A 55,790-nucleotide genomic window follows, 5' to 3' on the forward strand; every position below is an offset into this window, starting at 1 on the left:
GGTGTTCAACCCGGCCTTCGGCCTCGCCCTGGTGCTGCCCGGCCTGGTGCCGCACTTCTTCACCGGCGGCGCGGCCGGGGTCTACGGCAACGCGACCGGTGGCCGGCGCGGCGCGGTGGTCGGGGCGCTCCTCAACGGGCTGCTCATCACCTTCCTCCCCGCCCTGCTGCTCAAGGTGCTCGGCGCTTTCGGCGACCAGAACACCACCTTCGGCGACGCCGACTTCGGCTGGTTCGGCGCGCTCATCGGCAACGCGGGCAAGGCCGGTGGCGCCGCCGGACTCGTCGTCATCCTGCTGCTCGGCCTCGCGGTCCTCGGAGCCGCGATCCTGGTGCAGAAGCGGGTGGTCGACACCGGCTGGGACCCGGGCGCGGCACGCGACGCCCTGATGCCGCGCGAAAGCGTGGTGGCGCCCGCCGAGACCGGCGCCACCACGGCCGCGTACGCCAAGATCCCGCCGCCCGCGGGCGCTCCCGCGCCCCCGCCCGCCCCCTGACGCACAGTGGCGGACCGGTGGTCCCGTCCCGAGCCATGAGGGCGGGGCGGGATCACCGGGGCGGGGGCTCACGCCTGCTTGACGTAGCCGCGCAGGTGGACGGCGGTGAGGCTGCCGCCGGTGTCCACGAGGTCGGCCGGGGTGCCGGTGAACACCACCTGACCGCCGTCATGCCCCGCCCCCGGACCCATGTCGATGATCCAGTCCGCATGGGCCATCACGGCCTGGTGGTGCTCGATGACGACGACCGTGTTGCCCGCGTCGACAAGGCGGTCGAGCAGGGCGAGCAGCTGGTCCACATCGGCGAGGTGCAGTCCGGTGGTCGGTTCGTCCAGGACGTAGGTCGTACCGCTCCGCGCCATATGGATGGCCAGCTTCAGCCGCTGGCGCTCACCCCCGGAGAGTGTGGTGAGCGGCTGGCCGAGACCCAGATAGCCCAGCCCCACCGCGGTCAGCCGGTCCAGGATCACCCGGGCCTGACCGGTGGTGAAGAACTCCCGCGCCTCGGCCACCGACATGCCCAGGACTTCGCTGATGTTCTGTCCGCGCAGCCGGTACGTCAGCACCTCGGGCCGGAACCGCTTGCCCTCACAGCCCTCGCACACCGAGGCCACCTCGGCCATCATGGCGAGATCGGTGTAGATCAGCCCGATGCCCTTGCACAGGGGGCAGGCACCCTCGGAATTGGCGCTGAACAGACCCGGTTTGACGCGGTTGGCCTTGGCGAACGCGGTCCGGATCGGATCGAGAAGCCCCGTATAGGTGGCCGGGTTGCTGCGGCGGGAGCCACGGATCGCCGACTGGTCGGCGACGATCACCTCCTCCCGCCCGGACAGCGACCCATGGATCAGGGAGCTCTTGCCCGATCCGGCGACACCGGTGACGACGGTGAGCACTCCGAGGGGGATGTCGACGCTCACATCCCGCAGATTGTGCAGTCGCGCGCCCCGGACCGGCAGTTGCCCGGTGGGCCGCCGCGCCTTCTCGCGCAGCCGCACCCGGTGGTCCAGATGGCGTCCGGTGAGGGTGTCGGAGGCGCGCAGTCCGGCCAGGTCGCCCTCGTAGCAGATCCGCCCGCCCGCCGCCCCCGCGCCGGGCCCCAGGTCCACCACATGGTCGGCGATCCGGATGGTCTCCGGTTTGTGCTCCACGACCAGCACCGTGTTGCCCTTGTCGCGCAGCTGGAGCAGCAGACGGTTCATCCGCTCGATGTCATGCGGATGCAGGCCCACCGTGGGCTCGTCGAAGACATAGGTCACATCGGTCAGGCTGGAGCCGAGGTGCCGGACCATCCGCACCCGCTGGGCCTCGCCACCGGACAGGGTGGAGGACTCCCGGTCCAGGCTCAGATACCCCAGCCCGATCTCGGTCAATGAGTCCAGGAGAGCGCACAGGTTCTCCAGAACCGGCCCGACGGAATCGTGCCGGATACCGCGTACGAACTCCGCGAGATCGCTGATCTGAAGGGCCGAGCACTCCGTGATGGAGCGGCCGTCGATCCGGCAGGACCGGACGGCCTCGCACAGCCGGGCGCCCTCACACTCGGGGCACTCGGTCAGGGTCATGGCCCGGTCGGCGAACGCACGCGTCCGCGGCTGCATCGTCTCCCGGTCCTTCCCGAGGTACAGCCGGCGGACCTTGGTCACCAGCCCCTCGTAGGTGAGGTTGTTCTTCCCCACCTTGATCGTGGTGGCCGGTTTGTGGAGGAAGTCCTCCCACTGCCCGGGGGCGTACTCCCGGACCCTGATATCGGGGTCGAAAAGGCCGGAGGCCGCCATAACCTGCCAGTGCCAGCTGTCCACCTCGAATCCGGGGACGGTGATCGCCCCCTCCTTCAATGACTTCTCCGTGTCGACGAGTTGGCCGATGTCGATGTCGGTGACCTTGCCGAGCCCCTCGCACCGCGGACACATGCCCTCCGCGGTGTTGAAGCTGAAGGCGAGGGGAGGGCCGACATAAGGGCTGCCGATCCGGCTGAACAGGATCCGCAGCAGGGTGTGGGCGTCGGTGGCGGTGCCCACGGTGGAACGGGAGTTGGCACCCATCGGCTCCTGGTCCACGATGATCGCCGCACTCAGATTCCGCAGCGAGTCGACTTCCGGACGGCCGAACGTCGGCATGAAGTTCTGGACGAACGCCGAATAGGTCTCGTTGATCAGCCGCCTCGACTCCGCGGCGATGGTGTCGAAGACGAGCGAGGACTTACCGGAGCCGGAGACACCGGTGAAGACCGTGAGGCGTTGCTTGGGAATGTTCACACTCACGCCCTGGAGATTGTTCTCCCTGGCACCACGGACCTTGATTTCGCTGACATCCATGCCTTCAAGTGTTTCATTGAAGTGCACGTTGAGACTTTTCGCGGATTTCCTTCCCATGGCCGCTGGATGTGCCGTGGGGGAGCGGGCGCTAACCTTCAACTCGCCCGTGAACCCCTGCCTCGAAGGTGACGAACCGTGAGCCGTACGGACGCCGCGCTGCGCCCCGTCGATCTGGCCCGGATGGCGGGTGTCTCCACCCAGCAGATCCGCAACTACGTCGACGCGGGCATCCTGCCCCCGGCCGCCCGCACCCCCGCCGGATACCGCAGACTCGGCGACCGGCACCGCAGAGCCCTGGTGACCTTCCGGGCCCTGCTGCCGGGATATGGCCCGGAGACCGCCCGCGAGGTCATGCGGGCCGTGCACGCCGAGGACATCGCCCTGGCGCTCACCCTGGTCGACGCCGGCCATGCCGCGCTCCATGACCAGCGGCTCTCCCTCCAGGAGGCGGGGAAGGCGCTCGAAGCGGTCGCCGAGCAGAACACGGACACCTCGGCGCCGTCCCGCTCAGGGCCGCTGCGCATCGGCGAGGTGGCCGCCCGTCTGGGCTTGCGCACCTCGGCCCTGCGGGTGTGGGAGTCCGCCGGACTGCTGCGCCCGCGGCGCGACCCGGGCACCGGCTACCGCGTCTACGGCCCGTCCGATGTCCGCGACGCCCGGATGATCGACCTGCTGCGCCAGGTCCGCTATCCGCTGCCCCAGATCCGGCCCGTCCTGGACGGCCTGCGCCGCACCGGCGGCAGCGAGGCCCTGCGCACGGTCATCGCGCAGCGCCAGGAAGGGCTCGCCCAGCGGGCCACGGCCATGCTCGAGGGCTCCTGCCGGCTGCACCACTACCTCACCGGAAATCCGCCGGCCGAGGACCGATGAGTTCCCGGCGCGGGAGCGGTCTGAAGGGTTAAACGCTCCCCAGCGCAGGAGGTACCGATGGCCGGCGACGGATTCACCACGTGTCTGTGGTTCGACGGCAAGGCCGAAGAGGCGGCGCAGCACTACGTTTCGATCTTCAAGAACTCCAGGCTCGGACGGATCACGCACTACACCGGGGTCGAGCCCGGCGGCCCGGCGGGGACCGTGCTGACCGTCGAGTTCGAGGCCAACGGACAGAAGTTCGTGGGGCTCAACGGCGGGCCCGAGTTCACCTTCAGCGAGGCCATCTCCTTCCAGGTCCACTGCGAGGACCAGGACGAGGTGGACTACTACTGGAGCAGGCTCTCCGAGGGCGGCGAGGAGGGCCCCTGCGGCTGGGTGAAGGACAAGTTCGGGGTGTCCTGGCAGATCGTCCCCACCGCGCTCCTCGAGATGATCAGCAGCCAGGACCCGCAGAAGGCCAAGCGGGCCACCGAGGCGATGATGAAGATGGGCAAGCTGGACATCGCCGCGCTCCGGGCAGCCTACGACGGCGCGTAGCCGGCCACGGGGAACGGGCCCGTACGGCATCCGGTCGGACTGCCGTACGGGCCCGTCCACTGTCGTGAGACCCGAGCTGCCCCGGCCCGGCCCGCGGCCATACCGCTAACGGGCCCGGGTGAGGTCCGCCGGGTCGGTGTTGGCGCCGCAGAGGAGCACCGCGACCTTCTCCCCGGGCCGTGGCCGGTACACACCGGAGGTCAGGGCCGAAAGCGCCGTGGCCGCCGCGTGCTCGACCGCGATCCTGCGCTCGTCCCACAGGGCCTGTCGCGCGGAGACGATCGCCTCGTCGGACACCAGGACGGACCGCACCCCGTCCTTACGGGCCCACGCCAGCGCGTCCGAGGACACATGGCGCGCCCCCAGCGAGTCCGCCGCCACCGAGTCCACCGGCACATCGACCACCGCACCGGCCTCCAGCGCGGCGTTCAGGGCCCGGCTCCCGTACGGCTCCACGGCGACGACCCCCACCCCGTGCTCCAGGGCGGACACCGCGACACCGGTGAACAGCCCGCCGCCCCCGACCGCCACCACCACGGTGTCCAGGTCGGGCCGGGCCCGGAGGATCTCCTCCATCACGGTGCCCGCCCCGGCGGCGATCAGCGGGTGGTCATACGCGTGCGAGAGCAGCGCGCCGGTCTCGGCGGCGTGCTTCTGCGCGGCATCCCGCGCATCGGCGTACTCGGTGCCGATCTGATGGACCTCGGCACCGAGCCGGCGCAGCCGGTCGACCTTCACCGGGGGAGCGGTCTCGGGCACGAACACGGTGGCGGGCACGGAGTGCCGTGCGGCCGCCCAGGCACACGCCAGCCCGGCGTTTCCGCCCGACGCGATGACGACACCCGTGCCGGGCAGGGTGCCCGCCTCCCGGTGGGCCCTGGTGAAGTTGAACGCGCCGCGCGCCTTGAAGGTGCCGGTGTACTGGAGGAACTCCAGGGCCAGCCATCCCTCGGCCGCACCCCACGTCCCCTGCTCCACCGGCGCGAGCGCCACGGGCCGGATATGTCCCGCGGCCCGCTGGGCCGCGGCTCGTACGTCTTCGATGGAAAGAGTCACTGAAACACTGTAACAACCACTGGTACGCTCGGGTCGTGCGAAGCAACCGGGACCGAGCCGATCAGCCCACCCTGGAGGCCATCGCCGAGGCGGCCCTGTCCGTCGTCGACGACGAGGGGCCCGAGGCGCTGAGCTTCCGCAGGGTGGCGCAGCTGCTGGGGGTCTCCCACGCCACGGTCTTCCGCCGCTGCGGCGACTTCGACGGTCTGGTGAACGCGTGCGCGGACCGGCTGGCCGCGCGGATGCCGCTGGTGGGGCAGGACCTGGACTGGGCCACCGCCACCGAGACCCGCTTCTCCGCGTTCTACGAGGTGCTGATCGAGCATCCCGGTCTTGTGGCGCTGCGCTCGGGCCGCGCCTGGTGGGGCCCGCATCTGCTGAGCCGCCTGGTGGAGCCGCAGCTGGCACACAGCGTCGCCGCCGGAATGACACCCGACGCGGCGATCCGGGTCTACCGGCGGCTGTATCTGCTCACTCTCGGCGCCGTCGCCTTCGTCGACCACCGCGACGTGAAGAAGGTGCGCTCCGCCGCGCGTACGGCGCTCGCCGCGCTGGACCCCGAGGACTTCCCGGCCCTCACCGGCAACCTCGCCGTCGTCCTGCCCGCGCTGACCGACCACGAGGTCTACCACGGCGCGCTGCGGCAGTTGATCGACGCCTCCGCGTCGGCCTGCCTCGGCGGACGGTGACCGACACGAAGCGGGGCGGGCCCGAGTGGGCCCGCCCCGCGTCACGCCGAGGCGTGGCTAGAGCGTCTGCTGCACCCGCTCCGCCACCAGCTTGATGAAGCGCGACGGATCGCTCAGCTCACCGCCCTCGGCGAGCAGCGCCATGCTGTGGAGCAGCTCGGCCGTCTCCGCGAGCCCGCTGTCGTCCTTGCGCTCGGCGTGGGCCTTGCGCAACCCGCTGACCAGCGGATGGGTGGGGTTGATCTCCAGAATGCGCTTGATCTGGGGCATGCTCTGGCCCATGGAGCGATAGATGTTCTCCAGGGCCGGGGTGACATCGAAGGTGTCACCCACGATGCAGGCCGGGGAGGTGGTCAGCCGTGAGGACAGCCGAACCTCCTTGACCTGCTCGCTCAGCGTCGTCGTCATCCAGGAGAGCAACTCGGCGAAGTCCTTCTGCCGCTGCTCCCGCTCGGCCTCCGCCTCCTCGTCCTTCTCGTCCTGGGAGTCGAGATCGACCTGGCCCTTGGCGATGGAACGGAGCTGCTTGCCGTCGAACTCCGGCACGGCGTCGACCCACAGCTCGTCGATGGGGTCGGTGAGGAGGAGCACCTCGAAGCCCTTGTCCCGGAACGCCTCCATATGGGGCGAACTCTCCACGATCGACCGGGACTCGCCGGTCATGTAGTAGATGTGCTCCTGCCCGTCCTTCATGCGCTCGACGTAACCGCGCAGCGTGGTCGGTTGCTCGGCGTCATGGGTCGAGGCGAAGGAACACACTTCGAGGATCGCCTCGCGGTTCTCCAGGTCGCCGAGGAGACCTTCCTTGAGGACGCGGCCGAATTCCTTCCAGAAGGTCGCGTAGCGCTCCGCGTCGGAGGACATGATGTCCTTCACCGTGGAGAGCACCTTCTTCACCAGACGCCGCCGCATCAGCTGAATCTGGCGGTCCTGCTGAAGGGTTTCCCGCGAGACGTTCAGCGAGAGGTCCGCCGCGTCCACCACGCCCTTGATGAAGCGGAGGTATTCCGGCATCAGCGCTTCGCAGTCGTCCATGATGAAGACGCGCTTGACATAGAGCTGAACCCCCCGCTTGCGGTCCTGCATATACAGGTCCTGCGGTGCGCGGGCCGGAATGAAGAGCAGCGACTGGTATTCGAAGGTGCCCTCCGCCTGCATGCGGATGGTCTCGAGCGGATCGGCCCAGTCATGGCTGATGTGCTTGTAGAACTCGTGGTATTCCTCGTCGGTGACCTCGCCCTTGGGACGGGCCCACAGCGCCTTCATCGAGTTCACGGTCTCGAGCTCGGGCGCCTTCTCCTCGCCTTCCTCCGCCTCGTCCTCCGCCGTGGCCGGGGGCTGGGCGGGGGCCATCCTGATGGGCCAGGTGATGAAATCCGAGTGCTGTTTGACGATTTCCCGGATCTTCCACGGCGAGGCGTAGTCGTAGAGGTGGTCCTCGGTGTCCTCCGGCTTGAGCCGCATCGTGACGGAGGTGCCCTGGGGCGCGTCGTCGACCGGCTCGATCGTGTAGGTGCCCGCGCCGCTGGAGACCCAGCGGGTGCCCTGGCTCTCCCCCGCGTGACGGGTCACCAGGGTCACCTCGTCGGCCACCATGAAGCTGGAGTAGAAGCCCACCCCGAACTGCCCGATGAGGTCCGCGGAGGCGGCCGCGTCCTTCGACTCCCGCAGCTCCTTGAGGAATTTGGCGGTGCCGGAGTTCGCGATCGTGCCGATGAGCTCCACGACTCCGTCATGCGACATGCCGATGCCGTTGTCGCGGACGGTCAGTGTGCGCGACTCCTGGTCGATCTCGATGGCGATATGGAGATCAGAGGTGTCCGCCTGAAGGCTTTCGTCACGCAGCGATTCGAGGCGCAGTCTGTCCAGCGCGTCGGAAGCGTTGGAGATGAGCTCCCGCAAGAAGACGTCCTTGTTCGAGTAGATCGAATGGATCATCAACTGGAGAAGCTGCCGCGCCTCGACCTGAAACTCGAAAGTCTCGACCCCTGTAGTCAACTGTTTCCCCTCGTGAGATAAGCGTCGACGCCGTCAAGCACAGTGCGTCATCAGCAGCTTATCGAAGGTGAGGGGTGTCGAGCGGCCTTCCTGGCAGTATCGCGGACGGCCGCTCACGGGACACGGATCCGGTGGGCCGGGCGACGGGGCCGGTGCGCGTCAGCCGCCGCCGCGCACCGTACTCCAGTCCAGGGCCTCGGCGGCCTCCCGCTGGATTTCCTCCGCCGCCTCCCGGGCCTCGGCGGGGACATCGCCGTGCTCCGCCACGAGGCTGTCGTAGATCGGCACGAAGTCGGACTTGTCTGCGTTCATGTGGCGCACTTCCTCGGTACGGATTCCGGGTCAGCCCCCGGCTACCCGATCTGTTGGACAGACATGCTTTGACGTGGATCACACAGGGCCTCCGGGCGATCCACGGGTGCCCGGCGCGGTGGGACGCGCCGGGCGCCGGGGGTCAGTGCCCGGTGGGCGACTGATCCAGGACGAATACCGGGATCTGGCGGTCGGTCTTCGTCTGGTACTCGGCGTAGTCCGGGTACGCCTCGACCGCGCGCCCCCACCACACGGCCTTCTCCTCGCCGGTGACCTCGCGCGCGGTCATGTCCTGCCGGATCGGGCCGTCCTGGAGCTCGACGCGGGGGTCGGCCAGGACGTTGTAGTACCAGACCGGGTGTTTGGGGGAGCCGCCCAGCGAGGCGACGACGGCATAGGTGCCGTTGTGCTCCACCCGCATCAGCGGGGTTTTGCGGATCTTTCCGCTCTTCGCGCCCCGCGTCGTCAGAACGACCACGGGCAGGCCCCGCAAGGTCGTTCCCTCGAGGCCGCCGGAGCTCTCGATCAGGTCGACCTGATCGCGTACCCACTTCTCCGGGCTCGGCTCGTACTCACCCTGCAACGGCATGATGTCCGTCCCCTCATCCCTTGTGCGAAGACTCGCCTGACGTCTCCCCGTGCCCATCCTCAACACGGGGAGTACGCGAGATCATCCCGACGGGCTCAGGCGCGTCGCGGCAGCGACACGGGGCGCGTCCGGGGGATGGCCGGGGGATATCTGAGGGAAGGCGAACGTCCGGGGGATGCCCCGGGGACCTTCGGGGGATGTCGGTTACGCCGCCATGGGGCGCTGGTCGGGGGACGAGGCGGGGGCGGAGGAGGGGGTTTCCTTCTCGCCGTCCCGCTCCGCCGTGCGCTTCGACTCATCGGAGTGCCGTCCCTGAGGAGGGAAGGTCAGATCCGGTACGTCAACGACCGGCGGCAGATCGGGTGTGAGCAGTGGCTGCTCATTTCTGTCCATGGCGAGCGGGTACCCAGGTGCCGCGCCCTCACCCTGCGATACCGGTCACAGTCGGACATGGCGGTCAGATCGGCGGTTCATGCCCGTGTTGGGGCAGGCCGTGGACGCTTCGGCGGTCTGCGAAGTGATCCACGGCCTGCCCCCGGCGCCGGCACACCGCCGCTGTACGGCCGGTGCGCACCCCCGCGGCACACCGACCGCCGCATGGCGTCCGGTGTGCCGCCGGTTCAGCCCACGCGTTCGATGCGCGCGTTGCGGATCAGGAATTTGCCCTGCTCGCGGACCTGCTCGAAGGCGGCGTTGTTCAGCAGGGCACAGCTGCCCGAGGTCGAGGTGACGGAGACGGTTGTCGACTTGTCGTTGTCCAGATTGGTCACCTTCAGCTTCGTGCCGACCGGGAACTGATTGCTGGAGGCGGCCGGGGCCCCGCCCTCACCGGACAAGGTGACGGTCGACCCCGCGCAGACGACCTCGCCGGAGGCACCGGTGTCACCGGCGCCGGGATCCGGGGCCGCCTCCGAGGCGGGAGCCGAGGCCGAGGCGCCGCCATCGGCCGGGGCCTCCGCCCCGGCCTGGCCCGTGCCCTCGCCGACGGCGCACCCCGATGCCTGCTGCTTTCGCTTGATCTCCTCGATCACGGCCTGGCGATTGGCTATCCGCGCCTCCGACTGCGCATCCGGATTGGCCCGCTGGTCCGCGATGAACTTCTCGTTGTTGGCCAGGGCCTGTTCCAGCCCGGTGCAGGCCGTGGAGGACTGTGCCGTGCCCTCGGTGCTGGCGTTGCTGGTGGCGGCCAGGACCCCGGCGCCGGTGCCCGCCAGTGCGAGCGAACCGACCAGCAGGCCGAGCTTCTTCTTGCCGCTGAGTGTCCTTCTGCGTGTCATGTCGACTCCTTATTTCAAGCTGTCCGCCATCCCATACGGGCGGATGCCGGAGTCGTCTCATGACCGGCGGAAAGTTTTTTGGATGAATGTGATTGAGAATTGAACCGTGCCGGGCCTGCCGGGTCGGACCTTAAAAGGGCCTTAAGGCTTCATGAAGCCTTAAGGCCCTTTCCGGGGACGAGCCGATTTCGTCAGCCCAGCCGCTCGTGCAGGAAGTCGAGCGTGCTCTGCCAGGCCGACACCGCGGATTCCGCGTGATAGGACGGCCGCTCGTCGTTGAAGAAGGCGTGACCCGCCGGATAGAGCCGGAAATCAGGCTGCACCCCGGACCCCTCCCGGATGGCCCGGCGCAGCTCCTCCAGACCGTCCAGCGGAATGGTGGTGTCCTTCTCCCCGAAATGGCCCAGGATGTCGGCCCGCAGACCGGAGAAGTCCGGCAGCTCGCCCTGGATGACGCCGTAGAAGGGCACCGCCGCGCCGACCCGGGAGTCGGTGGCGGCCAGATACAGCACAAAACCGCCGCCCATGCAGAATCCGACCGCCCCCACGGTGTCGGAGGTGACCTCGGGCCGGCCGAGGAGATGGCCGACCGCCCCGGAGAGCAGCTCGACCCCACGTGCCACCGGCAGTTCCGCCATCATCCGGTACGCCTCTTCGGCGCTATGGGCGACGCTGCCCCCGTACAGATCGGGCGCCAGCGCGACAAAGCCCTCGCGGGCCAGCCGGTCGGTGACATCGGCGATGTGGTGGTCCAGGCCCCACCACTCCTGAATGACGATCAACCCCGGCCCCCGCCCGGAGGGCGGCAGCGCCAGATACCCGTGGGCGGTGGTTCCGGCGCTGGGGAAGGTGACGTGTCGACGGGCGGGGGAGCCGGTCGGCTTCGGGACCTCGGGCATGGGGGCATCGCTCCTGTCGTACCGATCGTCGCTGGTCCCACCCATCGTAGGGACGGCGCCGTGCCACCAGGGCGGCCGGTCAGGCCCTGGGTCAGGACACGGCCGAGGCGCGGATGTCGTGTCCGTCCGAGGTCAGACAGCGGCCGGTGGACAGGTCGTAGCGCCAGCCGTGCAGGGTGCAGGTGAGCACCTCGCCCTCGATCTGCCCGAACCGTTCGAGGTCGGCGCGCAGATGGGGGCAGCGCCGCTGCACCCGCCAGCCGTCCAGCTCGATGTCCTGGCCGTCGTCCTGGCAGGAGTCGTAGTAGTTCTCCACGTACTCGATGCGCTCCATGGACAGGCACTTGAAGAACACATACAGGAACTCGTTGTAGGGCCCGATCCGGCTGGCGGTGAACCGCATCGACAACAGCAGGCTGTTGGACCAGTCCACCTCGCGCCGGGCGATATTGGTGGCCACCAGATCGGCCGAGGTGGACAGCGTGTAGCGGCAGCGCTCACCGTCCCAGAGGCGGACCTCCCGCGCCGGGAAGTCGATCACGATGGGCACGTCGCCCACATCGAGCCGCGCCGGGCCGCCGACACCCGCGCAGATCCGGTCGGCCCTGGTCAGCAGCGGCTCCCACCACTGCTTCAGCTCGCTCAGCAGCCGCTCGCGCGGCAGCGCGGGGGCCCGCGAGGCGCGCTCGGCGGCGAGCGCGGGCTGCTGCCGGGCCGCGAAGTCCCGCAGATACGCGCGCTTCTCGCCGAAGACGCGCTCGATCTCCATCTCGGTGTAGCGGTGGCTGAGCTTGCACGCCGTGCTCTCCGGCTCCGCCACCGTCCCGGGCAGCAGCAGATGCGCCGCCACCTCCGGGCGCGCCCGGCCCAGCTGACGCAGGAACTCCAGCTGGTCCACGAAGATGCTCTCCCCGTCCCGGCCGGTGCCGTTGTGCTCGAAGAGCTCGTCGTCGAGGAAGCACGGCGGGCCCGCGTTGGGGAACACATGCTTGGCTTCCACCGCGTCGATGTACCGCAGCGCCCGGTCGAACTGCCCCTGCCGCTTGCGCGCGGCGAACTCCTTCTTGGCCGAGTGCGGCAGCTGGTACACCATCGGGTACCAGATGGCCCCGGAGAACTGGACGAAGTACGCGTCCACCTCGCCGAAGTCCCGGATCGCCGCGATGTCCAGCGGATGGGCGTCGTTCTGGTTGAGCAGCACGCTCCGGCCGTCGTCCAGCGAGAGCGCCGAGTCGCCGATGGGGCCGTCCCCGGGGCCGGTCAACGCGGTGATCATGATGCGCAGACCGTCGCGCTCGACCGGTGTACCGGAGCGGGTGTGCAGGAAGTTGGTGAAGCCGAGCGCCCTCAGCTCGCGTTCCAGCTCATCGGTGGCGAAGGCCGGAAGCAGCACCGTGACGTCCTTGCGCACGTTCCGGCGCAGATTCTCCGCGTCGAAGTGGTCGCGGTGCAGATGGGAGACATACAGATAGTCCGCCGCGCGCCCATAGTGCGCCCAGTCCAGATCGGTGTTGTCCGGGAACGGAAACCACGAGCCGAAGAAGGCGGGATTGACCCATGGATCGCAGAGCACCGATCCCGCCGCGGTCTCGATGAACAGCCCAGCATGCCCAAGTCCGGTCACGCGCATACCCCAGCACCCCAACCCGGTCGGTGATGTCCGATATCTCCACCGTGTCGGGGTTCGCGGCCATGTGCATCCGCGGCTGCGCTTGCCGGGTGGCGGGATCCGCCACCCGGGTCACGCCGATGTGATCAGGGCCGTTCGGCGGTGGCCGGACCGGTGGCGCCCGTGGCCGCCACCCGGTCCGCCGCCGTAGGGCGCGGCGACAGCAGCCGCTCGGCCAGATGTCCGAAGAGCAGGCCGAACGACACCCACAGAGCGCACTGGACCGCGAGGGCGGTCAGCCGGAACTGCCAGAGCAGTGTCGCGGGGAACCCCTCGGGCACCTCGTTGAACGACGGCAGGAAGGCGTATGCCAGGCCCACCACCACGATGAAGGCCACCGCCGCGGCCACCGTGGCATTCCAGTTGCCGAGCCGGGGCGCGAGCCGTCTGCCGAGGATGACCGCGCCCACGGCCAGCAGCACACTGAGCACGACCATCAGGAAGTACAGCGTGGTGCGCTGGTCGAGGGTGTCCGGATCGCCCACGGCCGGCGGATTGGCCGGGTACTTGAAGAACGGCACCAGATAGCCGGCCACCAGCGCGCCCAGCGATACCAGCGCGGCGGTGGCACGCGGCCCGAACCGGCCGATGCGGCCGAGGGCCACACACACCGCGAGGGCCGCGATACCGCCGAAGGCGACACCGTAGACGAGAACACCGGTGCTCAGACCGGCGGTGGACTGCATGGTGCGGCTGACGAGCTCCGCGCCGTGCTCATGGCTGTGCGCGTCCTCGTACGCGATGGCCGAGTCCACGCGCGGCTCGCCGAGCAGATAGGCCACACCGAGTGCCGGAAGCCCGGCGGCGAGGCCCGCGAGCATGCCCCGGACGAGCAACGCCCGGACGGATATGGAGTTCATGAAGGATTCGATTCCCCTGGGGACGGGACCTGCGGCGGAAAGCGGAGGCCGGGGTCAGTGGCAGGGGAAGCCGAGCAGATGGCGGCCGTCGTGGACCCACTCGTGCACACCTTCGCCGGAGAGCACGGCGGTGGCGCCCTGCTCGGCGCCGATGAAGTACAGGAGGATCAGCATGAGGAGGCCGAAGAAGAGCGCCCACGGGGCGATGGCCTTCAGCGAGATGGGGGTGATCTCCGGCACCGGCTGGGCGCTGGATGCGGAAACGGCGGACTGAGCCATGGTGGAACCTCCTGGGGAACACGCGTCCCGGTCGTTGGTGCTCATACGACGGCGCTGGGTCTGACTCGCCCGGCGGGCGGCCCGCGTAACGGGTGCTCCGCCGGACATACAGTGGCGCGACCGTGCCGGAATCTCACCGGGCTTCCGTCACGCCGTCGTCTCCATGAGACGGTAGCGTGCGAGCGTCGTCCGCCGCTACGGGGCGGATGCCCGAATGTGTGCCTCTACATGGGCGAATGGTGCGGATGGGGGGCTGGGTGGTGCGTATCACGCTGGTCGCGCCCGCCGTCAACGCGGCACTGCGGCAGGTGCGGTTCGACGACGCCCCGCCGGACGCGGCCGGGGTGCGCCGGGCGCGGGCGGCGGCCGCGGCGCTGCCCCGCCACGACATGGCGTTCACCGCACCCTCCGAGCGCTGCCGCGGTACCGCCGCGGCCCTGGGGCTCGACGCCGTCGTGGCGCCGGAGCTGGGCGATCTCGATGTGGGCCGCTGGCGGGGCCGTTCACTGGACGAGGTGGGGCAGCGGGCCCCGGAGGAGGTCGCCGCGTGGCTGTCCGATCCGGCCGCGGCGCCACACGGTGGCGAGTCGCTGCTGGCGTTGGTGGAACGGATCGGGGTCTGGCTGGAGGCCCGGAAAGAGGGTTCAGCGAGTCCGTCCGGACCGGCCCGTGAGGGTCGGCTGCTCGCCGTGGTGGAACCGGCCGTGGTCCGGGCCGCGCTCGTCCACGCCCTCGGCCTGCCCGCCCCCGCCTTCTGGCGGCTGGACGTCGCCCCGCTGACCGCGACGGAGCTCAGCGGCCGCGCGGGCCGCTGGAATCTGCGCTGCGGACACCCGTTGGCGGAGGGCGTGTCGTAAGGAGTGGACGCGCGCTGACGGAGGGCGTGTCGTAAGGAGCGGGTGCGCGCTGGCGGAGCGCGTGCCGTGACGAGCGGACACCGGCGGGCGGGAGGCCATGCCATGACGGCCGGACACCGGCCGGTGGGCGGCCTGCCGTAACGAAATGATCTCTCCGATGGCGTGTCCGCACCGGAATGCGCTGTCGTAGCTTGATGGCATCCCCCACCACCAGGCTCCGCCCCGTCACCGCCACTCTTTGCGCCACCGCGCTGGCGCTGCTCACCGCGTGCGGCGGTGGCGGTGGAGATGACGGGAAGAAGGGTGGCGACGGGGCCGGGAAGAGCACGGCCTCACCTGTCGTCACCCCCACCGCGACCGCTCCCGTCCCCCGGGGCGGGGGCAGCGCGCTGCCGGACGACCTGAACGGCGACGGCCGCCCCGAGCTCAGAATCCCGCTCGCCTCCGACGAGGAGCTCGGCGGCCTGCGCCATATCGCCTTCGTGTACGGCTCGGCGAAGGGGCTCGACCCCGCCGTCCGCACCGTGCTCGGCCGTACGGACCTCGGCCTGCCCACCGGCGCCGGATGGGACGACCGCATCGCGGGCGAGATGCGGTCCGCGACCACCGCCGACCTCGACGGCGACGGCTGCGCCGATGTGATCGCCACCGCCACCAAGGAGCGCGACCCGGCCAGTGCCGGGCGCGTTCACATCACCACCCAGACGCTTCCGTACATCACCTGGGGCGGCCCCGAGGGACCGCGCCGGGGAGCCCCCGCCACTCCGGTGGGGCTGGCCGACGCCGACGACGGCCTGGAGAGCCCGTGGCCCCTGACGACGGGTGACTTCAACGGGGACGGACACCACGATCTGGCCGCCGTGCGCCAGGGAGGCAAGGACTTCCACGTGCTGTACGGGCCGTTCGGCCGTGACGGCAAGGCCGCCCGCACCGAGACATACGCCAACCCCCTCGGCCCCAGCGGCCAGATCGCGGAGCTGCACGCCGACGCCATCGACGGCGACCGGCCCACCGATCTGGTGGTGCACGCGCAGGGCGACGACGACCAGACGGAGTCCGCGCTCCTCACGGCGGGCCCGGACGGCCTCGCCACCACCGGCCGCACCCTCCGTAAGGGCAACGCCATCGCCTTCGGCGACTTCGACGGCGACGGGAAGCGGGATGTCGCGGTCGCCGACACCGGCAGCCGCAACGACGAACCGGGCTATGAGACCGAGCCCGCGGACGTCAGCCAGTCGGTCAGCGTGTACACCGAGCGCTCGGCCGGATCGGACCCCCGGCCGATCAGGATCCCCGCCCTGGGCGGCGATGTGCTCGCCGCGGCCGACACCGACGGGGACGGCACCGACGAACTGGCCGTCTCGCTGCGCACCGGCGGCACCGAACTGCTGACGATCCGCCCGGACGCCCCCGGGGAGATCGCCCACCGCCGCACCCTCGACCGCACCGTCCCGGCCCGTGTGGACGGCCACGAGGTGCCGAAGAAGCGGCGCGCCGTCAGGCTCCACGGCGCCGGGGACTTCGACCACGACGGCAAGGACGAGGTCGTGCTGGCCTGGGGGCCGGACCCGCTCTTCGCGCTCTACGGGGAGAAGCCGCAACGGTTCTGGGTGACCGACGGCGCCGCGGACGAGGTGGTGTTCACCAGCGCGCCCTACGCCAAGGGCGCCTCGTGAGGCGCGCCGCCCCACCGCACGCGTGTCCATGCGCACCACCCCCTTCGCCGGGCCCGGCCGACGCCCTACTGTGGGCGTCAGTCGGCTGGTGAGGGGGAGCGGATGACGACCGGGGAAGCCTCCGGCGGGGAGGAGCGGGGGAATGATTCAGGATCGCCCCACGGAACCGTGATCGGCGGCCGGTACCAACTGCGCGCGCGCATGGGCCGCGGCGGTATGAGCATGGTCTGGGACGCCTACGACGTATTGCTCGGCCGCCCCGTCGTCGTCAAGGAGCTGACCCCGGACGGCGATCCGGACCCGGAGGCGTATACGCGCTGGCTCGGCCGGTTGCGCCGCGAGGTCCGGGTCCTCGCCTCGACCCTGCATCGGCACCTGGCCGCCATCTACGACCTGGGCGAGAGCGACGGCCGGGTCTGGATCGTCATGGAGCGCCTCGACCAGCGTTCGCTGGCGGACCGGATCGGCGATCGGGGCGGGCGGCTCGGCGTGACCGAGACGGCCCGGATCGGCCTGGAAGTGCTGCGCGGATTACGTGCGCTGTACGCGGCGGGGATGGCCCATGGGGACGTCAAACCGCGTAACGTCCTCTTCCGCCCGGACGGCCCCGCGGTGCTGGTGGACCAGCTGGGCCTGACCTTCGCGGACGAGGGCGGTGTGGTCGGCACACCCGCCTATATGGCACCGGAACGCTTCACGTCCCCCTCCCTTCCGGCGACCGCGGAAGGGATGCTGAAGGCCGACCTGTGGTCCCTGGGCGTGACCCTGTACGAGGCCATCGAGGGCCGTGCGCCGTTCGAGGGGCTGACGGTGGGCGAGGTGATGAGCGCGGTGCGGAGCGCCCCGCCGCCGTCCATGAGATACGCGGGTGCGCTGCGGCCGCTGATCGAGGGACTGCTGGTCAAGGACCCGGAGCGGCGGCTGACGGCCGATGAGGCAGAGGCGCTGCTGCGCGACTCGGCCCGGGGCGAGCCCATGTCCGCCCCGGGGGCCGAGACAGCGGCCCTCCCCGCGCCCGCGGGGGCCGCGGAGGCCATGCGGCCTGCCCCCCGGGCGAGCGGTGCGGGCGGCGCCGGAGCCCTCGCCCCGATCGTCATCGTGCTGGGGATCCTGCTCGCCGTGTCGGGCGCGCTGGCCCTGCCCTCGCTGACCCCGGGCTCCTGGGACGACGTTCCCGGATGGGTGGGGCCCGGATGTCTCGGCCTGTTGTGGCTGGCGCTCGCGGCGCGCGGCTTCGCATCGGCCAGACAGCGGGACCGGCAGGCCCGGTGGCTCGACGCACTGCGCCCGGACGCCGGGGAGGCGGGCGCCCGCCCCGCCGGGCCCTGGCAGCCGCTGCGCGAGGGGTATCTGGCCGCCCTGGCGATGCCTCAGCCCCCTGATCGGCGGGCGCGGCGTCCGGTGGAGCGAGAGATGGAACGGGACATGGCCGACTTCCTCACCGCGCTCGGCCCGCCACCGCCACGGGTGGCGGGCGCGGACCCCACATCCCGTCCGGACCGTCCGGGGGAGGCTCCGTGACCGAGAACACGAGTGAGAACCCCGTCCAGGGCGGCCCTGCGGAGTCGGCGGTGCCCTGGGGCGACCGGCTGCCGGTGGAGCAGGCCAAGGAGTGGGAGGCGGTCAGGCCCGGCACGGTGGAGTGGATGCTCACCGAACTCCAGCGGGAGCGCGAGCACCGCCGCCGTATGGACTGGGTGCACACGGGGTTGCAGGCGTTCGGCTCGCTGCTGGGCGCCGGCACGGTCGTGGCGTACGTCTGGGTGGCCACGTACTTCCTCGCCCATGACGCCGCCACCCAGGGCGCGGCCATCCTCGGCGGTGGTACGGCCGCCCTGGTCGGGGGGTTCCTCGGCAAGCGCTACGGCGACCGGCGCTGACCTCTGGGACCCGTCGCCGTCCGGGGAGTGAACAGGATGACGCTTCCTTGCGTATGAGGGGTGGGCCTTCGCCGTCCGGGGCCCTCCGGATCGACGTAAGGAGGCAGGGTGGTGAAGCACATGCGGCGCGGCGTGCGCCGGGCCGTGCGGTTCGTGGCTGTCGGGGCACTGGTCTGTGGCGGGGTGATGGTCTCCCAGGCCGGGCCGGGCGGATCGGCCCACGGGACGACCGGAAACGAGGGTTCGAGAGCCCTGAGCGCGCGTCAGGCGGACGATGTGGGTGGACGGTTGGTGTCCGCGCTCGGCTCCTCCCGTACGGCGGGCAACTGGATCGGCGCCGACGGCCGCCCGGTGGTGGCGGTGACGGACGACACGGCCGCGGACGAGGTCAGCCGGGCCGGGGCCACCGTCAAACGGGTGCGGTACAGCATGGAGCAACTGGACTCCGCGACCGAGAAGCTGCGCTCCGCGCCCCGGGTGGCGGGCACCGCGTGGATGGTGGACCCCAAGTCCAACCAGGTCGTGCTGGTCGGCGACAGCAGTGTCTCCACCGCCCGCTGGTCGACGATGAAGGCGCTGGCCGCGGAGGTGGGCGACGAGGTGCGGACGCAGCGGACGGCGGGCTCCTTCACCACCAGAACCGCCGGGGCCTCTCCCATGTTCACCAACGGCAGCCGCTGTTCGGCGGGTTTCAACGTCACCGACGGCCGGACCGGGTTCATCCTGACGGCGGGGCACTGCGGCCCCACCGGCACCCCCTGGTTCACCGACGGCAGCGGCCGCACCCGCATCGGCACGACGGTCCGGAGCAGCTTCCCCGGCAGTGACTTCTCATTGGTGCGGTACGACAACGCCTCGCTCGACCAGAGCGGTGTGCTCGACGTCGGCGGCGGCCGGGTGGTGCGGGTCACCGGTGTCGCCGACCCCGTCGTGGGCCAGGAGGTGTTCCGCAGCGGCAGCACCACCGGGCTGCGCTCGGGCAAGGTGACCGGGCTCAACGCGACGGTCAACTACCCCGAGGGCACGGTCACCAGGCTGGTCCAGGCCACCGTGTGCGCCGAGCCCGGCGACAGCGGCGGGCCGCTCTTCGCCCAGGGCGTGGCGCTCGGCGTCACCTCCGGCGGCAGCGGCGACTGCGAGAAGGGCGGGGTGACCTTCTTCCAGCCCGTGACCAAGGCGCTGAGCGCGCTCGGGGTGGGCATCCCGGGTGCCAAGGCCCAGAGCCCCAACCCGGCCATCGCCTCCGGCGGCCAGACGGGCGCCGCGCCCGGTGCCACCGGGACATCCGGGAACGACGACGGCGTCTCGACGCTCGACGATGTGGTGGCGTACGCCCAGGGTTTCGGACCCGGTCTGGTGGTCATCGTGGTGGGGTTCGTCGGGCTGCTGTCCACGCTGACCATCCGGCCCCGGCGCCGCCGCTACCGCGGCTACTCCACCGGCTGGGGATGAGCCGGTGAGACGTTCGCTCAGCCGTCGCCGGCCTCGAAGGCGACGATGCGCTGGGCGCCGTCGGCCCCGTCCGGATGGCGGCTGGTGAGGTCCAGCCGCAGCCGGGAGGTGCCCCAGCCGGTGGCCGGATCGCCGTCCAGCATGGCCGAGGGCAGGGTCGCCCGGCTGCCGGCCGCGGTCGGCCAGGGGACGTACGACGACGAGGTGGCCCCCGCCCGCGGCGGGGGCCACCTCGTCGAAAAGGGAACTGCCGTTCCGGCACTCAGTAGCCGTAGTGGTGGTGGTGCCGGTGCCGCTCGGGCTCCTCGACCACCGGGGGAGCCACGGCGGTCGGCTCCACGACGCGCCGACGCTTGTAGACACTCACATACGCCGATGTGCCGATGATGCCGACGGCCATCAGGATCAGACCGACCAAGTGGACGTTGAGACCGTTGGCGTTCCAGTCGGTGGCGAAGGTGAGAATCCCTCCCACCGCGATCATCAAAATGCAACCGCCGAGGCCCATCAGTTCTGCCTCCGTACATGAGTTCGCTGTTGTGGGCTGGTCCACGCCGGGTACCCAGGCCCGCCGAGGCCAATCCCACGTCCCGCGGTCCTCCTTTTCCACGGCGGCCACCCGCTCGTCGAGCGCCTGGCGGTCCGCGCGCGCCCTCGCCCGGTCCCTGGCCGAGGCTTCGGTGACATCGAGGAAGATCTGGTCGGCGTACGGCCAGATCTCCGCCATCGCCGTCTTGACGCGTACCAGGACCTCCTCGACCTCCTCGCTGTCGTGGCCGGGGGCGAGGTCGACCCGGGCCGCCACCAGCGTCGAGTCATTGCCCAGACGCATCGTCAGCAGACTGGTCACGGTGTCGATCTCCGGCTGCGCCTCGAGGACCCGGCGCAGCTCGCGGCGCTGGGCCGGGTCGATCGCCTGAGTGAGCGGCCTCGGAGAGCAGCGCGGGGGAGCCGGAGAAGACCCCGCCGACGGCCTTGGCCAGCGCGATGAGCAGATTGGCGCCGAGCGCGACGAAGACGGTGATGGCGGTCCGGGCGTCCTCGCCCCGCGACGCGCCGGGCCGGTCCCGGCCCTGGCGTTCGTCCGGCGTGCCGGGCTGGTCCGGGCCCTGGTGTCCGTCCGGCGTGCCGGGCTGGTCGGGCCCTTGGTGTGCGTCCGGCGGGGCGGGTGCGCGCGCGGTCTCCGGCGGGTCCGGCGTCCGCCGCGTACGCGGTGTCCCGTGCCGGTCGGAGTGGTGCGCTGTGGAACGGCTCATCGGCGGGAAACTCCGTATGCGGAAAGTCCATGCCATCCTGATGGCCCTCTGCGCCGGAGCGGCTCTCTCCGCCGGGGCGGCCGGACGGCCTGTCCCGTCCCCGGGTGTCCCGATACCGGGATCTCAATCGTGACACGCCCGCCGGGCGGAGCGCGCCCCGCCGGTCCATCCGGCCTACGGGGCGCGCTCGGAGCGGGTCAGCCGGCCGGAGTGTTCGGGGACGCGGGCACCTTCGGCAGGGCGCTGAAGAGGTCGAGCCCCATGGCGGCGGCGATCAGCAGTCCGATCACACCGAGCGCCACCGCTCCCCAGGCCACCGCGGTCACCCAGGGCGCCCCGGCCGTGGCGGGCCGCCGCTGCCGTAGCAGCACCACACCGGCGATCACCACGGCGACCAGCGCGAACAGCCCGTTGACCAGGGCCGTGGTGTGCCATGGAGTGCCGTACACCATGGCGATCTGATCGGCGGCGGAGCCGGACTGGGCCTTGATCTGGCCGGTCAGCTGCTTGCGCTCCTGCAACATCGTGCCGAGCCAGGTGCCGGTGAGCGAGGCGAGCCCGAGCCCGGCGCCCACGACCGAGGCGGCGCCGAGGACGATGCCCGGCGCGGTGGCCGGGGAAGGGGGTGCGGTGTCATCGGCGGTGGTTTCCCCGACGGAGGCGGACGTCTCCGAGTCGTCCGGTGTTTCCTCCGGGTCCTGGGTCTCCCGCGCGTCCGGGGTCTTACGCGGGTCCGATACAGCGTTCGGGACACCCTCCGCCGTGGCTTCCTCGGCTTCTGCGGGCTGCGCTGCGGTGTCGGTCGGTTGGTCGGTCTTGGTGGTGTCCATGTGGCGCAACCGTAGGGACCGAAGATGAGAACTCACTGAGAAGACGATGTCCTTCGGCCGGCGGCACCGGCCGGGTGGCGGCCGGCCGGCCCGCATACGCTGGCCGAAGGGTTCCCCGAGGGCCGGGAACCTTTCGCTGGACGACGGGAGCACCCCGTGGCCTCCTCCACCTCTGGCGGCGCCGCCTCCGACGGCGGGGCACGGCACCGGCTACGCGGATGGCTGCTGGAGGGCCTGACCGACATGGCCAAGCGCCAGCCCGGCCCGCATGCCGAGCCGGAGGGCGTACACGAGGGCCGGCCGTGGTGGCGGGTGATGTGCCTGACCGGTCTGGACTACTTCTCCACCCTCGGTTACCAGCCCGGTATCGCCGCCCTGGCGGCCGGGCTGCTCTCCCCGCTGGCCACCGTGGTGCTGGTGGTGGTGACCCTGGTCGGCGCGCTGCCGGTGTACCGCAGGGTGGCCGAGGAGAGTCCGCACGGCCAGGGCTCGATCGCGATGCTGGAGCGGCTGCTGACCTTCTGGAAGGGCAAGGTGTTCGTTCTCACCCTGCTGGGCTTCGCGGCCACCGACTTCCTCATCACCATCACCCTCTCCGCCGCCGACGCCACCGCCCACCTGGTGGAGAACCCGCATTTCACCTCGACCCTGAACGGCCATGAGGTGGCCGTCACCCTGATCCTGGTGGGGCTGCTGGGCGCGGTGTTCCTCAAGGGGTTCACCGAGGCCATCGGGATCGCGGTGGCGCTGGTCGCGGTCTATCTGCTGCTCAACGCCATCGTGGTGGCGGTCGGGCTGTGGCATGTGTGGACCGCCCCGCAGGTGATCCCCGACTGGTCCCGGGCGCTGGTCGCCGAGCGCGGCAGCCCCCTGGTGATGATCGGCGTGGCGCTGGTGATCTTCCCGAAGCTGGCCCTGGGCCTGTCCGGATTCGAGACCGGCGTGGCCGTCATGCCGCATATCGAGGGCAAGCCCGGCGACACCCCGGAGCGCCCCGCCGGACGCATCCACGGCGCCAGGAAGCTGCTGACCACCGCCGCGGTGATCATGAGCGTCTTCCTCATCACCTCCAGCTTCATCACGACCCTGCTGATCCCGCAGCGGGAGTTCGAACCGGGCGGCCGGGCCAATGGGCGTGCCCTGGCCTATCTCGCCCATGAGTACCTGGGCTCGGCGTTCGGCAGCGTCTATGACGCCTCCACCATCGCCATCCTCTGGTTCGCCGGCGCCTCGGCCATGGCCGGACTGCTCAATCTGATGCCCCGCTATCTGCCGCGTTACGGCATGGCCCCCCACTGGGCGCGCGCGGTCCGCCCCATGGTGCTGGTGTTCATCGCCATCGCGTTCCTGGTGACCTGGATCTTCAAGGCGGATGTGGATGCCCAGGGCGGCGCCTACGCCACCGGTGTGCTCGTGCTCATCACCTCCGCCGCCATCGCCGTCACCATCGCCGCCCGGCGCGCCCGGCAGCGCCGCTGGACCCTCGGCTTCGGCGTCATCGCGGCGATTTTCCTGTACACCACCGCGGTCAACGTGATCGAACGGCCCGACGGCGTCAAGATCGGCGCCTGCTTCATCGCGGGCATCCTGGCGGTGTCGCTGCTGTCCCGGGTGGCCAGGGCGTTCGAGCTACGGGTCACCAGCGTGACGTTCGACCCGCTGGCCGAGCGGTTCATCCGCGACACCGCGCACCGCAGGATCCGCTTCATCGCCAATCAGCCGGAACGCCGTGACCTGGTCGAATACCGCGACAAGCAGCACCAGATCCGGGCGGACAACGACATCCCGCCCGAGGACGACATCATCTTCGTCGAGGTCACCGTGGCCGACCCGTCGGAGTTCGAAAGCGATCTGCGGGTGTGCGGAGAGGTGCTGCACGGCCGCTACCGCGTGCTGACCCTCCAGAGCGCCACCATCCCCAACGCGCTGGCCGCGCTGCTGCTGTGGGTGCGGGACATGACCGGGCAGCGTCCACACATCTACTTCGAGTGGACGGAGGGCCATCCGCTGGCCCACTTCCTGCGCTTCTTCCTCTTCGGTCAGGGCGAGGTCGCCCCCGTCACCCGTGAGGTGCTCCGCGAGGCCGAGCCCGACCGCGGCCGCCGCCCCCATGTCCATGTCGGCTGAGGAGATCCAGCCGGACCAGGGGCGGTCGCCGCGTCAGGGCGCCGTCGGTGCCAGGCCGCCGTCGGTGTCAGGTTGTCACCGGCTCCGGGTCCGGATCGGTGGCGGGCAGGCTGTCCATGAACGAGCTCACCGAGAACACCGCCCGCCCCGGCCCCGGCGGGCCGTATCCGGGCGGCGAGGACAGCCCGAAGTCCTCGAGCGTCGCCCGGTAGGTCTCCAGCAGCCGGATGTGGTACTCCAGCGGGGCGCCCTGCGGATTGGCCTTGCCCAGCGGTGTCGTCGGCTCGGGGCACCAGGTGGTGAACCGGGGCACGACCCCGTGGGACATGAAGAACCGCAGCCCCTCGGCGGTGGAGTCGATTGCCTCGGCCACCGAGGAGAAGCCGAACGGCTCGGCCATCTCCACGCCCGCGACGAAATTGGGGATCACATTCCGGGCGCCGAACACCTCGGTCGAGTCCAGGATCCGGCGGTGCCACTCGTCCCGGCCGATGTAGCGCTCCTTGCCCGGGCAGTACAGCTCGAACAGCCGCCGGTCCCACACCTCGAAATTGGGGTGGTAGATCCGCACCCCGTAGTCGTGGAACCGCTGGACGTCCTCCTTGGGCAGCGCCTGCGCCACCACCTTGCCGATCCACCGGTCCGGGAAGCGCTCCTCGATGGCCTTGGCGTAGTGGCCGTAGAAGTCGGCCTCGTCACGGCCGCCGATATGCGAGGTGATCGCGCCACCGGTGAGGGTGTACGCCTGGGAGGCGCGGGCGGTGTCATGGCGGTCGATGATCTCCAGCGCCTCCAGCACCTCCTCCACCGGCTTCACCCCGGTGTACGGGCGGCCCGCCGCCTTGTGCTGACGCCAGTTGTGGTTGATGTCGCAGTACTGGCACTCCTCCTTGGCGCCGAAGTACTGGCACACCCGGAAAACCGTCAGATAGACCAGATAGCCCCACTGGATGGTCGGCGCCACCTCCATCACCGACTTGCCGTTCGACAAGGTGTGACGGTAGTAGTCCGGCATCGGCGGCAGCCCCACATCGGCGATGCGCGCCCCGTCCAGATACAGGCCCAGCGCACCGTCCTCACCCGCCCGGACCACATACGGCGAGGCGGGGTTGACGCGGACGGACACCACGGTGCGGCGCAGCTCGTACGGACCGCCGGTGAGCACGATCTCCTCGGGCGGCCGGTTGAGGGCCGCGGCGCCCAGCTCCGGCAGGGTGCGGTGGTCGAACGAGAAGATGAAGTACGACTTCGGCTTGACGTCGCCGTCCTCGTTGCCGCTGAGCGCGGCCTCGTCGAAGGCCATGCCGCCGCGCAGCAGGTCCTCCTTGAGCACGGCCTCCCGGGGCACCTGGGGGAAACGCCCCATCAGCCCCTCGACCAGCGCGGTTCGTCTCTGGCTCGCCATCTGCCGCATCATCCCCCCGGCTCCGTATGGATGCGCTGTGGTTCCCACGCAGATCTCCATGCCGCGCAACACCATAGATCAGGGCGGATGTTCGGCTCCAGAGCGCCCGGCGCGTGTCCGCCCGCCCCGTCCGGGCGGGTCGGCCGGGAACGCGTACCCGGCCTGATGGGCGCTTCCGGCCCGGCCGACCTACGGTGGAAGGGCCATGGCAGTCAACCGGCTCGGCGTGGTCGTCCACCAGGCCCGCCCCACCGCCGTCGCGGCGGCGCACACCGCCCGCGCATGGGCCGCTGCCCATGGCATCTCCTGTTTCGAGCTGGACGTCTGGCGCGGCGATCAGCCCCGGCGCAGCTCCCGGGAGGAGGCCGCGGCCGCCGGCCACCCCGATCTGATCGTCACCTTCGGCGGCGACGGCACCTTTCTGCGCGGCGCCCGGCTCGCCGCCAGGAACGGGGCCGCGGCGCTCGGGGTGAACGTGGGGCGGGTCGGCTTCCTCACCGAGATCACCGTCGATCAGGTGGAGGGGGCGCTGGACGCCATCCATGACGGCCGTGCCACCATCGAGGAGCGCATGCTGCTCACGCTGCGGGCGTCCCGGCAGCTGGAGATGCCCGAGGGCATGGAGGCGCTGCTGCGGTACGGGCGGGGCCCGGTGCCGCCCCCGCCCAGGGTGCGCCCCGGCCGCGGCCCCGAGGAGGTGGGCTGGGGCATTCCGCTGGATGTCATCGCCGTCAACGACGTGGTCTTCGAAAAGCTCGCCCGCGACCGCCAGGCCGGACTGGGCGTGTATGTGTCCGGGCAGCTGCTCGCCTCGTACTCGGCCGACGCGATCATCGTCGCCACCCCGACCGGCTCCACCGCCTACAGCTTCGCCGCCGGTGGACCGGTGGTCTCCCCGTACCTGGACGCGGTGGTCTTCACCCCGGTGGCCCCGCACATCGCCTTCGACCGCACCGTGGTGGCCGCGGTGGACGAGGCCGTCGCCGTGCGGGTCCTGCCGACCTCGGGACGGGTGGCGGTCAGCCTCGACGGGCAGCTGCGCGGGGTGCTGGAGCCGGGCGACTGGGTGGCCGCCTACCGGGCACCGGACCGGCTGCGGCTGGTACGGCTGGCGCCGACGGAGTTCTACCACCGGCTGCGGGACCGCTTCCGGCTGGCCGACTCGCCCGCCGCCGATGTGGCCCCGCCGTTCTACCGCCCGACCTCCCCGGTCCCCCCTGACCTGGCGCATCTGCGGCTGCCCCCGGTGCCCGACGAACCACCGGAGCCCTAGGGTCTGTCGTCAAAGGGGGCGCCCTGCTCCCGACGCCTGGCACGGCCGCTCGCCGCGTTGTCGCGTCACCCGAGTACGCCCAGTACGAGGGCGACGCTCCGCCTTGCGATCGACCGCACCAGACTCCCCCAGCTACCGCTGGGAGGTGCCCCCTGCTCGCGGCCGGGCGCCCCCTTTGACGACAGACCCTAAGCAGATCGGCGGAAGTCGGCTGCGGTTCGGTGGCGCCCCGAAGGGGCGCGGGGCTGAGTCGATATGCGGCTCCGCCGCGCGGGCGCGACCAGCCACGACGGCGCCGCGGACGATCGACGGCAGGTCAGGGCACTTCCAGCGGAGCGCTTAGCGGGGCGGCCGGCGCCGAAGATGCGGGGCGCCCACCCCGATGCCAGGCTGAGTGATGTGACAGCTCACACGTTCCACAGCGACTTCACGCTGCGTATCAACGGTGCTGACCGCCCCCTCACCCTCGACCACCGGGTGACCCTGCTGGACGCCCTGCGCGAACACCTGGCGTTGACCGGGGTCAAGAAGGGGTGCGACCACGGGCAGTGCGGGGCCTGCACCGTCCTGATCGACGGGGAGCGGGTCAACAGCTGCCTGGTGTTCGCCGTGGCCGCCCAGGGCCGTGACATCACCACCATCGAGGGTGTCGCGGGGCTCGCCGCCCCCGAGGAACTCCATCCGCTCCAGCGGGCGTTCCTGGAACACGACGGCTTCCAGTGCGGCTACTGCACACCCGGCCAGATCTGCTCCGCGATCGGCGCCCTCACCGAGGCCGCGCGCGGCTGGCCCAGCCATGTCACCGAGGACATGGCGGCCGGGGCCGGCGCACCGGGCGACCTGGACGCCGACGAGATCCGGGAGCGGATGAGCGGCAACCTGTGCCGCTGCGGGGCGTACCCCGGCATCGTGGCCGCCATCCGCGAGGTGGCCGGGGCCGACGGCGGCGGGGCGCCGGCCCGCGCCGGTGTGGCGGGAGGGGCGCGATGAAGCCCTTCGCCTATGAGCGCGCCACCGACCCCGGGGCCGCCGCCACGCTCGTGGCCGACTCCACCGAGACGGTGTACCTGGCCGGGGGCACCAATCTGGTGGACCTGATGAAGCTCGGGGTCACCGAGCCCGCCATGCTCGTCGACATCACCGGGCTCCCGTACGACACCATCGAGCACCGCCCCGACGGCGGTGTGCTCATCGGCGCGCTGGTCCCGGGCAGCCGGCTCGCCGGAGACCCCGGCATCCGCGAGCGCTTCCCGGCACTGGCCGAGGCGCTGCTGTCCGGGGCCTCCGGGCAGCTTCGGACGGTGGCCACCACCGGTGGCAATCTGCTCCAGCGCACCCGCTGCGTGTACTTCCAGGACGTGACCAAACCCTGCAACAAACGGCGGCCGGGCACCGGCTGTTCGGCCATCCAGGGCCTCCACCGCGACCTGGCCGTGCTCGGCACCTCCGACTCCTGTGTGGCGGGCCACCCCTCGGACATGGCGGTGGCGATGGCCGCGCTCGACGCCGTCGTCCATCTGCGGCGGGTCAACGGCAGCACCCGTACGGTGTCGCTGAACGAGTTCTATCTGCTGCCCGGTGACACACCGGACCGCGAGACGGTGCTCCAGCCGGGCGATCTGATCACCGGGGTCGAGCTGCCACCGCCCCCCGAGGGCGCCGCCATGTCCTACCGCAAGGTCCGCGACCGCTGGTCCTACGCGTTCGCGCTGGTGTCGGTTGCCGCCGTGGCCGCCACCGACACCGACGGCACCCTGCGGGAGATCCGGCTCGGCCTCGGCGGCGTGGGCGTACGCCCCTGGCGGGCCCGCGAGGCCGAGCGGCTGCTGACCGGCCGGCGGCCGACCGAGGAGAGCCTGCGGGAGGCGGCACGGGCCGAGTTCGCCCCGGCGCGCCCGCTGCCGCAGAACGCGTTCAAGATCGACCTGGCCGTGGACGTCATCACCTCGGCCGTGCGCGACCTCGTGGGAGGACAGCGTCGATGACCACGATCCAGCGGACCGTGGGCGCGGAGGTGGCCCGTGTCGAAGGACGCGAGAAGGTCACCGGCACCGCGCTCTACGCCTATGAGTACCCGGTGCCGGACGCCCTGTACGCATGGGCGATCCAGTCCACCATCCCGCGCGGCAGGGTGCGCGCCCTGGACACCGCCGCGGCGCTGGCCCTGCCCGGGGTGGTCGCCGTGCTCGACAGCCACAATGTGTTCCGGCTGCGCCCGACCGACGCCCCCGAACTCGCCGTTCTCCAGTCCCCGGACATCGCCCACCGGGGGCAGATCGTGGCGGCCGTGGTGGCGGACACCTACGAGACGGCACGTCAGGCCGCCGCGGCCGTACGGATCGAGTACGACGTGGACGACCACGACTCCGAGCTGATGGACGGCGATCCGCGCATCTTCGTCCCCGAAACCGTCAACGGCGGCCACCCGGGACTCATGGAGAAGGGCGATGTGGAGGCCGCCCTCGCCGCGGCGCCGGTCGTCCTCGACGTCACGTACACCACGCCCCCGGAGCACACCAGCACGATGGAACCGCATGCCACCATCGCGGTCTGGGACGGGGACGACTCGCTCACCCTCTACAACGGCGACCAGGGCCCCTGGATGACGGCCGACAGGCTGGCCGCGATGTTCGGCCTGCCCGAGGGCGCCGTACGGGTCGTGGCCGACCACACCGGCGGGGGCTTCGGCTCCAAGGCGGTGCCCCGCCCGCCCACGGTGCTCGCCGCGCTGGCCGCCCGCGCGGTGGGCCGGCCCGTCAAGGTGGCCGCCACCCGGCAGCAGATGTTCACCATGGTCTCGTACCGCACGCCCACCCTCCAGCGCATCCGGCTCGGCGCCGAGCGGACCGGCAAGCTCACCGCGATCTGGCACGACGCGCTCCAGCAGAGCTCCACGCTCACCCCGTACTGCGAGCAGACGGTCACCCCCACCCGCGTCATGTACGCCGCGCGCCACCGCAGGACCGTCCACCGGCTGGCGCAGCTGGATGTGCCGACGCCCTCGTGGATGCGCGCCCCCGGCGAGGCGCCCGGGATGTTCGCGCTGGAGAGCGCGATGGACGAGCTGGCCGTGGAGCTGGGCATGGACCCCATCGAGCTGCGGGTGGTCAACGAGCCGTCCGTGGACCCCGAGACCGGTCACCCCTTCAGCAGCCGCAATCTGGTGGCCTGTCTGCGGGAGGGCGCGGCGCGCTTCGGCTGGGCGGGCCGCGACCCCGCTCCGGGGCGCCGCCGGGAGGGTAACTGGCTGGTCGGCACGGGAGTGGCGGCGGGCAACTACCCCGCACTCACCCGGCCCTCCACCGCGACCGCCCGCGCCGAGCCCGCCGGAGGCTTCACCGTACGGATCGCCGCGTCCGACATCGGCACCGGAGCCCGTACCGCGCTCACCCAGGTGGCGGCGGACGAACTCGGTGTGGAGATCGACCGGGTCACCCTCGACATCGGCCGCAGCGCCTACGGCCAGGCACCGTGGGCGGGCGGCTCGATGGGCCTCAGCTCCTGGGGGTGGGCGGTGGCCAAGGCGTGCCGGGCGCTGGCCAAGCGGCTCGACGAGCTCTCCGGCGCGCTCCCGCCCGGCGGGCTGGAGGCACAGGGGGACACCACCGAGGACGTCGAGGCGCGCGGGGCGTTCTCGCGCCACGCCTTCGGCGCCCAGTTCGCGGAGGTGCGGGTGGACGCGGTCACCGGCCAGGTGCGGGTCGACCGGCTGCTGGGGATGTTCGCCGCCGGGCGCATCATCAACCCCCGGACGGCGCGCTCGCAGCTGCGCGGCGGAATGTGCATGGGGCTGTCGACGGCGCTGTACGAGAACCTGGAGACGGACCCGCGGTTCGGTGACTTCGCCAACCACGACCTCGCCACCTATCACATCGCGGCCCACGCCGATGTGCGGGATGTCCAGGCACACTGGCTGGAGGAGGACGACGACGAGCTCAACCCGATGGGCAGCAAGGGCGTCGGGGAGCTGGGCATCGTCGGCACGGCGGCGGCGATCGCCAACGCGGTGTACCACGCCACGGGGGTGCGGGTGCGCGATCTGCCGATCACGGTGGAGCGGGTGCGCGCGGGGCTGTCCGCGCGCTGAGCGGCCGCCCGGCCCGTCACGCCCCCTGGGGCGCCGGCCTCTCCGCCTGCCGCGGGTGCCGAACCGAGTGTCGCGGCCCCGGGCCGTCGGGTCGCGTGGGTGTCGCGGCTCCCGGGGTGTCCCGCGGTGACGGCGCGGGACACCCCGGGTCGCGTGGGTTCAGCCGTTCTCGGCAGCCCCACCGGCGCCGTCCGCGCCCGCGCCGTCTCCGGCGGCTCCGGAGCCGTCGGCGCCACCGCCGTCCGCCGCGCCGCCGCCTCCGGCCGCGCCGCCGTCCCCGATCTGCGCACCGACGGCCTCCAGTGCGGTGGTCACCGGCTGGAAGAAGGTCTCACCGCCGGCGGTGCAGTCACCGCTGCCGCCGGAGGTCAGGCCGATGGCGTTGCCGTCCGCGCTGAACAGCGGGCCGCCGCTGTCGCCGGGCTCCGCGCACACATCGGTCTGGATGAGGCCGCTGACCGTGCCCTCGGGGTAGTTGACCGTCGCGTCCAGACCGGTGACCGAGCCGTCGTTGAGCCCGGTGGTGCTGCCCATGCGCTGCACCTGCTGGCCCACCGTGGCCTCGGCGGCCCCGACGATGTCCACGTTCTGGTTCCCGGTGTTCACCGCGCTCGGGGCCTCGGTGTTCGGGTCGTCGTAGGTGACGAGTGCGAAGTCGCCGTCACCGGGGAAGGTGGCGTCCTGTACGGTGCCGATCGGCGCGCCGTTCTGGGAGTCCGACCACTGCTCGGCCGCGACGCCGCAGTGGCCGGCGGTGAGGAACGCGGGGGCGCCGCTGTCCGTGGTGACGTTGAAGCCGAGCGAGCAGCGCGCGCCGCCGCCGAAGATGGCGTCGCCGCCCGCGACGAAGGGCTTGAACTCGCCCGTGGACTTCTTGAGGGTGGCCATGCCCGCGCCCAGCGATTTCACGGTGGACTCGAGGGTGTCCCAGTTGGCCCCGGTGACGGTGGAGTCCGCGGTGACCCGCAGCTCATTGGTCCTGGGGTCCACCGACCAGGAGGTGCCCGGGATGGTGGCCTTGGTCTTGAGGGTCCTGGCGGCGGTCTGAAGCGACTTGGTGCTGTTCTCGACGCTTCTGACCACCGCCCCGGCGCTCTTGACCTGGACGTTCACATTGTTGTTGGCGCCGACGACATTGACGACGACCCGCTGTTCGTCCTTGTCGTAGTAGGCCCCGCCGAACGCCTCGCCCAGCTGTGACGCGAGCCGCGCGGCGATGTCCGCCGCCGACGCGGCGTCCACCTTCTTGGGCTGGGCCTCGGCCTCGTTGTCGTCCTGTGAGGCGTTTGCGTTGGGCAGGAGTATCGCGGCCGCCGCGATCGCGGCGGCCCCGGCCCCCGCGAACACGATCTTTCGCTTGGGTACCCGTTTATGGCTCAACTCATGACCTCCTGTTGGGGGGTTACGGGATCGGCTCATCCACGACGGGCACGACCCGGCAGTGGGTACGGGCGGCGCATGAGTTGCGTTCAGAATGATGGAGGAGATCTTTACGAGCCACCCCCACCGGCCCGGTGGGCCAGCTCCTGGCGGACCAGCGGCAGCAGTTCACGGCCGTAGCCGACGGCGTCGTCCAGCGGGTCGTAGCCGCGGATCAGCAGGGTCGTGACGCCGATGTCCACATAGTCCAGCAGCGCCTTGGCGACCGTCTCCGGGGTGCCGACCAGCGCCGTGGAGTTCCCGGCGGCCCCGGTGGCGGCCGCCGTCGCCGTCCACAGCGCCCGGTCGTGGCGCTCGCCCCGGGCCGCGGCCGCCAGCAGCCGCCGGGAGCCGACGTTCTGCGGGCCGGCGCCCCCGGTGGTGGGCGAGCCCAGCGTCTCGCGGCCCCACCGGGAGGAGGTGAAGGAGCCCGCCGGGCCATGGGCCCTGATGGTGTCGAGGATCCGGTGCGCCCGCTCCCACGCCAGCTCCTCGGTCGCGCCGAGGATGGGCCGGAAGGACACGCTGATGCCGGGCGGCTCGGCCCGGCCCGCGGCCTTGGCGGCCCGGTGCACGGAGGCGATCTGCTCCGCCGTCTCCGCCAGTGGCTCGCCCCACAGCGCGAAGGTGTCCGCGTGCCTGCCGCCCACGGTGTACGCGGCCTCGGAGGAGCCCCCGAAGTACAGGGGGATGCGCGGTCGCTGACGGGGGCGGACCTCGGCGTGGAAGTCCTCGAAGCGGTAGAAGCGGCCGTCGTATCCGAACGGCTCCTCATCCGTCCACGCCCGCTTCAGGATCTCCAGATACTCGTCGGTGCGGGCGTAACGGTCGTCCTTGGCCAGATAGTCGCCGTCCCGCCGCTGCTCGGCGTCGCGCCCGCCGCTGATGATGTGCACGGCCACCCGCCCACCGGAGAACTGGTCGAGGGTGGCGAACGTACGGGCGGCCAGGGTGGGGACCACGAAGCCGGGCCGATGGGCCACCAGCAGCCCGAGCCGCTCGGTGTGCGCGGCGACATACGCGGCCACCTGGGCGCCGTCCGGGGTGGCGGAGCCGTAGCCGATCAGCACCCGGTCGAAGCCCGCGTCCTCATGGGCGCGGGCGAACCGCAGCGTGTACTCGGTGTCCACGACCGGACCGCGGGCCGGGTGGATCTCGGACACCTCATGGGTGCCGATCATGCCGATGAACTCGACGGACATCGTCAGCCTTTCTCCGAGGTGCGGGACAGGGCCGGGGGCCGCCCGGCTTCCTTGTGGGTCTCTCCGGCGGCCGCCACCAGCTCCGGCGGCCCCTGCGCGGTGGCCACCAGCCCATGCCACTCGGGCACCCGGTGGCAGGCGGCCGTACGCCCCTCGCCCACCGGGCCCGACGCGGGCGCGGTGCGGCAGGAGCCGATGACGAACGGGCAGCGGTGGGCGAAGACACAGCCCTCCCGCGCCGTCCAGGCGGGCGGTTCCGCCGACGGGCGCAGCGCCGCCGCGCCCGGCCCGCCCTCGGCCCGTACGCTCGGCGCGGAGGCGATGAGCAGCGCGGTGTACGGATGCAGGGGCCGGCCGAACACCTCCCGTACGGGGCCCTGCTCCACCACCCGGCCGCGGTACAGCACCGCCACCCGGTCGGCGATGCCCGCCAGCGAGCTGAGGTCGTGCGAGATGACCACGACGGCCATCCCGCGCTCGGTGCGCAGCCGGTCCAGCAGCCGCAGCACCCGGTTGCGGTTGGAGGCGTCCAGGGCGCTCACCGGCTCATCGGCGATCAGCAGCCGGGGCCGGGTCACGATCGCCCGCGCGAGCAGCACCCGCTGGCGCTGACCGCCGGAGATCGCGCCCGGCAGCCGGTCGCCTAGGCGCGCCGCGTCCAGGCCCACCGTCTCCAGCGCCTCGTCCACGCGTGCGGCGATCTCCGCGCCGTCCAGATCCCCCGCGACGGCGAGTGGCTCGGCCACCGCCCGCCGGACCGTCAGCTCCGGGTCCAGGGCCCGCAGCGGATCCTGGAAGGCGTAACTCAGCCGCCCCGAACGGCGGAACGCGCGCAGGGCCCGCCCCCGCAGCCCGGAGATCTCGCGCCCGTCGAAGACCACCCGTCCCGAGCGCGCCGGGACCAGACCCACCGCCGTACGGGCCAGCGTGGTCTTGCCCGAGCCGGTCTCCCCGATCACCCCGACGATCTCCCCCTCGCCCACGGACAGCTCCACACCGTCCAGCACCGGCCGCGCGCCCCGCCGGCCGAAGGCCACGGCCAGCCCGGAGATCTCCAGCAGCCCGCTCATACCGCCACCTCCCGGGCGCCGTGCGCACCGGCCCGCGACAGATCGAGCTCCTCGCCGCGGACGCACCGCACCCGCCGCCCGTCGGCCGTCTCCCGCAGCGGCACCGGACCGTCGAGGCACTCGGGCGCGGTGAACGCGCAGCGGTCCGCGAACCGGCAGCCCGGCAGCCGCGCGCCCACCTCGGGCGGCGCGCCCGGGATCACCTCCAGCTCACGCCGCTCCCAGTCGTCGACCGTGGCCACGCGCAACAGCGCCTCGGTGTACGGATGCAGGGGGTCGTTCAGCACCCGTTCGGCCGGGCCGTCCTCGACCAGCTCCCCGGCGTAGGCCACCAGGATCCGGTCGCACACCTCGGCGATCACCGCCAGATCGTGGCTGACCAGCAGCAGCGCCAGATCGTGCTCGGCGCGCATCCGGGCCAGCAGCTCCAGGACCTCGGCCTGGACCACCACATCCAGTGCGGTGGTGGCCTCGTCGGCCACCAGCAGATCCGGTGCGCAGGCCACCGCGACGGCGATCAGCACACGCTGGAGCATCCCGCCGGACAGCTCGTGCGGATGGCGCCGGGCCACCTCGGCGGGGTCGTGCAACCCGACGGCCGCGAACAGCTCGACGGTCCGCTCGGCGGCCCGCGCACGGTCAAGACCCAGCTTCACCCGCAGCACCTCGGACAGCTGGCGCCCCACGGTCAGCGAGGGGTTGAGATACGAGGCGGGGTCCTGGAAGACAGCGCCCACCCGGGTGCCCCGCACACGGTCCCACTCCCGGCGCGACAGCCCGGTCAGCGCCTCATCCGCCAGCGAGATCTCGCCCTCGGACACCGCGCAGCCGGGCGGCAGCAGGCCGAGCACGGACCGGCAGATGAGGGTCTTGCCGCTGCCGGACTCGCCGACCAGGCCGACGGCCTCACCGCGGCCCACGGTGAAGGACACATCGCGTACGGCCGTCAGCCGCCCGGACGAGACGGTGACGCCGAGCCCCTCGACCGACAGCGCGGCCGGCCGGTCGGCGGGCACACCGGGCGTGGCGGACGTGGCGGGGTCAGACGACGGGGAGTGCGGCATCGGCCCGCTCCTTGGTGGTGTCGGGGGAGTCGGTGGCGGCGGGGGCACCGGCGGCCGGGTCCGGAGCGCCGCCGGGCAGCAACTCGTCCGCCCCGGCGTCCCGTACGGCGTCGGCCAGCACATTGAGCGCACCGGCGGTGATGACGATCAGCGCGGCAGGGAACACCGGTGCCCAGATCTGCTGGGTGAGGAAGCCCAGATCGGTGGCGAGCATGCCGCCCCAGGTGGCGGCGGGAGGCTGCACACCGACCCCGAGGAAGGTCAGCGAGGACACCACCAGCAGACACGTGGCCAGCGCATGGGCGGCCGTGACGATGACCGTCGGCAGGACCTTGCTCCAGATGTGGATCCGCAGCACCCGCCCGACCGAGGCGCCGAACAGCTCGGCCGACTCCACGTACGGGGCGTGCCGGAGGCTCAGCGCGGCGGCGCGGGTCATCCGGAAGAACAGCGGGGCGTAGAGCACCCCGAGCGCCAGCATGGCCTGGTGCATCCCGTTGCCCAGGGCGCCCACCACCGCGATGGCGAACACGGTGAACGGCAGCGTCATCAGCGCGTCGACGGCACGCTGTGCGATCCACTCGCCCACGCGTCCCATCCACAGCGAGGCCAGCCCGGCCGGCACCCCGACCGCCATCGCCGCGGCCACCGCCTCCACGGCGCCCGCCACCGAGCGGCCACTGCCCTCCAGCAGCCGGCTGAGCACATCGCGGCCCAGATAGTCGGTGCCCAGAAGGTGGCCGGGTCCGGGGCCGCGCAGCATGTTCCGGGGGTTCTGGGCCAGCGGGTCATGGGGAGCGAGCCAGCCGCCGAACACGGCCAGCAGCGCGATGGCCAGCAGCACCAGCAGCGCCACCTTGGCGTAGGCGGGCCGCCACGCCCGTCGCAGCGTCCTCATCGGCGCGTCACCTCCCGGCGCCGGGCGGCGGGATTCAGCGCGAGCAGCGCAGCGTTGATCGCCACATTGACAATCAGGACCACCGCGATGGTCACCAGCAGCGTCCCCTGGATCACCGGGATGTCGTGCTGCTCGGCCGATTGCAGGGTGAGCTGGGCGAGACCGGGCAGTGCGAAGATCTGCTGGGTGACCACCGCACCGCCGAGCAGCATCGGCACGCTCATCCCGAGCGCTGTGAGCGCGGGTCCCGCGGCGTTGCGCAGGGCGTGGCCGAACACCACCCGGCGGGCGGGCAGTCCGCGCATCACCGCGCCCGTCACATAGTTCTCCCGCAACGTGCCCACCAGCGAGGTGCGCAGCTGACGGGCGATGGCGGCCGCGGCCTCCAGGCTCAGCGCGAACGCGGGCATCACGGTGTACCGCAGCCACTGGGCGGGGTCCATGTCCAGTGGCACATAGCCACCGGACGGCAGCCACCCCAGCTTCAGCGAGAACACCGTGACCAGCGCGATGGCCACCACGAAACCGGGCAGTGTGCCGAGCACGGCGCACAGCGCGGTGACGGCCCGGTCCAGCCGTCCGCCCGCCCTGAGCGCGGCGGCGACACCGGCGGCCCCGCCCAGCACCACGGCGATCAGCAGGGCGAGTCCGGCGATGGACAGATCCACCGGAATGGCCTGCCGGATGCTCTCCGCCACCGGGACCGTGGTGAACCACGAGCGGCCCAGGTCACCGGTGAAGGCATGCCCCAGCCATGACACGTACTGCTCCCACAGGGGCCGGTCGAGGCCGAACTGATGGTTCATCCGGGCGATGTCGGCGGGCGTCGCCGTCTCCCCGAGCACCGCGGCCGCCGGATTGGCCCCGGAGAGCGCGCCGAGGCCGAAGGTGAGGGCGGAGGAGAGCAGGAACACCGTGCCCGCCGTGGCGAGGACGCGGCCGAGCGAGCGCGGCAGCCGGGCCGCCCGCAGGGCCTTCCCAGGTGTCCGCGCGATCCGCGGAGCGAGGGCGGTCATCCGGCCGTCACCCCCTCGAACCGCTGCACCACCGGAAGCGAGGGGATGGGGGAGACGGAGGAGGTACGGGCCAGGGCGCGCGGCACCGTGTAGAGGAACACATTCGGCATCGTGCGCACCGCCACCGCGGTGGCCGCCCGCAGCACCTCCGGATAGCGCGGCGACTCCAGCGGGGTGCGGCGCACCGCGGCCACGGCCGCGTCCAGTTCGGGCGTGGTACGGCGCGAGGGGTTCATCAGCCCCTCCGCGCCGAAGAGCACCTGCATCGCCTGCACCGGTGACTCCCGCCCGGCGAACTGGTCGAGGTACAGGGCGCGGGAGTGCTGGACGTACACCACCTGGGATGCCCGCGCCTCGGGGATGACCTCGATCCGGGCCCGGAACCCGACCCGGTTCAGCTGCGCCTGCAACTGCTCGGGCGCACCCTGCGGCTGGGTGGTGGTGATGGTCACCCCGACCCCGTCGTGATACCCGGCCTTCCGGAGCAGTGCGCGCGCCCGCTCCGGGTCGTGCCGGTACACCGCGCCGAGCGCCGGGTCGAAACCCGTGTAGCCGGGCGGGAAGGGCTGGTGGTCCACCTCGCCATGGCCGAACTGCTCGCTGTCCAGCAGGGCTTGGCGGTCCACGGCGTACTTCAGGGCCTTGAGGACGGCGGGGTCGTCGAAGGGCTTCATGGCGGTGTTCACATCGAGGACGCGCACCACCATCGACGGGATGAGCTGCACCCTGAAACCGGCCTCACGCGCCGCCTTCACCTGGCTGAACGGAATCTGGGCCACATTGAGCCGCCCGGACTGGAGCGCGGCGAGCGCGGTGGTCTCATCGGGCTTGGGAAACGCCTCGAAGCGCTCGACGGCGATGTGCTCGGCGTTCCAGTAGCCGGGGTCGCGGCGCAGGCTCGCCATGGAGTTCTGGGTGTACGACACCAGCCGGAACGGGCCGTGGCCGACCGGCCTGGTGGCCAGCCGTGCCTCGTCCGCTCCGAACGCGGCGGGGCTGACCACCATGCCGGTCTTCCCGGCCAGCAGCGCGGGCAACTGGTAGTCGGCCTCGGTGAGTTCGAGGACCACGGTGTGCGGATCGGGGGCCCGTACCGTGTCGATGCTGGTCAGCTGGGAGGCGATCAGGGACTTGGGGTGGTTCTTGCCGCGCTCGAGGCTCTTCCTGACGGCCTCGGCGTTCACCGGGGTGCCGTCGGAGAACCGCAGCCCGCGGCGGAGGGTGAAGGTGAGGCGCCGACCGTCGGGGGAGTAGCGCCAGGAAGAGGCGAGCGCGGGTTCGGCGGCGCCCTTGGGGTCGAGCTGGGTCAGCCCGGAGTAGACGAGCGACAGCAGATGGACGTCCCAGCCCTTGGAGGAGAACACCGGGTCCCAGGTGGAGGGCAGATCCCAGCCCCAGCGCAGGGTCTCGCCCCCGCCGCCCGCCCCGGTCGTGGCCACCCCGCCACAGGCGGCCAGCAGCAGGGAGCCACCCGCCCCCAGGGCGAGCCCGAGCACGGAGCGCCGCCCCGGAGCGGGGTTCGGTGGTGGATCGGGCGGTCGGCGGACGGGGCGTGGCGGGGCGGCGGGAGTCATGGCTGGACGTCGCCTTTCGTGGTGTCAACTGCCCCCGGGCCGCGGGCACATGGCCGCACACGGCCGGGCACGTCGGCGCGGGCACGCGGACGGGCGGCGGCCATGAAGGCCGGAGGCGGTGGGGCCCGGGGAGGAGAACGAGGGGAACGAGGCAAGCGGGGAAACGAGGAGAACGGAGCAAGCGAGGGGAACGAGCGGAGCGAGGCGCTCGGGACGCGGCGGATCGCGGAAGGGGAAGTGGGCGATCAGCGGTCGCGACAGATGGCGCTGGCGGTGCGCCCGAAGTCCACGTATCGGCACACCACACCGGGGTGCGTCGTCAGCATGTGCCCATGGTGAGGGGCGAAGGTCGGCGAAGTCAATGGACACCTTTCGGTGTCTCATTGGCCAAGACGGCTACGACCTGGGGCTTTTCAGCTTGTACGGGTCTTGAGCGCGGGATGGGTGGCGGCCTCGTCCGGGTGCAGCCACAGCGGTCCGCCCGCCGTCTCGACCCGTACGGCCGTGCGCGGGGGAGTGGTTCCGCCCGTCAGCAGTGACAGATCGGGCCCGGTCAGGCTGCGGTACTCCGCCAGGGCCGCCTCGGGGTCGACCGGGGTCGCCTCCCAGTGGTGATGGGGAGCCACCGTGCGCAGCGCCGCCGTGTACTCGGCCACGCTCCGCCATCCCGGTGTGGCCACACGTCCGCCGGGGCCGGAGAACACCAACGTGGGCAGTGCGTAACGCACCCCGCTGTCGGTTTCCTTGACGCCCGTGCCATGTGGCCCCGGGGCGTGGAAGGCGGATGCCTCCGGGACGGGGTCGCGTGCCTCGGCGTGGTCCCGCCGGACGGCCGCCACCACCGAGGGCTCGCCCGTCTCCGCGCCCAGCCGCGCCACATCGACACCGTCGAGGCCGGTCAGCGCGGCGCGCACCCGCTCCGCCGTATCGGCCGGAGTGCCCAGCACGAACGTGGTCTCGCGCAGCCGCCGCAGCACCCGCTCCGCGGCCGTGGCGCCCTGCCGCTCGGCCGCCTTCGCGGCGAGCGAGGCCGGTCTGCTGGTGGCCGCCACCCAGCGCAGCCGCCGGGCGTAGGGCGCCCGTGTATGGCGGGCGATATCGGCGATATAGCGGCTGTACCAGGCGGTCTCGGCCGCCGGATCGGGGGCCGGGTCGTCGTCCTCGTCGAAGAGGATGCTGAACACCCGGCGCCAGCGGGCCCGCCCCGCGGTGAGGGCCCGCAGAAGGCGGAACGCGGGCTCGGAACCCCATGCCCACGGGCAGGCCGGATCGGTGTACTCCACGACCTCGACGGCGCCATCGTCATCCGTCCCGGTGCTCCGGGGCCGTTCAGGGCTCGCGGGCGTCATGCCGCCAGCCGTTCGCCGACCAGATCGCTCAGGGCCGTGGAGGTCAGCACCTGGCGTATGTGCTCCTCCATCCCGCGCCACACCCCGGGCAGCCCGGCCGCCGGGCCGTGGTAGCCGAGGCCGTCCAGCTGCTCGCCGCGCAGCGTCAGGAACGCCCCGTCCACCGCGAGCACGATGTCCGCGAGTGTCATCTCGGCGGGGTCGCGGGCGAGCCAGTAGCCACCCTCGCAGCCGCGCTGGCTGCGCACCAGACCGGCCTGGCGCAGATCGCGGAAGACTCCCTTGAGGAACCGGAAGGGGATGTCCTGGGAGGTCGCTATCGCCTCACAGGTGAGTGGTCTGCCCGCGTCCGCGGCCAGTTCCGCCAGCGCCCGGACCGCGTAGTCCGCCTTCGCCGAGATCTGCATACCGCCATTATGCAGCGTGGATTTCGTGGTGTTGTGCCTGGTGAGCGAAAGGACATCTGTTGACATCCATTACCCGGGCTTTCTACGGTCGGTGTCATGACGACGCCCGGCGGCGACCCCGCGCAGCAGCACGACGCGTTCCATCCGCATCTGAAGGCCACCGCACCCGACGGTCCGTTGCGGGCGCGGCTGCACCACATCCGCACCGAGGACGTCGACCCCGGCACCGCCCAGACCGAGGGCATGCGGCGGTTCGCCGCGATCAGCGGCCAGTCGGTGGGGTCCGAGCGGCTCTGGATGGGCCAGACCCATGTGGCGCCGGACACCGCCTCCGCCAACCACCACCACGGCGAGTCCGAGACGGCCATCTTCGTGGTGAAGGGCCACCCCGAGTTCGTCTTCGCCGAGGAGCGGGACGGACAGGTCGAGGAGATCCGGCTGCGCACCCGGCCGGGCGACTACATCTTCGTTCCGCCCTATGTGCCGCACCGGGAGGAGAACCCGGACCCCGACGACGAGGCGGTGGTGGTCATCGCCCGCAGCACCCAGGAGGCCATCGTGGTCAACCTGCCGGAGCTGTATGTGCTGGAGCGGGGGGAGTAGCCGGCCGCGCGGAGCGGACGGCCGTATCGAACCGGCGCCGAAACGCATTCACCGGCCGCTCGCGGGTATTCGCCCCTGCTGTGCCCCCTCCACCGAGGAAAGGAGCGGCATCGTGAGCGACGACCGGCGACAGGAGCGGGGCGGGATCCCCAGGGACCTGCCCGACCAGCAGGCGCAGGACGGGCCCGACCCCTTGGACGTGGCGGGCGTCGACCAGGAGCCGGACGGTGTGGACGACGTCCCCGAGACGGACGAGTCCGGCACGGGGCGGCGGGGCGAGCCGCGGACCGGAAGTGTCCACCCCGAGCAGCCCGTCCCGGACGAGCCCTCGGGGTGAGCGCCCGGGGCGGAAACGGGGGACGGGGACGCGCCCGTGCGGCGCGGTGGCGGCGCCGCGGGTCAGGTGCCGGCGGGGCGGGCGCGGACATGGATGCGCTCGCCCTGCGCCCCGAACAGGGAGAGGAACTCCACCGGCTGGTCCCCGGCGTTGGCGAAACCATGGGGGGTGCGGGTGTCGAATTCGGCGGCCTCACCGGCCGCGAGCACCAGATCGTGCTCGCCCAGCGCCAGCCGCAGCCGCCCGGAGAGCACATAGAGCCACTCATAGCCCTCGTGCACACGCTGCTCCAGCGGTCCGTCGCCGCTGCCCTGCGGCCGGGGCGGCATGATCTGCTTGTACGCGTGCAGCCCGCCCAGATAGCGGGTCAGCGGAATGAACGTCTGGCCGTACCGGGTGAACGGCTTGGCGTGGACACGGGGGTCCCCGGTGGCAGGCGCCCCCACCAGCTCGTCCAACTGCACCCCGTACGCCTTGGCCAGCGGCAGCAGCAGCTCCAGGGTCGGCTTGCGCTGCCCCGACTCCAGCCGCGACAGGGTGCTCAGCGAGATGCCGGTCGTCTCGCTGAGCTGGGCCAGGGTGGTGCCACGGGTGCGCCGCAGCACCCGCAGCCGAGGTCCTACGGCGGTCAGCACCTCGGAGAGGTCTTCATCAGCCATACCTTCATTTGCCACCCCGGCAAAGATGTTTGTCAAGTGGTCACGGCCGCGCACACTCTCGTGCCCCGACGAAGGGAGCGCGACCGATATGGCCACCGACTCGCACGGCATCTCGCCCGACACCACGCCCGAGGAGTTCTGGGACAACTTCTACAGCGCCGGGGACCGCGTCTGGAGCGGCAGGCCCAACGCAGTTCTGGTGCGCGAGGTCACCGGGCTGACCCCCGGCCGCGCACTGGACGTGGGCTGCGGGGAGGGCGGCGACGCGATCTGGCTCGCCCGGGAGGGCTGGCGGGTCACCGCCGTCGACGTCTCACGGGTGGCCCTGGACCGCGGCGCCGAACACGCGGCGTCGGAAGGCGTCGGCGACCGCATCGACTGGCAGCGGCACGACCTGTCCGTGTCCTTCCCGGACGGCACCTACGACCTGGTCTCCACCCACTTCCTCCACTCCTGGCTCGAACTGCCCCGGGAGAGGATCCTGCGCACCGCGGCGGGCGCCGTCGCACCCGGCGGAGTGCTGCTGATCACCGGACACGCGGCGTTCCCGGCCTGGGCGCCGGACCCCGACCCGGAGTTCCACTTCCCCACGCCCGAGGAGGTGCTCGCCGGACTCGACCTCGCGGACGGGCAGTGGGACGTCCTCATCAGCGATGTCCACGAGGAGAAGGTCACCGACCCCGGCGGTGAGCCGGCCACCCGCACCGACAACACCGTCAAGCTCCGCCGCCACTGACGGCGGAACCCCCGCCGCTCTCGGCGCCGGTCCGCCCTGAGGAACCGGTGCGCCGGAACGCCCAGTCCATGCGCGGCTCCACCAGCGAGCGCAGGACCCGTCGCACCGGTTCCGTGCACAACACGGTGATCATGAGCACCGCGGCCGCGGTGACCGCGAGCTCCCCGAGCGGCGTGTGCAGCCACGGATGGTCGTACCAGTCCCAGAAACGGGACGACTTGATGATGAAGCCGTGCAGCAGATAGCCGTACAGCGTCCCCGAACCGAGCGCGGTGAACCAGGTCCCGCGCCCCGGCACCCAGGCCAGGAAGCAGGCGGTCAGCACCAGCGCCAGGGCGAAGAGGACGGGCGTGGTGAACAGACCGGTCCAGGGCGGTACGCCGTCCAGCGCCGCGACGCTCTTGCGGTGGTAGAACCACTCCGCGTCCAGCCGGGGCGCCACCAGGTACGCCGTGCACAGGGCGAAGCCCGCGACCGGCAGGGCGATCAGCCGGGCGCGCCGGGTCCGCAGCCGGGTGAAGTGGTCCGGTCGCAGGGTGAGCCCCACCACGAAGAACGGGAGGAACGCCAGCACCCGCTGGAGGCCCAGATCCCCGCCGGCCTCCGGCGAGACCGAGGCCAGCGCCGCCACCGCCAGCGCCACCGGCACCGGATGGCGCAGCGCGAGCCACATCGGAGTGGTGATCCGCCAGATGAACAGCGCGGCCAGGAACCGCATCACATACCAGGGGTCGAGCAGGCTGATGGGATAGCCCGGGTCGTCCTGTGCCCAGCGGTAGAAGAGCGTGTACGCCACCTCGAACACCACATACGGCACGACGACACCCGTGAGCAGGCGCTTCACCCGCCCCGGCGCCATGTCGAAGCTCCGCGAGAAGTAGCCCGATATGAGGGCGAACGCGGGCATGTGGAAGGCGTAGACCATCAGGTAGACCGCGGTGACCGCCCGGCTGCCGTAGGTGAGCGGCTCCCATGCGTGGCCACACGCCACCAGCACGATCGTGAGGTACTTCGCGTTGTCGAAGTACGGGTCGCGCGTCCGGCCCCCCGACGCGCCGCCGTCGCGCGGCCGTGGGACGGCCGGAGGTGTGGCCACACGGGTGGAAGTTCCCTGCTGCACAGACCCTCCCGGACACCTGTGATCGAGCCGACAGTCGAATCCTGGTCGCCTGCCCGGCTCGGCCCGTCCCATGCGGCCCAGGACTCGGATCCCCGTACGTACGGCCCGGCCGCGGCGTTCACCGGCGGGCGGCGCGTACGGGGATCCCCTCATGGCCCCGGCCTCCCTCCTCAGGACATGGGGAGCCGGTTCAGCGAGGTCAGCTCGGCGTGTGCGGAGGCGAAGAGCAGGGCGACGGCCAGGGCGCCCGGGTCCGGGACGCCACGGGCGTGGTCGCCGGTGTAGCTGGCACGCCCCCTGCGGGCGCGCAGATCGGTCGTGGAGCGCGCGCCCCGATGGGCCGCCACCGCGGCCACGTGGAGCGCGTGCGCGGGGTCGGCGGTGGGTTCACAGGAGGCCAGGGCCCGTGCGGCCGGCACGAGGGCGTCCACCATCGTCTTGTCGCCCACCTCGGCCTCGCCGACCCGCTGGATCGCGGCCGCCCCCGCGGCCGTGCCGAGGGCCAGCGCCGCGGTCCCGGGCGGGTCGGCGGCCATCCCCAGCGCGTCGGCGAGCTCCTGGAAGAGCAGTCCGAACAGGGGACCGCTGGTGCCGCCGACATCGTCGAGGAAGACCCGCGCGGCGGCGTCGAGCGGAGCGTCCGGGCCCCTGCCGCCCCGCCCGCCGTTTCCCGCGCCCGCCGCCAGGGCGTCCAGCGCCCGGCGGACACCGTCCATCCCGGTGACCAGATTGGCGCCGAAGTCCCCGTCGCCCGCCTTCTGGTCGAGCGCGGTGAGCTCGGGTTCCACGGACCGTACGGTGGCGGCGAACCGTGTCAGCCAGTCCATGACGGCTGTGTGGGTGAGGCCCTTCGGGCCGGGCTGGTCGGACATGGGCGGGGCAGCTCCTCGGGGCGGTGGCGGGGTCACAGGGGCCAGGCGGGGGTGCGGGCGGGGGCGTCCCACAGCCGCAGCGCCTCCGCGTCGGTGGCGAACAGGGTCAGCGAGAAGCCCCGCATGTCCAGGGCGCTCACGAAGGTGCCGGTCAGGGACCGGTCGAGGCCGACACCGCGATCGTCGAGGGCCTTGGCCACGGCGTCGCGGATGCCGTACAGCTCCAGCGAGGTGATCGAGCCCAGCCCGTTGACCAGGGCGAGCACCCGTGTCCCGGCAAAGTCGGGCAGCGCGGCCAGCAACTGGTCCGTCATGGTCTCGACCAGCTTGCCGAGCGGTGCGTGCGGGGTGGTGCCCTCGGCCCGCTCGCCGTGGATGCCGACCCCGAACTCCAGGACGTTGTCGGGCAGGGTGAAGGCCGGCGCCCCGGAGGCGGGCGCGGTGTGGGCGGCCGAGGCCACGGCGAGGCTGCGGGCCCGCCGGGTCACATCGGTGCCGAGGGCGACCAGGTCCTCCAGACCGCGCCCCTCGTCGGCGGCGGCGCCGAGGATCTTCTCGACGATCAGGGTGGCGCCGGTGCCGCGCCGGCCGACCGCGATGTCGTCCGAGTCGGTGGCGAGGTCGTCGTCGATGAGGACCCGGGCGCAGCGGATGCCCTCGTGGGCGAGGCGCTCGGCGGCGATGCCGAAGTTGATGCGGTCGCCGGTGTAGTTCTTGACGATGTGCAGCACCCCCTCGGCCCGGGCGACGGCCCGGCTGGCCTCGAAGATCTGCCGGTTGTGCGGCGAGGCGAAGATCCGCCCCGGGCAGGCGGCGTCCAGCATCCCCGTACCGAGGAAGCCGGAGTGCAGGGGTTCATGGCCGGACCCGCCCCCCGAGACCAGCCCGACGCGGCGGGCGGGCGCGGTGTGGCGGGTGTGGAAGTATCCGTGGTCGGGGTTGTAGTCGACGAGATCGGCATGGGCGGCGGCGAAGCCCGCGAGCGCGTCGGGAACGAGAGACTCGGGTGAGTCGCGGAAGTACTGGGGCATGATCTCGGCTCCCTGGGCGAGTGGGGCGGACGGATGGGCTCGGCGGGCGAGCGCCGTCTCGGCGGTACGAGGGCTCAGGCACAGATAGTCGCCGCGACCCGGCGGCAGGGTGCTCAGGCTGGACAGCAGCGGGACCCCAACGGCCTATCGGCATACGCCGGTCGTGTGCAGCCGGGGCCGGGTCGGGGAGGGATCGGCTCGTGTGCCCACGGGGAGGGGCGGGGTAGGGATCGGCGGACATCGGGCACCACCCACGCGGACATCCGGCACCACCCACAAGGAGTCACCCATGTCCCTCGATGACTTCGAGCGCCACCCCCTGCTGTTCGGCCCCAGCCCGGTCCACCCGCTGGACCGGCTGAGCGAGCGCCTCGGCGGGGCGCGCATCTGGGCCAAGCGCGAGGACTGCAACAGCGGGCTGGCCTTCGGCGGCAACAAGACCCGCAAGCTGGAGTACCTCATCCCCGACGCGCTCCGGAAGGGCGCGGACACCCTGGTGAGCATCGGCGGTGTGCAGTCCAACCACACCCGCCAGGTCGCCGCGGTGGCGGCGAAGCTGGGGCTGAAGGCCGTACTGGTGCAGGAGAGCTGGGTGGACTGGCCCGACTCCGTCAACGACAAGGTCGGCAACATCCTGCTCTCACGGATCATGGGCGCGGAGGTGAGGCTGGTCGACGCCGGGTTCGGCATCGGCTTCAAAGACAGCTGGGCGCGCGCCCTGGAGGACGTCCGCGCCGCGGGCGGTACGCCCTATCCGATCCCCGCCGGGGCCTCCGACCATCCGCTGGGCGGTCTGGGCTTCGCCAACTGGGCCCGCGAGGTCCAGGAACAGGAGCGCGAGCTGGGGGTCTTCTTCGACACCGTCGTGGTGTGCAGCGTCACCGGCTCCACCCAGGCGGGCATGATCGCGGGCTTCGCGGGCCAGGACCGCCCCCGCCGGGTCCTGGGCATCGACGCCTCCGCCAAGCTCGCCGAGACCCGGGCCCAGGTGGAGAAGATCGCACGTGAGACCGCCGCGCTGATCGGCCTCGGCCGGGAGCTGCGCGATGAGGAGATCACCGTGCTGGAGGGCTGGGCCGGGGACCTCTACGGGGTGCCGGTCGACTCCACCCTCGAGGCGATCCGGCTCACCGGAAGCCTCGAAGGGGTGATCCTCGACCCGGTCTACGAGGGCAAGTCCATGGCCGGGCTCATCGACCTCGTCCGCGACGGCGACATACCCGAGGACTCCAACGTGCTCTACGCCCACCTCGGCGGCCAGCCCGCGCTCAACGCCTACAGCGGCGCCTTCCGCTGACCCCGCCCGCGCCTTCCTGACACGCCCCCGCACCGGAAGCCCGAGCGCCCCTGGTCCGAAAGGAGGAGGAAAGGCGGGGCATGGGCGATGGGCCGCCGTCGCCGGGGTACCCGGGGCCACGCGGCCCCGTGGCCGCCCCACCGCCGCGAGACCAGGGAGCCAGGGTGACGGACATGAACCCCGGGAACGACCGGCAGGCCGGAAACGCCGCGCCTCCCGACGGCCCGCTGTCGGGCTGCGCGGCGCTGGTGACCGGCGCGTCCAGCGGCATCGGAGCGGCCACCGCCATGGAGCTGGCCCGGCAGGGAGCCGATCTCGCGCTGGTGGCCCGCCGCACCGAACGGCTGGAGGACCTGGCCGCCACCGTCCGGAAGGAGGGCCGTTCCTGCGCCGTCCTCACCGCCGATCTCCAGGACGCGGCGCGGGCCCGTCAGTGCGTCGAGGACGCCGTGCGGGAGTGCGGACGCCTCGATGTGCTGGTGAACAACGCCGGCTCCCTGGTGACCGGCACCGTTGAGGAGGGCGACCCCGAGGGCTGGGAGCGGATGATCGACCTCAACGTCAGGACCGTACTGCACACCTCCCGGCAGGCGCTGCCGCATCTGCTGCGGACGGCGTCCGAGGGGCCGCGCGGGGTGGCGGACGTAGTGAACATCAGCTCGGTGGCCGGACGGCTGGCGCGGCCCGGCAACGCCGTCTACGCGGCCACCAAACACGCGGTGGGCGCCTTGAGCGAGTCCATGCGCCAGGAGGTGACCGCACGCGGTGTCCGGGTGGGCCTGGTCGAGCCCGGCATGACCGCCACGGAGCTGACGGCCCCCGACAGCGCGTCCGCCTCCGTCGCACGCGGGATGCCACCGGAGTCCTGGCTGCGCCCCGAGGACATCGCGCGCGCCATCGCCTTCATGGTCACCCAGCCCTCGCACACCGCCGTCAACGAGATCCTGGTGCGCCCCACCGCCCAGGAACACTGAACCGCTGTGACCCGCCCCGCCCCCGGCCGCGCTCGGCGGCGGTAACGCGGCGGAGGTGTCCGCCGGCCTCGGCCCGGCGCCCCGGCCAGCGTCCTGACAGCGTGTCCTGACCGCCGTACCGGCCGCCCGGCCGGTGGCCGTGCCGGTCCCGGCCGTCGGCGCCGCCGGTCCCACTCCGCCCCGCGACCAGCCACGACGGCGCCGCGGACGATCGACGGCGGATCGGGGCACTTCCGGCGGAGCGCTTGTCCGGAGCCCGCTCGGCCAACCCTCGCCAGGCCCCTCGCGGAAGCGTGCGCGAAGGATTTACAACGTTGGAAATTCTCTCTAGCGTTGCGCCTCGCATGGCCCGGGCCCCGCTTTCCCCTCCACCACTCCTCCCGAGGGAGCGTGCATGACCGCGCCGTACCGAAGACACCTCCTGCCCGTCCTGCTGACCCTCCTGACCGTCCTGGGCTCGCTCCTGGCCGTCCAGGCACCCCCGGCCGCGGCCGCCTCCGGCACCCTGCTGCGCGACGGCACCGGCCTCTACCCCCGCGCCCTGCGGCTCGAGCACAACGGCGCCGCCAACGGCCGTATCCTCGCGTCCGTGGTCACCTTCCGCGGCTCGGACGGGCTCGGCGCCATCTACGAGAGCACCGACGACGGCGCCACCTTCCGGCAGGTGGGCGAGGTGGCCGACCCCGAGGCGTCCGGGGGGCAGGGCGAATGCTGCGCCACCCTGTACGAACTGCCGCGGGCCGTCGGCGCCATGCCCGCCGGGACCCTGCTGTGGGCCGCCTCCATCGGCCAGGACGAACCGGACCGGCGGATGGCCATCCGGGTCTTCCGCAGCAACGACCAGGGCCGCACCTGGTCCTATCTGTCCACCGTGGCCACCGCCTCCAACACCAAGGGGCTGTGGGAGCCGGAGTTCTCCGTCGACTCCAGCGGACGTCTGGTGGCCCACTACTCGGACGAGACCGACCCCGCCCACAGCCAGAAGCTGGTCGCCGCCCGCAGCGCCAACGGGCTCACCTGGAACGGCCACCACGCCACCGTGGCCAGTAATCTCGCCTCCGACCGGCCCGGCATGCCCATCGTGCGCAAACTGCCCGACGGCCAGTACTTCATGGCGTACGAGATCTGCGCTCCCCAGGGGCAGTACGCGTGCGTGGTCCACTACCGGACCTCGTGGGACGGCTGGAACTGGGGCGACCCGGCACACCTCGGCTACCGTCCCGAAACCGCTGACGGCACGTACTTCACCCACACCCCGAACCTCGCCTGGGCCCCCGAGGCCGGCAACCCCCGGGGCAAGTTGTTCCTCGTCGGCCAGGTCCTGAACAACGCCGATGGCAGCACCGCCGCAGGCAGCGGTGCCACCGTGTGGACCAACAGCAACGGCGGCACCGGAGCCTGGCGTTCGATCCCCGCGCCGGTGCGGGTGGACTCCAAGGTGGTCGACTGGTGTCCCAACTACAGTTCGGCGCTGCTGCCCTCGGCGGACGGCGGCCGGGTGCTGGAGATCGCCACGGACTACGTGGGCACCGTGTGCAAGCCGTTCTACGCCACCGGGGCGAGCTGACCCGGTGAACGCCCGCTGACCGAAGGGGGGTTCACCCCGCTCCGGATTCCCCGTCCGGCCGTTCGAGGCCGGTGCCCAGCATGGTGCGTACGACCGTTTCCACCAGGGCATCGGCCTCGGCGCGCGTCCGCGCGCCGAGCCGTTCGTCGAGCAGCAGTGTGCTCAGCCCGTGGACGAGCGACCAGATGCCGGTGAGCAGCGCCTCGCGCCGCTCCGGTGCCGCGACGGCCGCGATGCGGTCCGCCACGAAGGCCATCGCCGCGTCGGAGGCGGCGATGGCGTCGGGGTGGGTGCTGCACGACTGCCCGAACATCAGGCGGTACACCCCGGGGTGGTCGAGCGCGTAGTCGACCGCCGTGCACGCCATGGCCACGATTTCCGCGCCGGGATCGTCTCCGGGGGCGGCCTCGGCGAGGCGTTCGCCCAGCTCCGTGTAGCCCCGGGTGGCGAGGGCGGCGAGCAGCGTCTCCTTGTCGCGATAGTGGCGGTAGGGGGCGTTCGGGGACACCCCGGCATGCCGGGCGACCGCGCGCAGCGACAGCTCGCCCGGGCCCTCGGTGTCGAGGAGTGCCAGGGCGGAGTCGAGCAGGGCCGCTCGCAGATCCCCGTGGTGATAGCCCGAGCCGGTTGATGTTGACAGTGTCCACACCTCCATCATTCAATGTGGTCATTGTACACATCGATGCGGGCCGGTCTGTGCGGACACGGCCCGCGCTACAGGAGTGCCCGATGTCAGAATCACCTGGACCGCTGGTGCCCGCCGGCGCTCGATACCCGTGGCTGTGCCTGTGGGGCGGCGCCGCGGCGTCCCTGCTGTCCGTCGGCGGCCGGTTCGACGTGCCCCTGGCCGCATGGGTGGCGCCGCTGCTCCTCATCCGCTTCCTGCGCCACACCCGCCCGCTCGTGGGCCTGCCGGCGGTGTTCGCCGTGACGGTGGTATCGGCCGCGGTGTGGATGGCCGAACTCGCCGTCCCCATCACCTGGCTCACCTTGCTGGGGGACGTGGCCTTCGGGATCGCCTACGGTCTGCCGTACGTCGTCGACCGGCTGCTCGCTCCGCGCACCGGCACCCTCGGCAGGGTGCTGCTGTTCCCCGCCGCGGCCATGTCCGTGGAATTCCTCCTCGGTACCTTCGGCCCCTTCGGCACCGCCTACGGCATGCGGGCCGCCTCCCAGCACTCGAGCACGGCGCTCCTCCAGATCACCGCGCTCGGCGGGCCGTATGTCATCGCGTTCGTCATCGGCGCGGCGGCGACGATCGGCAATCTGGTCCGGGAGCGGGGTGCACACCGGACCGCGCTGCGCTGGGCCGCCCTCTACGCCGCGGCCGTCGCGCTGATCGTCGTCGGCGGACAGGTGCGCATGGTGTTCACGGGCACCGGAGGCGACACCGTCAAGGTCGCCGGCATCAATCCGAGCCAGGCGGCCATCGACGCGGAGACGGCGGTGCACGGCGCGTCCCGGCTCGACGTCACCGACCCGCGCCGCGTCGACCGGGCCGATGTGCGCCGGGCCGCGCAACCGCTCCTGGACGACCTCTTCCGCCAGACCGCCCGGGCGGCCGCGGCCGGCGCGCGGATCGTCGTCTGGTCGGAGAACGCCGCGCGGGTGGCCGACGAGGACCATGGCGCCTATCTGCGGCAGGCGTCGGAGGCGGCGGACGCGCACAACATCTATCTCCTGGTGGCCGACCTGACGTATCTGCCGGACGCGCCCCACGGCAGGGACGAGACACATCTCTTCGGCCCCGACGGCACGAAGCTGTGGGACTACGAGAAGGCCCGGCCCATCCCCGGGCTGGAGATCTACACGCCCGGTGACGGCCGCGTACCGGTCGTCGACACTCCCTACGGACGGCTGGCCAACCTCATCTGCTACGACGCCGACTTCCCGGCGGACACCCACATCGACGCCGACATCGTCCTCGTCCCCGGCGGTGACTGGCCCGAGATGGGGCGCACCCACACCGCCATGGCCGGGCTGCGCGCGATCGAGAACGGCTACGCGCTGGTCCGCCAGGACTTCAACGGCCAGTCCGGGGCCTACGACGCCACCGGACGGCCGCTGTCCACGAAGGACACCACCACCGACTCGGGCATCTGGTACGCCGACGTTCCCACCCACGGCTCGCCCACCCCGTACTCCCGTACCGGCGACATCGTCGCCTGGGGCGTGCTCGCCGGGACCCTGGCCGCGGCGACGGCCATCGCCACACGCTCGCGGCGCCGACCCGCTCCGCCGACTCCCGCCGCCTCCGCCGCGCGGGCGTCCGGCGTTGGCCCGGGCAGGTGACGGACACCGCGCGGGCCATGACCCGAACGCCGTACCGCGGTGGCGCGGGGAGCGGACCGGGGAGGTGTGCCACGGCATGACGGCGCCACTGCGCACGGCCGTCGCACCGCACCCCATGCCACGCGGCTGACCTGCGCCGACGGCCCCGGCGGAGGCGGGGTGGCGAGGCGTCACGCGGCCGGAGGGCGAGCGGCCGGGAGCGTTTCCCGATGCGCGGACGCCCGCCATCCGGCCGACGCGCACGGGCCGTGTGGGTGCTCGACCTGCTCCGCCCCGGATGACAGCGTGGCCGGCATGGAGCACAGCCCAGGACCGCAAAACGTGCGCGCGAGGCTGCTGCTGGCCAGCGCCACCATGCTCTTCGTCGAGCTCGCGCTGATCCGGTGGACCGGCGCCAATATCGTCCATCTGAGTTATTTCTCGAACTTCATCCTCTTGGGCTCGTTCCTCGGGATCGGCCTGGGATTCCTGCTGCCCGCGGGCCGTGGGCAGTGGCTCACCCGCTGGACACCCGTCCCGCTCGCCGTTCTCGTCGTGCTGGTACGGGAGTTCCCCGTGCAGGTGCGGCAGACCAGCGGCGAGGTCATCTACTTCACCGCCGTGAAGACCACCGGTCTGCCCCAGTGGGTGACCCTGCCGGTGCTCTTCGGGCTGACCGCGCTCATCATGATGGCCATCGGAAAGATGACGGCCGATCAGTTCCGTAAGCTGCCCTCCCTGGAGGCGTACCGCTTCGACCTGCTGGGGTCGCTCACCGGCTCGGTGTCCTTCGCGCTGCTCTCCTGGCTGCGCGCACCGTCGGTGGTGTGGGGTGTGATCGCCGCGGTGGCGCTGCTGACCCTCGGCGGCCGCCGCAACACCATCAGATACACGGTTCCGCTGGCGTTGATGGTGGCCGTCCTGGCCCTGGAGACGGCGGCCAGCGGCATCTCCTGGTCCCCCTACTACAAGATCGAGGTCACCAAGCCGACCTCGGGCAGCCGGGACTACAAGATCTCCGCCAATGGCGTACCGCACCAGTCCATCGCCCCGCTGAAGGTGCTCAGACGCCCGGACTCCCCGTACGAGCAGCCCTACCGCGAGACACCGAAGAACTCCCACCGCCGGGTGCTGGTCATCGGGGCGGGCAACGGCAACGACGTGGCGATGGCGCTCGCCCACGGCGCCCAGCGGGTGGACGCGGTGGAGATCGACCCCCGGCTACAGGAGATCGGCGCGTCACTGCATCCGGCCCGGCCCTATGACAACCCCCGGGTGCATGTGCACATCAACGACGGCCGGGCCTTCCTCGAGCGCACCAAGACCCGCTACGACCTGGTCGTCCTCGCCCTGCCGGACTCCCTGACCCTGGTGTCGGGCGCCAGCAACCTGCGCCTGGAGAGCTATCTGTTCACCCGTCAGGCGTTCGAGGCGGCGCACCGCCACCTCGCCCCCGGCGGCGCGTTCGCCATGTACAACTACTACCGCCAGAACTGGCTCATCGACCGGTTCGGCTCCTCGCTCACCTCCGTCTTCGGACACGCCCCCTGCATCACCCACTACGGAGGCAAGAAGGCGGCCATCCTGGTGGCCGGTGCCACCTCGAGCGACCAGTCCTGCACCGCCTCCGTATGGCGTCCCTCGGGCCCGGTGCCCTCGGCCGCCGGTGACGACCACCCCTTCCCCTATTTGCTGCACCGCACCATCCCCACCCTCTATATCGGGGTGCTGGGCGCGATCCTGCTGGTGACGCTGGTGTCGGTACGGCTGACCGGTGTCCGGCTGAGGGGTACCGCCCGCTATGTGGACATGTTCCTGCTCGGCGCGGCGTTCATGCTGCTGGAGACCAAGAACGTGATCGGGTTCGCCCTCTACTTCGGCACCACCTGGCTGGTCAACGCCATGGTCTTCGCGGGTGTGCTGCTCGCCGTGCTGTGCGCGGTGGAGGTCCGGCGCAGATTGCGCCGGGTCAACCAGCTGGTGCTACAGCTGATGCTCTTCTCCAGCCTCGCGATCGCCTGGCTGATCCCGTCCGATCTGGTGCTGGGGCTGCCCTTCGCCCCCCGGCTGGCCGCCGCGATCGCGCTGGCCTTCGCCCCCATCTTCTGCGCCAACCTCATCTTCTCCGACCGGCTGGCGGCGGCCTCCGACCCCACCTCGGCGTTCGGCGCCAATCTGCTGGGCTCCCTGTTCGGCGGCACCCTGGAGTATCTGGCCCTGCTCACCGGCTATCAGGCGCTGCTGCTGGTCGTGGCGGTGCTGTACGCGGGTGCCTGTGTGGCCATGCGTTTCACCCGCCGCGGCCCCGGCGACGTCGCCACCCACGAACCACTCACCGTGCAGACGGCGCCACGCCCCTGAACACCCTCCCCAGCGCAGCCTCAGCCGCCCCCGGCCGCCTTCCGGCCGGGGGCGGCCGCGTCCGTGGCGCGGGCCGCCGCGGTCACTCGAACATGACGTAGTCGGGGCGTGGCCGCAGGGCCAGCACCTCCTCCGGGGTCATCAGCCGGCTCCCCTCGGTGTCCTCCTCGTAGAAGAGCTTGAAGCCGGTGTGCACACCCTCGGGCTGGTTCTTGACCAGCTGCCGCCAGGTGTCGCGCTTCATCCCCGGTGAACCGATGCCGTCCGCGCTCTTGATGAGCACCACACCCGGCTGCGGGCGCAGCGCGGACTGGTCCTGGACGACGGACATGGCCACCTGGTGGAAGACGAGCGGCTTCTGCGGCAGATCGTGTTCGGCGACGATCCCGGAGAGATGGCGGGCCACATCGGTGAGCTCCTTGCCGCTGGTGCGGCCGTAGGTGTTCCCCGGCACCTCGCCCGGACCCATCTCCCACTCCGGGTCCAGCGCTATGCCGACATCGGGGTGGACCAGCCATTCGCGCAACGCCTTGACCTCGCCGAGCACCGATGCCCGGCCCGGCTGGATGTTCAGCAGCAGCAGGGCACGATGGCGCTTGGCCGCGTCGTGGAAGCGGCGGATGGTGTCGGGGGAGGTGCGCGAGCGATAGCTGCCGTCGGGGCCCGCGGAGCTGTTGGCGACGGTCGCGAGGAGTTCGAGCACCGGCTGCGGTTCGCGGTCCGCGGCGTAGGCGCGGGCGGTCTTCTCGATCTGGCGCACACGGTCGTCGAGATCCCCGATGCCGAGCCGGCCGAGCGCGTCGGCCCCGGGCAGTCCGCAGTAGCCCACCAGGCGGTAGCGGGACAGCTCCCGGCCGCCCCGGGGCAGCTCCGGCGGCGGTTTCGGAGTGGGGGAGGGGGAGGGCTTGGACGGGGCGGCGGACGGGGAGGGCTTCGCACTTCTGGAGCCTTGCGAGCCCGCTCCGGAGGCGGAGTCGGCCGACTCCTCGCCGCAGCCCGCGAGCAGGCCGAGCCCGGCCGCCGCGGCCACCGAGAGCATGCCACGGCGGCTGGGCGGTGGTGTCCCCGACCCCTCGCCGCCGTCGCCGTCCCCCGGGGCGTCCCGCCCGGCCGAAGCCGTGTCGGTCATTGGCGTTCCAGATGTGCTGTGAGCCACGTTCCCTCCGTCCGCGGTGCCCGGTCGGCGGACCGGACACCGGTCTGTTGTGCGGGCCGATGGGTTGTCCGTGCCAGGCAGCCTGTCCGGTATGACGAAGGCGAAACGGAAT

The 55,790-nt window shown here is 71.8% G+C and carries 53 protein-coding genes (1 of these 53 cut by a window edge); 22 read left to right on the forward strand and 31 right to left on the reverse strand.

What is annotated here, in order from left to right; translation table 11 throughout:
* Positions 1-496, forward strand: the end of a protein-coding gene (gene ulaA / locus NQU54_RS20455) for a PTS ascorbate transporter subunit IIC (protein ID WP_257632316.1). Its footprint begins 1,061 nt before the window's first position; 496 of the gene's 1,557 nt are visible here — the last part of the coding sequence; its start codon lies beyond the left edge, outside the window; its stop codon occupies positions 494-496.
* Positions 497-564: 68 nt separating this feature from the next.
* Here ulaA and NQU54_RS20460 read toward each other — a convergent pair whose 3' ends face one another.
* Positions 565-2,814, reverse strand: coding sequence for an ATP-binding cassette domain-containing protein (locus NQU54_RS20460; protein WP_257632317.1), 2,250 nt, complete (start codon positions 2,812-2,814; stop codon positions 565-567).
* A 135-nt stretch (positions 2,815-2,949) separates the two neighbouring features.
* On the opposite strand from NQU54_RS20460, the gene NQU54_RS20465 reads away from it, so the two are divergent.
* Both NQU54_RS20465 and NQU54_RS20470 read left to right on the forward strand, forming a co-directional pair.
* A complete protein-coding gene (locus tag NQU54_RS20465) occupies positions 2,950-3,684 on the forward strand; it encodes a MerR family transcriptional regulator (RefSeq protein ID WP_069872247.1) in 735 nt (244 codons plus the stop codon).
* A gap of 57 nt (positions 3,685-3,741) precedes the next feature.
* The gene (locus NQU54_RS20470; RefSeq protein WP_079256227.1) at positions 3,742-4,224 is read left to right on the forward strand and encodes a VOC family protein; all 483 of its coding nucleotides are present in this window, start codon (positions 3,742-3,744) and stop codon (positions 4,222-4,224) included.
* 105 nt (positions 4,225-4,329) lie between these two features.
* Here the strand turns inward: NQU54_RS20470 and NQU54_RS20475 are convergent, their stop codons facing one another.
* Positions 4,330-5,280, reverse strand: coding sequence for a serine/threonine dehydratase (locus NQU54_RS20475; protein WP_257632318.1), 951 nt, complete (start codon positions 5,278-5,280; stop codon positions 4,330-4,332).
* Positions 5,281-5,315: 35 nt separating this feature from the next.
* On the opposite strand from NQU54_RS20475, the gene NQU54_RS20480 reads away from it, so the two are divergent.
* Complete coding sequence (locus tag NQU54_RS20480; RefSeq protein WP_257632319.1) at positions 5,316-5,969, forward strand: TetR/AcrR family transcriptional regulator; 654 nt, start codon at positions 5,316-5,318, stop codon at positions 5,967-5,969.
* Positions 5,970-6,026: 57 nt separating this feature from the next.
* On the opposite strand, the gene htpG is transcribed toward NQU54_RS20480, so the two are convergent.
* The 9 genes from htpG to NQU54_RS20525 form a co-directional block, all read right to left on the reverse strand.
* A complete protein-coding gene (htpG, locus tag NQU54_RS20485) occupies positions 6,027-7,967 on the reverse strand; it encodes a molecular chaperone HtpG (RefSeq protein ID WP_257632320.1) in 1,941 nt (646 codons plus the stop codon).
* A 159-nt stretch (positions 7,968-8,126) separates the two neighbouring features.
* Positions 8,127-8,279, reverse strand: coding sequence for a hypothetical protein (locus NQU54_RS20490; RefSeq protein ID WP_167499930.1), 153 nt, complete (start codon positions 8,277-8,279; stop codon positions 8,127-8,129).
* Positions 8,280-8,421: 142 nt separating this feature from the next.
* Positions 8,422-8,868 carry a nitroreductase family deazaflavin-dependent oxidoreductase gene (locus NQU54_RS20495; protein WP_257632321.1) on the reverse strand — a complete coding sequence of 149 codons (447 nt, stop codon included), beginning with the start codon at positions 8,866-8,868 and terminating at the stop codon, positions 8,422-8,424.
* Between the two features lie 204 nt (positions 8,869-9,072).
* Complete coding sequence (locus tag NQU54_RS20500) at positions 9,073-9,261, reverse strand: hypothetical protein (protein WP_069872260.1); 189 nt, start codon at positions 9,259-9,261, stop codon at positions 9,073-9,075.
* 227 nt (positions 9,262-9,488) lie between these two features.
* Complete coding sequence (locus NQU54_RS20505) at positions 9,489-10,145, reverse strand: SCO2207 family protein (protein WP_069872262.1); 657 nt, start codon at positions 10,143-10,145, stop codon at positions 9,489-9,491.
* Positions 10,146-10,336: 191 nt separating this feature from the next.
* A complete protein-coding gene (locus NQU54_RS20510; RefSeq protein ID WP_257632322.1) occupies positions 10,337-11,044 on the reverse strand; it encodes a dienelactone hydrolase family protein in 708 nt (235 codons plus the stop codon).
* A 91-nt stretch (positions 11,045-11,135) separates the two neighbouring features.
* Entirely contained in the window at positions 11,136-12,674 is a 1,539-nt protein-coding gene (locus NQU54_RS20515) for a Rieske 2Fe-2S domain-containing protein (RefSeq protein WP_257632323.1), read from the reverse strand.
* A 125-nt stretch (positions 12,675-12,799) separates the two neighbouring features.
* The gene (locus tag NQU54_RS20520; RefSeq protein WP_257632324.1) at positions 12,800-13,573 is read right to left on the reverse strand and encodes a CbtA family protein; all 774 of its coding nucleotides are present in this window, start codon (positions 13,571-13,573) and stop codon (positions 12,800-12,802) included.
* A gap of 54 nt (positions 13,574-13,627) precedes the next feature.
* Complete coding sequence (locus NQU54_RS20525; protein ID WP_257632325.1) at positions 13,628-13,852, reverse strand: CbtB domain-containing protein; 225 nt, start codon at positions 13,850-13,852, stop codon at positions 13,628-13,630.
* A gap of 257 nt (positions 13,853-14,109) precedes the next feature.
* Between NQU54_RS20525 and NQU54_RS20530 the strand changes: the two genes are divergently transcribed.
* From NQU54_RS20530 to NQU54_RS20550, 5 genes are all read left to right on the forward strand, one after another.
* Positions 14,110-14,709 carry a histidine phosphatase family protein gene (locus NQU54_RS20530; protein ID WP_257632326.1) on the forward strand — a complete coding sequence of 200 codons (600 nt, stop codon included), beginning with the start codon at positions 14,110-14,112 and terminating at the stop codon, positions 14,707-14,709.
* Positions 14,710-14,903: 194 nt separating this feature from the next.
* Positions 14,904-16,385 (forward strand): FG-GAP repeat domain-containing protein, encoded by a 1,482-nt coding sequence (locus NQU54_RS20535; RefSeq protein ID WP_257632327.1) that lies wholly within the window; start codon positions 14,904-14,906, stop codon positions 16,383-16,385.
* A gap of 102 nt (positions 16,386-16,487) precedes the next feature.
* Positions 16,488-17,906 (forward strand): serine/threonine-protein kinase, encoded by a 1,419-nt coding sequence (locus tag NQU54_RS20540; protein WP_257632328.1) that lies wholly within the window; start codon positions 16,488-16,490, stop codon positions 17,904-17,906.
* Positions 17,903-18,265 (forward strand): hypothetical protein, encoded by a 363-nt coding sequence (locus NQU54_RS20545; protein WP_257632329.1) that lies wholly within the window; start codon positions 17,903-17,905, stop codon positions 18,263-18,265. Before NQU54_RS20540 ends, NQU54_RS20545 begins: the two co-directional genes overlap by 4 nt.
* A 111-nt stretch (positions 18,266-18,376) precedes the next feature.
* Positions 18,377-19,717, forward strand: a complete 1,341-nt coding sequence (locus tag NQU54_RS20550; RefSeq protein WP_257632366.1) for a S1 family peptidase — start codon at positions 18,377-18,379, stop codon at positions 19,715-19,717.
* A 17-nt stretch (positions 19,718-19,734) separates the two neighbouring features.
* On the opposite strand, the gene NQU54_RS20555 is transcribed toward NQU54_RS20550, so the two are convergent.
* The 4 genes from NQU54_RS20555 to NQU54_RS20570 all read right to left on the reverse strand — a co-directional run bounded on the left by NQU54_RS20555 (position 19,735) and on the right by NQU54_RS20570 (position 21,803).
* Positions 19,735-19,860 carry a hypothetical protein gene (locus tag NQU54_RS20555; RefSeq protein WP_257632330.1) on the reverse strand — a complete coding sequence of 42 codons (126 nt, stop codon included), beginning with the start codon at positions 19,858-19,860 and terminating at the stop codon, positions 19,735-19,737.
* 119 nt (positions 19,861-19,979) lie between these two features.
* Positions 19,980-20,225 (reverse strand): hypothetical protein, encoded by a 246-nt coding sequence (locus NQU54_RS20560; RefSeq protein ID WP_257632367.1) that lies wholly within the window; start codon positions 20,223-20,225, stop codon positions 19,980-19,982.
* Positions 20,226-20,532: 307 nt separating this feature from the next.
* Positions 20,533-20,973, reverse strand: a complete 441-nt coding sequence (locus tag NQU54_RS50125) for a cation efflux transmembrane domain-containing protein (RefSeq protein WP_372505961.1) — start codon at positions 20,971-20,973, stop codon at positions 20,533-20,535.
* A 197-nt stretch (positions 20,974-21,170) separates the two neighbouring features.
* A complete protein-coding gene (locus tag NQU54_RS20570) occupies positions 21,171-21,803 on the reverse strand; it encodes a hypothetical protein (RefSeq protein ID WP_099012442.1) in 633 nt (210 codons plus the stop codon).
* Between the two features lie 243 nt (positions 21,804-22,046).
* Between NQU54_RS20570 and NQU54_RS20575 the strand changes: the two genes are divergently transcribed.
* A complete protein-coding gene (locus NQU54_RS20575; protein WP_257632368.1) occupies positions 22,047-23,930 on the forward strand; it encodes an APC family permease in 1,884 nt (627 codons plus the stop codon).
* Between the two features lie 67 nt (positions 23,931-23,997).
* Here NQU54_RS20575 and NQU54_RS20580 read toward each other — a convergent pair whose 3' ends face one another.
* A complete protein-coding gene (locus tag NQU54_RS20580; RefSeq protein WP_257632331.1) occupies positions 23,998-25,335 on the reverse strand; it encodes a radical SAM protein in 1,338 nt (445 codons plus the stop codon).
* Positions 25,336-25,540: 205 nt separating this feature from the next.
* On the opposite strand from NQU54_RS20580, the gene NQU54_RS20585 reads away from it, so the two are divergent.
* The 4 genes from NQU54_RS20585 to NQU54_RS20600 all read left to right on the forward strand — a co-directional run bounded on the left by NQU54_RS20585 (position 25,541) and on the right by NQU54_RS20600 (position 30,695).
* A complete protein-coding gene (locus NQU54_RS20585) occupies positions 25,541-26,608 on the forward strand; it encodes an NAD(+)/NADH kinase (RefSeq protein ID WP_257632332.1) in 1,068 nt (355 codons plus the stop codon).
* A 363-nt stretch (positions 26,609-26,971) separates the two neighbouring features.
* Positions 26,972-27,598 (forward strand): 2Fe-2S iron-sulfur cluster-binding protein, encoded by a 627-nt coding sequence (locus NQU54_RS20590; protein WP_147967541.1) that lies wholly within the window; start codon positions 26,972-26,974, stop codon positions 27,596-27,598.
* Positions 27,595-28,593, forward strand: coding sequence for an FAD binding domain-containing protein (locus NQU54_RS20595; protein WP_257632333.1), 999 nt, complete (start codon positions 27,595-27,597; stop codon positions 28,591-28,593). Before NQU54_RS20590 ends, NQU54_RS20595 begins: the two co-directional genes overlap by 4 nt.
* Positions 28,590-30,695: a xanthine dehydrogenase family protein molybdopterin-binding subunit gene (locus NQU54_RS20600; RefSeq protein ID WP_257632334.1), complete on the forward strand. Its 2,106-nt coding sequence runs from the start codon at positions 28,590-28,592 to the stop codon at positions 30,693-30,695. The genes NQU54_RS20595 and NQU54_RS20600 overlap by 4 nt, the downstream gene beginning before the upstream one ends.
* A 159-nt stretch (positions 30,696-30,854) precedes the next feature.
* Here the strand turns inward: NQU54_RS20600 and NQU54_RS20605 are convergent, their stop codons facing one another.
* The 9 genes from NQU54_RS20605 to NQU54_RS20645 all read right to left on the reverse strand — a co-directional run bounded on the left by NQU54_RS20605 (position 30,855) and on the right by NQU54_RS20645 (position 40,694).
* A complete protein-coding gene (locus NQU54_RS20605) occupies positions 30,855-32,075 on the reverse strand; it encodes a S1 family peptidase (RefSeq protein ID WP_257632335.1) in 1,221 nt (406 codons plus the stop codon).
* A 110-nt stretch (positions 32,076-32,185) separates the two neighbouring features.
* Positions 32,186-33,316, reverse strand: coding sequence for an LLM class flavin-dependent oxidoreductase (locus tag NQU54_RS20610; RefSeq protein WP_257632336.1), 1,131 nt, complete (start codon positions 33,314-33,316; stop codon positions 32,186-32,188).
* 2 nt (positions 33,317-33,318) lie between these two features.
* Complete coding sequence (locus tag NQU54_RS20615; RefSeq protein ID WP_257632337.1) at positions 33,319-34,386, reverse strand: ABC transporter ATP-binding protein; 1,068 nt, start codon at positions 34,384-34,386, stop codon at positions 33,319-33,321.
* Positions 34,383-35,450, reverse strand: a complete 1,068-nt coding sequence (locus NQU54_RS20620) for an ABC transporter ATP-binding protein (RefSeq protein ID WP_257632338.1) — start codon at positions 35,448-35,450, stop codon at positions 34,383-34,385. Before NQU54_RS20620 ends, NQU54_RS20615 begins: the two co-directional genes overlap by 4 nt.
* Positions 35,428-36,348 carry an ABC transporter permease gene (locus tag NQU54_RS20625; protein ID WP_257632339.1) on the reverse strand — a complete coding sequence of 307 codons (921 nt, stop codon included), beginning with the start codon at positions 36,346-36,348 and terminating at the stop codon, positions 35,428-35,430. Before NQU54_RS20625 ends, NQU54_RS20620 begins: the two co-directional genes overlap by 23 nt.
* The gene (locus NQU54_RS20630; RefSeq protein ID WP_257632340.1) at positions 36,345-37,364 is read right to left on the reverse strand and encodes an ABC transporter permease; all 1,020 of its coding nucleotides are present in this window, start codon (positions 37,362-37,364) and stop codon (positions 36,345-36,347) included. Before NQU54_RS20630 ends, NQU54_RS20625 begins: the two co-directional genes overlap by 4 nt.
* Positions 37,361-38,938 (reverse strand): ABC transporter substrate-binding protein, encoded by a 1,578-nt coding sequence (locus NQU54_RS20635; RefSeq protein WP_257632341.1) that lies wholly within the window; start codon positions 38,936-38,938, stop codon positions 37,361-37,363. The genes NQU54_RS20630 and NQU54_RS20635 overlap by 4 nt, the downstream gene beginning before the upstream one ends.
* Before the next feature lie 413 nt (positions 38,939-39,351).
* A complete protein-coding gene (locus NQU54_RS20640) occupies positions 39,352-40,287 on the reverse strand; it encodes a DsbA family oxidoreductase (protein ID WP_257632342.1) in 936 nt (311 codons plus the stop codon).
* A complete protein-coding gene (locus NQU54_RS20645) occupies positions 40,284-40,694 on the reverse strand; it encodes an RrF2 family transcriptional regulator (RefSeq protein WP_069872321.1) in 411 nt (136 codons plus the stop codon). The genes NQU54_RS20640 and NQU54_RS20645 overlap by 4 nt, the downstream gene beginning before the upstream one ends.
* A 96-nt stretch (positions 40,695-40,790) precedes the next feature.
* Between NQU54_RS20645 and NQU54_RS20650 the strand changes: the two genes are divergently transcribed.
* Together NQU54_RS20650 and NQU54_RS20655 are read left to right on the forward strand one after the other, a co-directional pair.
* Complete coding sequence (locus tag NQU54_RS20650) at positions 40,791-41,297, forward strand: cupin domain-containing protein (RefSeq protein WP_079256204.1); 507 nt, start codon at positions 40,791-40,793, stop codon at positions 41,295-41,297.
* Between the two features lie 112 nt (positions 41,298-41,409).
* Positions 41,410-41,634, forward strand: a complete 225-nt coding sequence (locus NQU54_RS20655; RefSeq protein WP_308408497.1) for a hypothetical protein — start codon at positions 41,410-41,412, stop codon at positions 41,632-41,634.
* Positions 41,635-41,696: 62 nt separating this feature from the next.
* Here the strand turns inward: NQU54_RS20655 and NQU54_RS20660 are convergent, their stop codons facing one another.
* A complete protein-coding gene (locus NQU54_RS20660) occupies positions 41,697-42,293 on the reverse strand; it encodes a helix-turn-helix domain-containing protein (RefSeq protein ID WP_069872327.1) in 597 nt (198 codons plus the stop codon).
* An 88-nt stretch (positions 42,294-42,381) separates the two neighbouring features.
* Between NQU54_RS20660 and NQU54_RS20665 the strand changes: the two genes are divergently transcribed.
* On the forward strand, positions 42,382-43,029 hold the full coding sequence (locus NQU54_RS20665) for a class I SAM-dependent methyltransferase (protein ID WP_257632343.1): 648 nt from the start codon (positions 42,382-42,384) through the stop codon (positions 43,027-43,029).
* Here the strand turns inward: NQU54_RS20665 and NQU54_RS20670 are convergent.
* From NQU54_RS20670 to NQU54_RS20680, 3 genes are all read right to left on the reverse strand, one after another.
* On the reverse strand, positions 43,010-44,149 hold the full coding sequence (locus NQU54_RS20670; RefSeq protein WP_372505963.1) for an acyltransferase family protein: 1,140 nt from the start codon (positions 44,147-44,149) through the stop codon (positions 43,010-43,012). The genes NQU54_RS20665 and NQU54_RS20670 overlap by 20 nt on opposite strands.
* Positions 44,150-44,319: 170 nt before the next feature.
* Positions 44,320-45,021 (reverse strand): DAK2 domain-containing protein, encoded by a 702-nt coding sequence (locus tag NQU54_RS20675; RefSeq protein WP_257632345.1) that lies wholly within the window; start codon positions 45,019-45,021, stop codon positions 44,320-44,322.
* A gap of 32 nt (positions 45,022-45,053) precedes the next feature.
* Complete coding sequence (locus tag NQU54_RS20680) at positions 45,054-46,052, reverse strand: dihydroxyacetone kinase subunit DhaK (protein WP_257632346.1); 999 nt, start codon at positions 46,050-46,052, stop codon at positions 45,054-45,056.
* 289 nt (positions 46,053-46,341) lie between these two features.
* On the opposite strand from NQU54_RS20680, the gene NQU54_RS20685 reads away from it, so the two are divergent.
* The 3 genes from NQU54_RS20685 (at position 46,342) to NQU54_RS20695 (ending at position 49,890) form a co-directional block, all read left to right on the forward strand.
* Positions 46,342-47,349 carry a 1-aminocyclopropane-1-carboxylate deaminase gene (locus NQU54_RS20685; RefSeq protein WP_257632347.1) on the forward strand — a complete coding sequence of 336 codons (1,008 nt, stop codon included), beginning with the start codon at positions 46,342-46,344 and terminating at the stop codon, positions 47,347-47,349.
* A gap of 173 nt (positions 47,350-47,522) precedes the next feature.
* Positions 47,523-48,323 carry an SDR family oxidoreductase gene (locus NQU54_RS20690; RefSeq protein ID WP_257632370.1) on the forward strand — a complete coding sequence of 267 codons (801 nt, stop codon included), beginning with the start codon at positions 47,523-47,525 and terminating at the stop codon, positions 48,321-48,323.
* A 394-nt stretch (positions 48,324-48,717) separates the two neighbouring features.
* Positions 48,718-49,890, forward strand: a complete 1,173-nt coding sequence (locus NQU54_RS20695; protein ID WP_257632348.1) for a sialidase family protein — start codon at positions 48,718-48,720, stop codon at positions 49,888-49,890.
* 31 nt (positions 49,891-49,921) lie between these two features.
* Here NQU54_RS20695 and NQU54_RS20700 read toward each other — a convergent pair whose 3' ends face one another.
* A complete protein-coding gene (locus tag NQU54_RS20700) occupies positions 49,922-50,548 on the reverse strand; it encodes a TetR/AcrR family transcriptional regulator (protein WP_257632349.1) in 627 nt (208 codons plus the stop codon).
* Positions 50,549-50,619: 71 nt separating this feature from the next.
* Here NQU54_RS20700 and NQU54_RS20705 point away from each other — a divergent pair, with 71 nt between their 5' ends.
* Positions 50,620-52,182, forward strand: coding sequence for a nitrilase-related carbon-nitrogen hydrolase (locus tag NQU54_RS20705; protein ID WP_257632350.1), 1,563 nt, complete (start codon positions 50,620-50,622; stop codon positions 52,180-52,182).
* A 321-nt stretch (positions 52,183-52,503) separates the two neighbouring features.
* Complete coding sequence (locus tag NQU54_RS20710; RefSeq protein WP_257632351.1) at positions 52,504-54,522, forward strand: spermine/spermidine synthase domain-containing protein; 2,019 nt, start codon at positions 52,504-52,506, stop codon at positions 54,520-54,522.
* An 82-nt stretch (positions 54,523-54,604) separates the two neighbouring features.
* Here the strand turns inward: NQU54_RS20710 and NQU54_RS20715 are convergent, their stop codons facing one another.
* Positions 54,605-55,651, reverse strand: coding sequence for a hypothetical protein (locus tag NQU54_RS20715; protein WP_257632352.1), 1,047 nt, complete (start codon positions 55,649-55,651; stop codon positions 54,605-54,607).
* Positions 55,652-55,790 lie beyond the last annotated feature (139 nt).

Origin of the sequence: Streptomyces malaysiensis subsp. samsunensis, from assembly GCF_024519315.1 — a bacterium.
Lineage (GTDB): Bacteria > Actinomycetota > Actinomycetes > Streptomycetales > Streptomycetaceae > Streptomyces > Streptomyces malaysiensis.

Excerpts from the sequence above, each read along its gene's own strand:
- NQU54_RS20520 (WP_257632324.1), bottom strand. The coding sequence starts at position 13,573 with ATGAACTCCATATCCGTCCGGGCGTTGCTCGTCCGGGGCATGCTCGCG.
- NQU54_RS20685 (WP_257632347.1), top strand. The coding sequence starts at position 46,342 with ATGTCCCTCGATGACTTCGAGCGCCACCCCCTGCTGTTCGGCCCCAGC.
- NQU54_RS20635 (WP_257632341.1), bottom strand. The coding sequence starts at position 38,938 with ATGACTCCCGCCGCCCCGCCACGCCCCGTCCGCCGACCGCCCGATCCA.
- NQU54_RS20640 (WP_257632342.1), bottom strand. The coding sequence starts at position 40,287 with ATGACGCCCGCGAGCCCTGAACGGCCCCGGAGCACCGGGACGGATGAC.
- NQU54_RS20715 (WP_257632352.1), bottom strand. The coding sequence starts at position 55,651 with ATGACCGACACGGCTTCGGCCGGGCGGGACGCCCCGGGGGACGGCGAC.
- NQU54_RS20610 (WP_257632336.1), bottom strand. The coding sequence starts at position 33,316 with ATGTCCGTCGAGTTCATCGGCATGATCGGCACCCATGAGGTGTCCGAG.
- NQU54_RS20600 (WP_257632334.1), top strand. The coding sequence starts at position 28,590 with ATGACCACGATCCAGCGGACCGTGGGCGCGGAGGTGGCCCGTGTCGAA.
- NQU54_RS20515 (WP_257632323.1), bottom strand. The coding sequence starts at position 12,674 with ATGCGCGTGACCGGACTTGGGCATGCTGGGCTGTTCATCGAGACCGCG.
- NQU54_RS20575 (WP_257632368.1), top strand. The coding sequence starts at position 22,047 with ATGGCCAAGCGCCAGCCCGGCCCGCATGCCGAGCCGGAGGGCGTACAC.
- NQU54_RS20625 (WP_257632339.1), bottom strand. The coding sequence starts at position 36,348 with ATGAGGACGCTGCGACGGGCGTGGCGGCCCGCCTACGCCAAGGTGGCG.
- NQU54_RS20675 (WP_257632345.1), bottom strand. The coding sequence starts at position 45,021 with ATGTCCGACCAGCCCGGCCCGAAGGGCCTCACCCACACAGCCGTCATG.
- NQU54_RS20695 (WP_257632348.1), top strand. The coding sequence starts at position 48,718 with ATGACCGCGCCGTACCGAAGACACCTCCTGCCCGTCCTGCTGACCCTC.
- NQU54_RS20630 (WP_257632340.1), bottom strand. The coding sequence starts at position 37,364 with ATGACCGCCCTCGCTCCGCGGATCGCGCGGACACCTGGGAAGGCCCTG.
- NQU54_RS20585 (WP_257632332.1), top strand. The coding sequence starts at position 25,541 with ATGGCAGTCAACCGGCTCGGCGTGGTCGTCCACCAGGCCCGCCCCACC.
- NQU54_RS20500 (WP_069872260.1), bottom strand. The coding sequence starts at position 9,261 with ATGGACAGAAATGAGCAGCCACTGCTCACACCCGATCTGCCGCCGGTC.
- NQU54_RS20680 (WP_257632346.1), bottom strand. The coding sequence starts at position 46,052 with ATGCCCCAGTACTTCCGCGACTCACCCGAGTCTCTCGTTCCCGACGCG.
- NQU54_RS20665 (WP_257632343.1), top strand. The coding sequence starts at position 42,382 with ATGGCCACCGACTCGCACGGCATCTCGCCCGACACCACGCCCGAGGAG.
- NQU54_RS20560 (WP_257632367.1), bottom strand. The coding sequence starts at position 20,225 with ATGGGCCTCGGCGGTTGCATTTTGATGATCGCGGTGGGAGGGATTCTC.
- NQU54_RS20460 (WP_257632317.1), bottom strand. The coding sequence starts at position 2,814 with ATGGATGTCAGCGAAATCAAGGTCCGTGGTGCCAGGGAGAACAATCTC.
- NQU54_RS20495 (WP_257632321.1), bottom strand. The coding sequence starts at position 8,868 with ATGCCGTTGCAGGGTGAGTACGAGCCGAGCCCGGAGAAGTGGGTACGC.
- NQU54_RS20700 (WP_257632349.1), bottom strand. The coding sequence starts at position 50,548 with ATGATGGAGGTGTGGACACTGTCAACATCAACCGGCTCGGGCTATCAC.
- NQU54_RS20690 (WP_257632370.1), top strand. The coding sequence starts at position 47,523 with ATGAACCCCGGGAACGACCGGCAGGCCGGAAACGCCGCGCCTCCCGAC.
- NQU54_RS50125 (WP_372505961.1), bottom strand. The coding sequence starts at position 20,973 with ATGAGCCGTTCCACAGCGCACCACTCCGACCGGCACGGGACACCGCGT.
- NQU54_RS20555 (WP_257632330.1), bottom strand. The coding sequence starts at position 19,860 with ATGCTGGACGGCGATCCGGCCACCGGCTGGGGCACCTCCCGGCTGCGG.
- NQU54_RS20525 (WP_257632325.1), bottom strand. The coding sequence starts at position 13,852 with ATGGCTCAGTCCGCCGTTTCCGCATCCAGCGCCCAGCCGGTGCCGGAG.
- NQU54_RS20580 (WP_257632331.1), bottom strand. The coding sequence starts at position 25,335 with ATGGCGAGCCAGAGACGAACCGCGCTGGTCGAGGGGCTGATGGGGCGT.
- NQU54_RS20705 (WP_257632350.1), top strand. The coding sequence starts at position 50,620 with ATGTCAGAATCACCTGGACCGCTGGTGCCCGCCGGCGCTCGATACCCG.
- NQU54_RS20645 (WP_069872321.1), bottom strand. The coding sequence starts at position 40,694 with ATGCAGATCTCGGCGAAGGCGGACTACGCGGTCCGGGCGCTGGCGGAA.
- NQU54_RS20470 (WP_079256227.1), top strand. The coding sequence starts at position 3,742 with ATGGCCGGCGACGGATTCACCACGTGTCTGTGGTTCGACGGCAAGGCC.
- NQU54_RS20490 (WP_167499930.1), bottom strand. The coding sequence starts at position 8,279 with ATGAACGCAGACAAGTCCGACTTCGTGCCGATCTACGACAGCCTCGTG.
- NQU54_RS20570 (WP_099012442.1), bottom strand. The coding sequence starts at position 21,803 with ATGGACACCACCAAGACCGACCAACCGACCGACACCGCAGCGCAGCCC.
- NQU54_RS20505 (WP_069872262.1), bottom strand. The coding sequence starts at position 10,145 with ATGACACGCAGAAGGACACTCAGCGGCAAGAAGAAGCTCGGCCTGCTG.
- NQU54_RS20660 (WP_069872327.1), bottom strand. The coding sequence starts at position 42,293 with ATGGCTGATGAAGACCTCTCCGAGGTGCTGACCGCCGTAGGACCTCGG.
- NQU54_RS20535 (WP_257632327.1), top strand. The coding sequence starts at position 14,904 with ATGGCATCCCCCACCACCAGGCTCCGCCCCGTCACCGCCACTCTTTGC.
- NQU54_RS20620 (WP_257632338.1), bottom strand. The coding sequence starts at position 35,450 with ATGCCGCACTCCCCGTCGTCTGACCCCGCCACGTCCGCCACGCCCGGT.
- NQU54_RS20540 (WP_257632328.1), top strand. The coding sequence starts at position 16,488 with ATGACGACCGGGGAAGCCTCCGGCGGGGAGGAGCGGGGGAATGATTCA.
- NQU54_RS20510 (WP_257632322.1), bottom strand. The coding sequence starts at position 11,044 with ATGCCCGAGGTCCCGAAGCCGACCGGCTCCCCCGCCCGTCGACACGTC.
- NQU54_RS20590 (WP_147967541.1), top strand. The coding sequence starts at position 26,972 with ATGCGGGGCGCCCACCCCGATGCCAGGCTGAGTGATGTGACAGCTCAC.
- NQU54_RS20650 (WP_079256204.1), top strand. The coding sequence starts at position 40,791 with ATGACGACGCCCGGCGGCGACCCCGCGCAGCAGCACGACGCGTTCCAT.
- NQU54_RS20615 (WP_257632337.1), bottom strand. The coding sequence starts at position 34,386 with ATGAGCGGGCTGCTGGAGATCTCCGGGCTGGCCGTGGCCTTCGGCCGG.
- NQU54_RS20595 (WP_257632333.1), top strand. The coding sequence starts at position 27,595 with ATGAAGCCCTTCGCCTATGAGCGCGCCACCGACCCCGGGGCCGCCGCC.